48 protein-coding genes and 3 tRNA genes (2 of these 51 only partly in view) are annotated in these 57,671 nt (G+C 70.6%); 28 read left to right on the top strand and 23 right to left on the bottom strand.

Annotation, left to right across the window (positions count from 1 at the left end; translation table 11 throughout):
- Positions 1–3,132 carry the 5' portion of an amino acid adenylation domain-containing protein gene (locus tag ACH4F6_RS25455; protein ID WP_397962620.1) on the bottom strand. Its footprint begins 3,999 nt before the window's first position, so 3,132 of the gene's 7,131 nt are visible here — the first part of the coding sequence; it begins with the start codon at positions 3,130–3,132; the stop codon falls past the left edge of the window.
- Between the two features lie 282 nt (positions 3,133–3,414).
- Between ACH4F6_RS25455 and ccrA the strand changes: the two genes are divergently transcribed.
- The 9 genes from ccrA to mtnB all read left to right on the top strand — a co-directional run bounded on the left by ccrA (position 3,415) and on the right by mtnB (position 11,903).
- The gene (gene ccrA, locus ACH4F6_RS25450; protein ID WP_397962619.1) at positions 3,415–4,764 is read left to right on the top strand and encodes a crotonyl-CoA carboxylase/reductase; all 1,350 of its coding nucleotides are present in this window, start codon (positions 3,415–3,417) and stop codon (positions 4,762–4,764) included.
- A gap of 247 nt (positions 4,765–5,011) precedes the next feature.
- Complete coding sequence (locus ACH4F6_RS25445) at positions 5,012–5,596, top strand: ATP-dependent Clp protease proteolytic subunit (RefSeq protein ID WP_240122200.1); 585 nt, start codon at positions 5,012–5,014, stop codon at positions 5,594–5,596.
- Positions 5,597–5,702: 106 nt separating this feature from the next.
- Positions 5,703–6,377: an ATP-dependent Clp protease proteolytic subunit gene (locus tag ACH4F6_RS25440; protein ID WP_397962618.1), complete on the top strand. Its 675-nt coding sequence runs from the start codon at positions 5,703–5,705 to the stop codon at positions 6,375–6,377.
- On the top strand, positions 6,374–6,718 hold the full coding sequence (locus ACH4F6_RS25435) for a tRNA-binding protein (protein ID WP_397962617.1): 345 nt from the start codon (positions 6,374–6,376) through the stop codon (positions 6,716–6,718). The genes ACH4F6_RS25440 and ACH4F6_RS25435 overlap by 4 nt, the downstream gene beginning before the upstream one ends.
- Positions 6,719–6,796: 78 nt before the next feature.
- On the top strand, positions 6,797–8,155 hold the full coding sequence (locus ACH4F6_RS25430; protein WP_397962616.1) for a cytochrome P450: 1,359 nt from the start codon (positions 6,797–6,799) through the stop codon (positions 8,153–8,155).
- Positions 8,156–8,254: 99 nt separating this feature from the next.
- On the top strand, positions 8,255–9,838 hold the full coding sequence (gene mtnA / locus ACH4F6_RS25425) for an S-methyl-5-thioribose-1-phosphate isomerase (protein ID WP_397962615.1): 1,584 nt from the start codon (positions 8,255–8,257) through the stop codon (positions 9,836–9,838).
- Between the two features lie 120 nt (positions 9,839–9,958).
- Positions 9,959–10,555, top strand: a complete 597-nt coding sequence (locus ACH4F6_RS25420) for a 1,2-dihydroxy-3-keto-5-methylthiopentene dioxygenase (RefSeq protein ID WP_397962613.1) — start codon at positions 9,959–9,961, stop codon at positions 10,553–10,555.
- A complete protein-coding gene (gene mtnC, locus ACH4F6_RS25415; RefSeq protein ID WP_397962611.1) occupies positions 10,552–11,292 on the top strand; it encodes an acireductone synthase in 741 nt (246 codons plus the stop codon). Before ACH4F6_RS25420 ends, mtnC begins: the two co-directional genes overlap by 4 nt.
- Positions 11,289–11,903 carry a methylthioribulose 1-phosphate dehydratase gene (mtnB, locus tag ACH4F6_RS25410; protein ID WP_397962610.1) on the top strand — a complete coding sequence of 205 codons (615 nt, stop codon included), beginning with the start codon at positions 11,289–11,291 and terminating at the stop codon, positions 11,901–11,903. The genes mtnC and mtnB overlap by 4 nt, the downstream gene beginning before the upstream one ends.
- Before the next feature lie 343 nt (positions 11,904–12,246).
- Here the strand turns inward: mtnB and ACH4F6_RS25405 are convergent.
- Positions 12,247–12,330, bottom strand: a tRNA-Leu gene (locus tag ACH4F6_RS25405).
- Between the two features lie 411 nt (positions 12,331–12,741).
- On the opposite strand from ACH4F6_RS25405, the gene ACH4F6_RS25400 reads away from it, so the two are divergent.
- The 6 genes from ACH4F6_RS25400 (at position 12,742) to pknB (ending at position 20,886) form a co-directional block, all read left to right on the top strand.
- Positions 12,742–13,608: an FhaA domain-containing protein gene (locus ACH4F6_RS25400; protein ID WP_397962609.1), complete on the top strand. Its 867-nt coding sequence runs from the start codon at positions 12,742–12,744 to the stop codon at positions 13,606–13,608.
- Between the two features lie 10 nt (positions 13,609–13,618).
- Positions 13,619–14,131 carry an FHA domain-containing protein gene (locus ACH4F6_RS25395; protein WP_397962608.1) on the top strand — a complete coding sequence of 171 codons (513 nt, stop codon included), beginning with the start codon at positions 13,619–13,621 and terminating at the stop codon, positions 14,129–14,131.
- A 92-nt stretch (positions 14,132–14,223) separates the two neighbouring features.
- Positions 14,224–15,795, top strand: coding sequence for a Stp1/IreP family PP2C-type Ser/Thr phosphatase (locus tag ACH4F6_RS25390; RefSeq protein WP_397962607.1), 1,572 nt, complete (start codon positions 14,224–14,226; stop codon positions 15,793–15,795).
- A 27-nt stretch (positions 15,796–15,822) separates the two neighbouring features.
- Positions 15,823–17,262, top strand: a complete 1,440-nt coding sequence (locus ACH4F6_RS25385; RefSeq protein ID WP_397962606.1) for an FtsW/RodA/SpoVE family cell cycle protein — start codon at positions 15,823–15,825, stop codon at positions 17,260–17,262.
- On the top strand, positions 17,259–18,731 hold the full coding sequence (locus ACH4F6_RS25380) for a peptidoglycan D,D-transpeptidase FtsI family protein (protein WP_397962605.1): 1,473 nt from the start codon (positions 17,259–17,261) through the stop codon (positions 18,729–18,731). Before ACH4F6_RS25385 ends, ACH4F6_RS25380 begins: the two co-directional genes overlap by 4 nt.
- A 169-nt stretch (positions 18,732–18,900) precedes the next feature.
- The gene (pknB, locus tag ACH4F6_RS25375) at positions 18,901–20,886 is read left to right on the top strand and encodes a Stk1 family PASTA domain-containing Ser/Thr kinase (RefSeq protein ID WP_397962604.1); all 1,986 of its coding nucleotides are present in this window, start codon (positions 18,901–18,903) and stop codon (positions 20,884–20,886) included.
- A 160-nt stretch (positions 20,887–21,046) separates the two neighbouring features.
- Here the strand turns inward: pknB and ACH4F6_RS25370 are convergent, their stop codons facing one another.
- From ACH4F6_RS25370 to ACH4F6_RS25345, 6 genes are read right to left on the bottom strand one after another with little or no spacing between them, the layout of a single operon-like run.
- Positions 21,047–21,802 carry a class E sortase gene (locus ACH4F6_RS25370; protein WP_397962603.1) on the bottom strand — a complete coding sequence of 252 codons (756 nt, stop codon included), beginning with the start codon at positions 21,800–21,802 and terminating at the stop codon, positions 21,047–21,049.
- A 6-nt stretch (positions 21,803–21,808) separates the two neighbouring features.
- Positions 21,809–22,816 carry a class E sortase gene (locus ACH4F6_RS25365; RefSeq protein ID WP_397962602.1) on the bottom strand — a complete coding sequence of 336 codons (1,008 nt, stop codon included), beginning with the start codon at positions 22,814–22,816 and terminating at the stop codon, positions 21,809–21,811.
- Positions 22,813–23,451 carry an aminodeoxychorismate/anthranilate synthase component II gene (locus ACH4F6_RS25360; protein ID WP_397962601.1) on the bottom strand — a complete coding sequence of 213 codons (639 nt, stop codon included), beginning with the start codon at positions 23,449–23,451 and terminating at the stop codon, positions 22,813–22,815. Before ACH4F6_RS25360 ends, ACH4F6_RS25365 begins: the two co-directional genes overlap by 4 nt.
- Positions 23,448–23,609, bottom strand: a complete 162-nt coding sequence (locus tag ACH4F6_RS25355) for a hypothetical protein (RefSeq protein WP_397962600.1) — start codon at positions 23,607–23,609, stop codon at positions 23,448–23,450. The genes ACH4F6_RS25360 and ACH4F6_RS25355 overlap by 4 nt, the downstream gene beginning before the upstream one ends.
- 52 nt (positions 23,610–23,661) lie before the next feature.
- Entirely contained in the window at positions 23,662–24,354 is a 693-nt protein-coding gene (locus ACH4F6_RS25350) for a class E sortase (RefSeq protein WP_397962599.1), read from the bottom strand.
- Positions 24,355–24,382: 28 nt separating this feature from the next.
- Positions 24,383–25,180, bottom strand: a complete 798-nt coding sequence (locus ACH4F6_RS25345) for a DUF881 domain-containing protein (RefSeq protein WP_397962598.1) — start codon at positions 25,178–25,180, stop codon at positions 24,383–24,385.
- Positions 25,181–25,321: 141 nt separating this feature from the next.
- Between ACH4F6_RS25345 and crgA the strand changes: the two genes are divergently transcribed.
- Positions 25,322–25,576 carry a cell division protein CrgA gene (gene crgA / locus ACH4F6_RS25340; protein WP_397962597.1) on the top strand — a complete coding sequence of 85 codons (255 nt, stop codon included), beginning with the start codon at positions 25,322–25,324 and terminating at the stop codon, positions 25,574–25,576.
- A 277-nt stretch (positions 25,577–25,853) separates the two neighbouring features.
- On the opposite strand, the gene ACH4F6_RS25335 is transcribed toward crgA, so the two are convergent.
- Both ACH4F6_RS25335 and ACH4F6_RS25330 read right to left on the bottom strand, forming a co-directional pair.
- Complete coding sequence (locus ACH4F6_RS25335; protein ID WP_397962646.1) at positions 25,854–26,750, bottom strand: rhomboid family intramembrane serine protease; 897 nt, start codon at positions 26,748–26,750, stop codon at positions 25,854–25,856.
- 129 nt (positions 26,751–26,879) lie between these two features.
- Positions 26,880–27,407 carry a peptidylprolyl isomerase gene (locus ACH4F6_RS25330; protein WP_397962596.1) on the bottom strand — a complete coding sequence of 176 codons (528 nt, stop codon included), beginning with the start codon at positions 27,405–27,407 and terminating at the stop codon, positions 26,880–26,882.
- 334 nt (positions 27,408–27,741) lie between these two features.
- Here ACH4F6_RS25330 and ACH4F6_RS25325 point away from each other — a divergent pair, with 334 nt between their 5' ends.
- Positions 27,742–28,446: a DUF5324 family protein gene (locus tag ACH4F6_RS25325; protein ID WP_397962595.1), complete on the top strand. Its 705-nt coding sequence runs from the start codon at positions 27,742–27,744 to the stop codon at positions 28,444–28,446.
- Between the two features lie 228 nt (positions 28,447–28,674).
- On the opposite strand, the gene ACH4F6_RS25320 is transcribed toward ACH4F6_RS25325, so the two are convergent.
- Positions 28,675–28,747, bottom strand: a tRNA-Ala gene (locus ACH4F6_RS25320).
- Positions 28,748–28,928: 181 nt separating this feature from the next.
- On the opposite strand from ACH4F6_RS25320, the gene ACH4F6_RS25315 reads away from it, so the two are divergent.
- Both ACH4F6_RS25315 and ACH4F6_RS25310 read left to right on the top strand, forming a co-directional pair.
- Positions 28,929–29,477, top strand: a complete 549-nt coding sequence (locus tag ACH4F6_RS25315) for a helix-turn-helix domain-containing protein (protein ID WP_397962594.1) — start codon at positions 28,929–28,931, stop codon at positions 29,475–29,477.
- A gap of 174 nt (positions 29,478–29,651) precedes the next feature.
- Positions 29,652–31,352, top strand: a complete 1,701-nt coding sequence (locus ACH4F6_RS25310) for a protein kinase (RefSeq protein WP_397962593.1) — start codon at positions 29,652–29,654, stop codon at positions 31,350–31,352.
- Here ACH4F6_RS25310 and ACH4F6_RS25305 read toward each other — a convergent pair.
- Positions 31,316–32,620 (bottom strand): hypothetical protein, encoded by a 1,305-nt coding sequence (locus tag ACH4F6_RS25305; protein ID WP_397962592.1) that lies wholly within the window; start codon positions 32,618–32,620, stop codon positions 31,316–31,318. The genes ACH4F6_RS25310 and ACH4F6_RS25305 overlap by 37 nt on opposite strands.
- Before the next feature lie 320 nt (positions 32,621–32,940).
- Positions 32,941–33,069, bottom strand: a complete 129-nt coding sequence (locus tag ACH4F6_RS25300) for a DLW-39 family protein (protein ID WP_003999697.1) — start codon at positions 33,067–33,069, stop codon at positions 32,941–32,943.
- Positions 33,070–33,417: 348 nt separating this feature from the next.
- On the opposite strand from ACH4F6_RS25300, the gene ACH4F6_RS25295 reads away from it, so the two are divergent.
- A complete protein-coding gene (locus ACH4F6_RS25295) occupies positions 33,418–33,786 on the top strand; it encodes a DUF6344 domain-containing protein (protein ID WP_397962591.1) in 369 nt (122 codons plus the stop codon).
- Between the two features lie 437 nt (positions 33,787–34,223).
- Here the strand turns inward: ACH4F6_RS25295 and ACH4F6_RS25290 are convergent, their stop codons facing one another.
- Positions 34,224–34,409: a ferredoxin gene (locus tag ACH4F6_RS25290; RefSeq protein ID WP_397962590.1), complete on the bottom strand. Its 186-nt coding sequence runs from the start codon at positions 34,407–34,409 to the stop codon at positions 34,224–34,226.
- Positions 34,410–34,997: 588 nt separating this feature from the next.
- Between ACH4F6_RS25290 and ACH4F6_RS25285 the strand changes: the two genes are divergently transcribed.
- A complete protein-coding gene (locus tag ACH4F6_RS25285) occupies positions 34,998–39,050 on the top strand; it encodes an AAA family ATPase (RefSeq protein ID WP_397962589.1) in 4,053 nt (1,350 codons plus the stop codon).
- Between the two features lie 260 nt (positions 39,051–39,310).
- Here the strand turns inward: ACH4F6_RS25285 and ACH4F6_RS25280 are convergent.
- The 9 genes from ACH4F6_RS25280 to dnaA all read right to left on the bottom strand — a co-directional run bounded on the left by ACH4F6_RS25280 (position 39,311) and on the right by dnaA (position 52,497).
- Positions 39,311–39,387 (bottom strand) — tRNA-Ile (locus tag ACH4F6_RS25280).
- Between the two features lie 112 nt (positions 39,388–39,499).
- Positions 39,500–40,282: a DUF3566 domain-containing protein gene (locus ACH4F6_RS25275; RefSeq protein WP_397962588.1), complete on the bottom strand. Its 783-nt coding sequence runs from the start codon at positions 40,280–40,282 to the stop codon at positions 39,500–39,502.
- 18 nt (positions 40,283–40,300) lie between these two features.
- Complete coding sequence (gene gyrA / locus ACH4F6_RS25270; protein ID WP_397962587.1) at positions 40,301–42,910, bottom strand: DNA gyrase subunit A; 2,610 nt, start codon at positions 42,908–42,910, stop codon at positions 40,301–40,303.
- A 42-nt stretch (positions 42,911–42,952) separates the two neighbouring features.
- Positions 42,953–45,037 carry a DNA topoisomerase (ATP-hydrolyzing) subunit B gene (gyrB, locus tag ACH4F6_RS25265; protein WP_397962586.1) on the bottom strand — a complete coding sequence of 695 codons (2,085 nt, stop codon included), beginning with the start codon at positions 45,035–45,037 and terminating at the stop codon, positions 42,953–42,955.
- 374 nt (positions 45,038–45,411) lie between these two features.
- Positions 45,412–45,945: a DUF721 domain-containing protein gene (locus ACH4F6_RS25260; protein WP_397962585.1), complete on the bottom strand. Its 534-nt coding sequence runs from the start codon at positions 45,943–45,945 to the stop codon at positions 45,412–45,414.
- A complete protein-coding gene (recF, locus tag ACH4F6_RS25255) occupies positions 45,942–47,063 on the bottom strand; it encodes a DNA replication/repair protein RecF (RefSeq protein ID WP_397962584.1) in 1,122 nt (373 codons plus the stop codon). The genes ACH4F6_RS25260 and recF overlap by 4 nt, the downstream gene beginning before the upstream one ends.
- A gap of 52 nt (positions 47,064–47,115) precedes the next feature.
- Positions 47,116–47,991: a phosphogluconate dehydrogenase (NAD(+)-dependent, decarboxylating) gene (gene gnd, locus ACH4F6_RS25250; protein WP_397962583.1), complete on the bottom strand. Its 876-nt coding sequence runs from the start codon at positions 47,989–47,991 to the stop codon at positions 47,116–47,118.
- A 235-nt stretch (positions 47,992–48,226) separates the two neighbouring features.
- Positions 48,227–49,357, bottom strand: a complete 1,131-nt coding sequence (dnaN, locus tag ACH4F6_RS25245) for a DNA polymerase III subunit beta (RefSeq protein WP_391645763.1) — start codon at positions 49,355–49,357, stop codon at positions 48,227–48,229.
- 1,232 nt (positions 49,358–50,589) lie between these two features.
- Positions 50,590–52,497, bottom strand: a complete 1,908-nt coding sequence (dnaA, locus tag ACH4F6_RS25240; RefSeq protein ID WP_397962582.1) for a chromosomal replication initiator protein DnaA — start codon at positions 52,495–52,497, stop codon at positions 50,590–50,592.
- 376 nt (positions 52,498–52,873) lie between these two features.
- Here dnaA and rpmH point away from each other — a divergent pair, with 376 nt between their 5' ends.
- The 7 genes from rpmH to ACH4F6_RS25205 form a co-directional block, all read left to right on the top strand.
- The gene (gene rpmH, locus ACH4F6_RS25235; protein WP_003956500.1) at positions 52,874–53,011 is read left to right on the top strand and encodes a 50S ribosomal protein L34; all 138 of its coding nucleotides are present in this window, start codon (positions 52,874–52,876) and stop codon (positions 53,009–53,011) included.
- 21 nt (positions 53,012–53,032) lie between these two features.
- A complete protein-coding gene (gene rnpA / locus ACH4F6_RS25230) occupies positions 53,033–53,404 on the top strand; it encodes a ribonuclease P protein component (RefSeq protein WP_397962581.1) in 372 nt (123 codons plus the stop codon).
- The gene (yidD, locus tag ACH4F6_RS25225; RefSeq protein ID WP_397962580.1) at positions 53,401–53,754 is read left to right on the top strand and encodes a membrane protein insertion efficiency factor YidD; all 354 of its coding nucleotides are present in this window, start codon (positions 53,401–53,403) and stop codon (positions 53,752–53,754) included. Before rnpA ends, yidD begins: the two co-directional genes overlap by 4 nt.
- 3 nt (positions 53,755–53,757) lie before the next feature.
- Entirely contained in the window at positions 53,758–55,038 is a 1,281-nt protein-coding gene (gene yidC, locus ACH4F6_RS25220; protein ID WP_397962579.1) for a membrane protein insertase YidC, read from the top strand.
- Positions 55,039–55,053: 15 nt separating this feature from the next.
- A complete protein-coding gene (locus ACH4F6_RS25215; RefSeq protein WP_397962578.1) occupies positions 55,054–55,566 on the top strand; it encodes a protein jag in 513 nt (170 codons plus the stop codon).
- Positions 55,567–55,685: 119 nt separating this feature from the next.
- Positions 55,686–56,402 (top strand): 16S rRNA (guanine(527)-N(7))-methyltransferase RsmG, encoded by a 717-nt coding sequence (gene rsmG / locus ACH4F6_RS25210; protein WP_397962576.1) that lies wholly within the window; start codon positions 55,686–55,688, stop codon positions 56,400–56,402.
- 266 nt (positions 56,403–56,668) lie between these two features.
- Positions 56,669–57,671: the 5' portion of a ParA family protein gene (locus tag ACH4F6_RS25205; RefSeq protein ID WP_397962645.1), read on the top strand. 71 nt of this gene lie beyond the right edge of the window; only the first 1,003 of its 1,074 coding nucleotides appear in the window; the start codon lies at positions 56,669–56,671; its stop codon lies off the right edge, out of view.

Below are 57,671 nucleotides of genomic sequence, written 5' to 3'. Positions count from 1 at the left end.
GTCCGCGCCCGTGACCAGCTCGAACGGTTCGGGCAGGGCGTCCGGGCGCCCCGCGGTGGCGTACGGGGCCTGGGTGGCCACGGTGGTGTGGCGGACCATGTCGGCCAGCGTCAGGGCGAGCCCGCGCCGCTCGGCCGCCGCCCGGACCCTGAGCAGCAGCAGGGAGTCGCCGCCCAGCGCGAACCACTCGTCGTCGACGCCGACCCGTTCCACGCCCAGCACCTCGGCCCACGCCCCGGCCAGGATCCGCTCGACGTCCGTCGTGGGAGCGGCGTACGAGGCCGGCTCGCCGTTCGGCACGGGGGCGGGCAGGGCCGCGCGGTCCAGTTTGCCGTTGGGTGTCAGCGGGATCCGGTCGATCCGCACGAAGTGCGCCGGGATCATGAACTCCGGCAGGGCCGAGGCGAGTCGGCCGCGGATCTCCGCGTCCTCGACCGGGGCGTCGGCGACGTAGTACGCGACCAGCTGGACACCGCCGCCCGGAGAGGGACGGTCCGCGACGACCGCGGTCCGCACCGAGGGCAGCCGTGACAGCTGGTGTTCGATCTCCCCGAGTTCGACCCGGTTCCCGCGGACCTTGACCTGCCCGTCGATGCGCCCCAGGAACTCCAGTGCGCCGTCGGCGAGCCGGCGGGCGAGGTCGCCGGTGCGGTACATCCGTTCCCCTGGCGTGAACGGGTCGTCGGTGAACCGCTCGGCCGTCAGCTCGGGCCGGTCGAGGTAGCCGCGCGCCAGTCCGACGCCGGCGATGCACAGCTCGCCGGCCGCGCCCACCGGCTGCGGGTCGTCGAACCGGTCGAGGACGTACAGCCTCAGGTTGTCGATCGGCCGCCCGATGGGCACGCGGTCGACGGGACCGCCGGGGTGGCAGTCGTGGTACGACACGTCCACGGTGGCCTCGGTCGGACCGTACAGGTTGGTCAGCCCCGGTCCGTCGGGGCCGAAGATCCGGTGGAAGGCGGCCACCTGGTCCGGGGGCAGCGCCTCGCCGCTGCAGAAGATCCGGCGGACGGACGCCGCCTGAGTCAGCAGCTCCGGCTCCGCGTCGAGCAGCTCGAGGAAGGCTCCGAACATGGAGGGCACGAAGTGCAGCACGGTGACCGATTCGGCCGCGACGGTGCGCAGCACTTCCCTCGGGTCCTTCTCCGCGCCCGGCGGCAGCAGCGCGACACGGGCGCCCGCCGTGCCCCACCAGAACAGCTCCCACACGGACACGTCGAACGCGATCGGCGTCTTGTGCAGGATCACGTCGTCCGCCCCGACGGGGTAGCGGCGCTGCATCCAGGTGAGCCGGTTCACGACGGCCCGGTGCTCGACCATGACCCCCTTGGGACGGCCGGTGGAGCCCGAGGTGTAGATGACGTAGGCGAGGTCACGGGGACCGACGGGTGCGGGCGGCGGCTGCGCCGGCCCCGGGGCGGCGGGCTCCTCGTCCACGCGTCGCACGGCCACCCCTGCCGGCATCTCCAGCGGCGGTGTCCCGGGACCCGTCAGCACCGTGCGGGCCCCGCTGTCCTGGAGGACGTAGGCGATCCGTTCGGCCGGATGGCCGACCTCGACGGGCACGTAGGCGGCGCCCGCCTTCAACACGGCCAGGACGGCGACCACGGTGTGCTGCGACCGTTCCAGGAGCACGGCGACGCGGTCGCCCGGGGCCACTCCGTCGGCGCGCAGCGCCGCCGCGAGCCGCTCGGCGCGGGCGTCCAGTCCGGCGTAGTCGAGGCGGGTGCCGGTGGCGGCCTCGACCAGAGCGGTGCGGTCCGGGGTGCGCGCGGCCTGGGCGGCGAACAGGGCGTGCAGCGTCCGGGTGTCCGGGAAGGCACGGTCCGTGGCGTTGACCGCGTGGACGACCGCGGCCCGCTCGGCGTCGTCCAGCATCGGGACGGCGGCGACGGCGCGGTCGGGGTCCTCCAGCGCGGTGAGCAGCAGGGTGCGCACGTGACGGGCGAGCGCCTCGATGGGGAAGTCCGCGTCGAACACGTCGGTGGCGTAGTCGAGGTCCACCACGACCTCGCCGGTGCCGCCCTGCTCGTTGACGACGACGGCGAGGGCGTCCTGGTCGTGGACCCGGGTGGCCCCCGACGACTCGACCCGCAGGCCGGGCAGCGGTCTGCCCTGCGGCCACTGCACGTACGACAGCGTCACGTCGAACACCTGCCGGGCACGGCCGGGCCGGTCCCCGAGCAGGTCCCCGAAGGCGAGCCGCTCATGCCGCTGGAGCTCACGCGCGTCGCGCTGCACGGCGGAGACCAGGTCCCGCCAGGGCGTGTCCGCGGCCACGTGGACGACGAGCGGCAGGGTGTTGGCGAACTGCCCCACCGTCCGTCGCTCGTCCTTCCCCCGGCGATTGAACAGCGGTGTGCCGAGGATCACCGTGTCGGCGCCGTGCATCCGTGACAGGTAGACGGAGAACGCGGCCGCGACGAAGGCGAACGGCGTCTCGCCGCGCTCCCTGACCCGCTCGGTCAGCTCGCCCGGCAGCGCGAAGGAGTACCGGCCGCTGCGCCGGGCGCCGGCCGGGACGCGGCGTGGGAACAGGGCGGGCTCGACCGTCTCCAGCGCGCGCCTGAAGTACTCCCGGTCCTCGGCGTGCTGAGCCGAGGACCGGTAGCGCCGCTCGTCCGCGACGCAGTCGGCGAAACCGGGGGGCGCGGCCGGCCGGAGGCCCGCGTACCGCTGTCGTACCTGGTCGAAGAAGAGGTGCAGCCCCCAGGCGTCGGCGATCAGGTGGTGCACCGCCAGGAAGACCCGGACGGCTGTGGCTCCCTCCCTGATCAGCGACAGCCGGCACGGCGGCCCGTCGTTCAGGTCGAAGGGCCGTACGGACTCGGCGGCGATCCACTCCTCACAGCTCGCCTCGGGATCCGCGTCCCCGGAGAAGTCCAGCACCTCGACCTCGGGCGGTTCTCCGTCGGTCCGCTGGTACGGAGTGCCGTCCCGCTCGGCGAACCGCAGACGAAAGGCGTCGTTCGCCCGCACGGTATCCCGCACCGCGGCCGACAGCAGCTCGTGGTCGACTTCCCCGAGGAATCGCTGACTCAGGTGGATCGTGAACTGTGGGTTTTCGGGAAACAGCTCGTGTGCCACCCATATATCACGCTGATAAGCTGTCAAAGGAATGGATGCTGTCACGGATTGCCCTCAGCTCCTGGAGTCGGCGGCCGTTCGGCGGTGATGAACTCTGCCCGGCACGTCCCGCGCCATCCAGAAATTCCGCAGCCTGGTAGCCCCAGTACCAGTCACCGCAATTCCACATACTGCGTGCCGGGTTGGGTGCTTCCACTCGACGGCGCGGAATCCGTTGATTTTTTTCCGAGCAGACGTAGCGGAATGCACACGCGCTCGGGAAGAATCTGCGAGCGGACCGGCCGACCGTTCCCTCCCCAGGGGAACACCCTGCCGACAGGAGCTTCCATGAACGAGTTACTGGCCGCAGTCACTCAGGCTGCCGATCCGGACGACTTCGCCGCGCTGCCCGTTCCCGAGTCGTGCCGTGCCCTCACCCTGCGCAAGGACGAGACCGAGCTCTTCGCGGGTCTCGACAGCCGCGACAAGGACCCGCGCAAGTCCCTGCACCTGGCAGAGGTGCCGGTGCCCGAGCCGGGGCCGGGTGAGGTGCTGGTGGCCGTGATGGCCAGCTCCGTCAACTACAACACCGTGTGGAGCGCCATCTTCGAGCCGGTGCCCACGTTCGCCTTCCTCGAGCGGTACGGCCGGACGTCGCCGCTCGCGCGCCGTCACGACCTGCCCTACCACGTCATCGGGTCCGACCTGGCGGGATACGTGCTGCGCACGGGACCGGGCGTGCGCTCCTGGCGGCCCGGCGACAAGGTCGTCGCGCACTGCCTGTCCGTGGAACTGGAGTCCGCCGACGGCCACGACGACACCATGCTGGACCCGGAACAGCGGATCTGGGGCTACGAGACGAACTTCGGCGGACTGGCCGAGGTCGCCCTTGTCAAGGCGAACCAACTCATGCCCAAAGCGGGGCACTTGACGTGGGAGGAGGCCGCCGCGTCGGGATTGGTCAACTCCACCGCCTACCGCCAGCTGGTCAGCCGCAACGGCGCCGACCTGAAGCAGGGCGACAACGTGCTGGTCTGGGGGGCGGCCGGGGGCCTGGGTTCGTACGCGACCCAGCTCGTCCTGGCCGGCGGCGCCCAACCGATCTGCGTGGTGTCCGACCGGGCCAAGGCGGACCTGTGCCGGGCGATGGGCGCGGACGCGGTGATCGACCGCGGCGCCGAGGGCTACCGGTTCTGGAACGCGGACGGAACACAGAACCCGCGCGAGTGGCGGCGGTTCGGCAGCCGCATCCGCGAACTCACCGGCGGCGACGACCCCGACATCGTGCTGGAACACCCCGGCAGGGACACCTTCGGAGCCTCCGTCTACGTGACCCGACGCGGTGGCACCGTGGTGACCTGCGCGTCCACCACCGGTTACACGCACGAGTACGACAACCGCTACCTGTGGATGTCGCTGAAGCGGATCATCGGGTCCCACTTCGCCAATTACCGCGAGGCGTGGGAGGCGAACCGGCTGATCTGCAAGGCACGGATCCACCCGACGCTGTCCCGGGTCTATCCGCTGGCCGACGGCGGCCAGGCCGCGTACGACGTCCACCGCAACCTGCACCAGGGAAAGGTCGGCGTCCTCTGCCTGGCCCCCCAGGAGGGCCTGGGGGTGAGCGAACCGGAGCTTCGAGCACAACACATTTCGGCCATTACGCGATTTCGGAACGCCGGAGAGTCCGCCGCCTGACCGTGCTCTGCTGTCAGCGAAGCACCCGGGGAACCGAAGGACAGGCCCTGACCGTCGTGTTAGCGTCGAGATGGTATCCGCAGTCAACCAAAACGCCGTCCCCTTCGACGTGTTGGGACAGCGGATGCAAAGACGTGAGAAAGCTCCGGGCGGCTGCCACAAGCGTCGCCTCCATGACCTTGGAGGTCCAGTGACCTTAGCGCGCACCTATTCGTCGGACTCGCGGCTGCCGCGAAGCGAGGGCGGAATGAGCGGGATGGGAATGGGCGACCAGGTATTCCATCGACTGTTGAGCGACCGTATCGTCTTCCTCGGCAAGGAAGTCGACGACGACATCGCGAACAAGCTCACGGCGCAGTTGCTGATGCTCGCCGCGGAATCCGAAGACGACATCTACCTCTACATCAACTCCCCCGGCGGTTCGGTGACCGCGGGAATGGCCGTGTACGACACCATGCACTACATCAAGAACGACGTGGTGACGATCGCCATGGGCTTCTGCGCGTCCATGGGCCAGTTCCTGCTGACCGCCGGCGCCAAGGGCAAGCGGTACGCCCTCCCCAACACCAAGATCCTCATGCACCAGCCGTCGGCCGGACTCGGCGGCTCGGCCAGCGACATCAAGATCTACGCCGAGCAACTGCTGCGCACCAAGCGCGAGATGGCCGAGCTGATCGCCCAGCACTCCGGGCAGGACGTCGACACGATCACCAGGGACTCGGACCGGGACAAGTGGTTCACGGCCCAGGAGGCGGCGGAGTACGGGCTCATCGACTCGGTGATGAAGTCGGCCTCGGACGTCCCGGGGGCCGGCGGCACGCTCGTTTCCTGAACGGACGACGGCCCGGCGAGGTCCGCCCTCCCGAACATCGGGCACCGAGCCGGGCCGGCCGCCTCCAGCCACCGCAGCCGCACCCGACCCGAGGGAAATCGAGACCATGGCCCTGCACGATCGTCCGATCCTGGCATCCGGCGGTACACCGCCCCAAGCCCGTTACGTCATGCCGCGGTTCGTCGAACGCACGGCACAGGGAACGCGCGAGTACGACCCGTACTCCAAGCTCTACGAGGAACGCATCGTGTTCCTCGGAGTGGAGATCGACGACACCTCCGCCAATGACGTCATGGCGCAGCTCCTCTGTCTTGAGTCGATGGACCCGGACCGGGACATCGCCTTCTACATCAACTCGCCGGGCGGCTCCCTCACCGCCATGACGGCGATCTACGACACGATGCAGTTCGTCAAGCCCGACATCCAGACGGTCTGCATCGGTCAGGCCGCCTCGGCCGCGGCCGTCCTGCTGGCCGCCGGCTCCCCGGGCAAACGCACGGCGCTGCCCGGGGCACGTGTCCTGCTGCACCAGCCGCACAGCGGGGGGCAGCGCGGACAGATCTCCGATCTGGAGATCCAGGCCCACGAGATCCAGCGCGTGCGCACGCTGGTGGAGACCATCCTGGCCCGTCACTCCGGCCGGCCGGTGGAGCAGATAGCGCAGGACATCGAGCGCGACAAGATCCTTACGGCCGAGCAGGCGGCTGAGTACGGCCTGGTCGACCACGTACTGACCAACCGCAAGAACGTACTGAGCGATCGGAACAACGGAACGTCATGACAGACCGCAAGGATCGGATCCCCGCCGATCACTTCTTCTCCGCCGACCTGCGGGTGGGGCGGATCCTGGACGTCCAGGACTTCCCCGAGGCCCGCAAGCCGGCCTACCGGGTCCAGGTCGACTTCGGGGATGCGGGAGTGCTGTGGACCAGTGCGCAGATCACGAACTACTCGCCCGAGGAACTGAAGGACCGGCCGGTCGTGGGCGTGATCAACCTGCCGGACAAGCGGATCGCCGGACGCACCAGTGAGTTCCTGCTGCTCGGGTCCTACGCGGCGGACGGCCTCGTCCATCTGCTGTCCCCCGCGCCGGAGTCGACGCCGGGAGACGTCGTCGGCTGAGCGGAGCCGGCCGGCGCCGGGCAAGGGCACGACCCCGATCTCGTACCGCAAGGAAGTGCAAGGACTGGAGGCGTCGGCATGACCAGGGAAGCCCCACAGGTGGCGGGAAGCAGACTGCTCGGCACACTCGTGGACCTACGCGACGACACCTTGGGCGCCTATCTGCGCGCCCGGCAGGACTACGGGGACGTCGTGCGCTTCCCGGTCGGGCCTCCAGGACTGCGCACCCATCTGTACGCGGTGTTCTCCCCGGACGGAGTGCAGCAGATCCTGGGCACCCGGGCGGCCGGGTTCCGCAAGGAGAACTCCGTCTACGGCGAGATCCGGGCGTCCATCGGCAACGGGCTGCTGACGAGCCAGGACGACGAGTACGTCTTCCAGCGCCGACTGGTCCAGCCGCTGTTCACCCGCCGCCGCGTCGACGGTTACGCGTCCGCCGTCCACACCGAGGTGGCGGCCACGGCCGACCGCTGGGCCGCCCGGGCCGACGCGACCGTGGACGTCGGCGCGGAGATGGCCGAGTTCGCGCTGAGGGCCATCTCCCGCATCCTGTTCGGGGCCGACCTGGACGAGACCGTGGAGGTGGTCCGCCGCTGCTTCCCGGTCCTGGGCGAACACGTTCTGCAGCGGGGGGCCAACCCCCTGCGCTCGCCCAGGAGCTGGCCGACCCCCGCCAATCGTCGCGCCGCCTCGGCCCAGCAGGAGCTGTACGCCGTCTGCGACCGCATCATCGCCGAGCGCCTCGCCCTCCGCACGGCCCCCGGAGGCGACGGCGACGACATGATGACCATGCTGATCAAAGCCCGGGACGAGGACGGCTCGGCCCTGGACACCCAGGCGGTGCGGGACCAAGTGCTCGTCTTCCTGCTCGCCGGCCACGAAACCACCGCGACGGCCCTCGCGTTCGCCCTGCACCTGCTGGCTCTTCACCCCGAGGTTCAGGAGAAGGCCCGTGCCGAGGTCGACGACGTCCTCGGCGGCCTGGCTCCGGGCGCCGACGACCTCGACCGGATGCCGTACATCACGATGGTGCTGAAGGAGGCGATGCGGCTCTACCCGTCGGTGGCGATCATGGGCCGCAAGGCGGTCGCCGACACCGAGATAGGCGGCTTCCGCATACCCGCGGGCGCCGACGTCTACGTCAGCCCCTATGTGACACACCGGCACCCCGACCACTGGAAGGACCCGGAAGCCTTCGACCCCGAGCGCTTCACTCCTGACGCGGAGGCGGAACGCCCCCGCTACGCCTTCTTCCCGTTCGGCGGCGGGCCCCGGGCATGCATCGGTCAGTATTTCGCGATGCTGGAGGCCACCCTCGCTCTGGCGACCCTCCTCCAGCGATTCGCCCTGACAGCGGTCGACACCGAGATCCCCCTGGAACTCGGGATGACGATGCGTGCCGCCGGCCCTGTGCGCGTGCGCCTCACCCCACGCTGAGGCAGCAGCGCTGACGCCGCTCACTCGCGTGGTGTCCCGTGCAAGGAACCGTCGCTGGAAGCCACCGTCCGACAGAGCGCCTGACGAGGGGGAGCAGGGATGAAGACCTCGCTGAACTGGGACGGCGAAGCCGTCATCGCAGTGGATCAGCGTGCGCTGCCCGGAGAGTACCGGCTGCTGCGGCTGGCCTCCGTGGACGAACTCATCGGCGCCATCCGGACCTTGGCGATTCGCGGAGCGCCGGCCATCGGCCTGGCCGGCGCCCTGGGAGTGGCCCTGTCCGCACGTCTGCACGCGGCCGCGGAGGACGCTCTCACCGAGGCGGTGACAGCCGACGCGGACCGTATCGCACATGCCCGTCCGACCGCGGTGAACCTCGAGTGGGGAGTCCGTCGCGCACTCGGCCGACTGGACGACGGCCCGGAAGCCGTACTGGCCGAGGCGCTCGCGATGATCGAGGAGGACACCGCGACCAACCGTGCCGCAGCCCGGCGCGCGGCCGATCTGGTGCTGTCGCTCACGGACAGGCGCCCGCTGCGCCTCCTCACGCACTGCAACACGGGACGGCTGGCCACCGCCGCGGGCGGAACAGCGCTGGGAGCCATCCTCGAACTGGCCGAACGCGGTTGCGTGGAGGAAGTGCTCGTCGACGAGACCCGGCCGCTCCTCCAGGGCAGCCGTCTGACCGCCTGGGAGCTGAGCGAGGCAGCCGTGCCTCACCGGATATGCGTCGACTCCGCCGCGGCGGCCGCCATGGCACGGGGAATGGTGGACTGCGTCCTGGTGGGAGCCGACCGGATAACCGCCAACGGCGACGTGGCGAACAAGATCGGCACCTACGGGCTCGCCGTGGCGGCCGCCCACCACGGGATTCCCTTCCTCGTCGTGGCCCCCGAATCCACCTGGGACCGGTCCCTGCCCGAAGGATCGGCCATCATCGTCGAGGAACGCGATCCGACCGAGGTCACCCACTGTGCGGGGACAGCCGTGGCACCTGCCGGCGCGGGCGTCTACAACCCGGCGTTCGACGTCACTCCCACGAGCCTCGTCACCGCGACCGTGTCCGAGGAGAGGACGGTGCTCCGCCCCGGCACGGCGCTCCCCGGGACATCAGCCGGCCCGACCGCGGCGACCCCGCTGTCGGCCCGGATCGAACGGCTGCTCCTCGCCTTCCCCGACCACCCCCGGCCCGGGATCGTCTTCCGCGACCTCGCGGGGGTGTACTCGCAGCCTGGTCTGCTGGCCGAACTCGCCGACCACGTGACACGTCACTTCGACGGAGGTTTCGACCGGGTCCTCGCCGTGGAAGCGCGCGGGTTCCTCCTCGGCGCGGCGCTCTCCGTCCGTGCGAACGTCCCGCTCACCCTTGCCCGCAAGCCGGGCAAGCTGCCGGGTCCGGTGCACGGGGCCGAGTACGAACTGGAGTACGGCACCGACCGGTTGGAGATCCAGGAGGGGGCGATCGCCTCCGGTGAGCGCGTGCTGTGCGTGGATGACCTGCTCGCCACCGGTGGAACCCTTTCGGCCGCGGCGGCCCTGGTGGAGGCCGGCGGTGCCCAGGTCGCGGGCCTGGCGGTGGCGGTGGCGTTGGCCGGGCTCGGAGGAAGCGAGCGACTCTCCCGGTACCCGCTGCTGGTCCTGCACGAAGTGAAGGAAACGGACGGCGAGGGGGAGCAGGCATGAGCGTACGGCCTCCCGGACGGACCGGGACCGGTCACGGATCCGGGCATCACTCACGGGATCCCTGAAGCATCCTGCAGGAACCCGCGTCCACTCGTCCCCACACATCCCCTTGGGCCTGAAATGACACGACTGATCACCTGGCCGGACTCCGGCCCGCAGACCGTCCTCCGCAAGACGTCCGAGCCGGCCGAGATCGCCGCCGCCCTCGCCCCGCTCCGGGTGCGCTACGAGCAGTGGCCCGTGCGTCACGAGGTGCCGGTGGACGGCGACAGCGACACGGTCATCGCCGCGTACCGCAGCGAGATCGAGAAGCTGACCGAAGAAGAGGGGTTCGTCACCGTCGACGTCGTCTCCCTGCACCCCGGTACCGACCCCGACTGGCCGGCCCGCGCCCGGGCGGCCCGGGAGAAGTTCCTCGACGAACACACCCACGACGACGACGACGAAGTGCGCTTCTTCGTCGCCGGAGCCGGGATCTTCTACCTGCACCTGGCCGGCGAGGTCCATGCCGTGTACTGCGAGAAGGGTGACCTGCTGGGGGTTCCGAAGGGGACGCCCCACTGGTTCGACATGGGTGCTCGGCCCTCCTTCACCGCGATCCGGTTCTTCCACGAGGAAGACGGCTGGATCGGCAACTTCACCGACTCCGGCATCTCGCGCCGGTTCCCCGACTTCGACGAGTTCCGCGCCGGCTTCGCCGAGGAGCGGGAAGGGTGACCGTCGCGTTCGCAGCGGACGCCGTGGTGCTCGACATCGAGGGCACCACCAGTGCCACCGCGTTCGTGACGGAAGTGCTGTACCCGTACTCGCGGCGACAGTTCGGCACGCTCCTGAACGAACGGAGCCACGAAGCCGACGTACGCCGGGCGATGGACCAGACACGCCGTCTGCTCGGGGAACCGGAGGCGGACGCGGCACGCATCGAAAGGGCTCTGCACACCTGGCTGGACGAGGACCGCAAAGTCACGCCGCTGAAGACGTTCCAAGGCATCGTATGGGCCGAGGGGTTCGCGCGCGGCGACCTGGTCTCGCACTTCTACGACGACGTGCCGCCCGCCCTGCGTCTCTGGCACGCCGGGGGCGTAGGGCTCCACGTGTACTCGTCGGGCTCGGTGGCGGCCCAGCGCGCCTGGTTCGCGCACAGCGCCGGTGGCGACCTGCTGCCCCTCGTCGACGGCCTGTTCGACACCGAGAACGCCGGTCCCAAGCAGTCCCCCGAGTCGTACCGGGCCATCGGCGCGGCCCTCGCCCTTCCCGCCGGCCGGATCCTGTTCCTGTCCGACCGGCCGGCCGAACTCGACGCCGCTCGCGCGGCCGGCTGGCTCACCGCGGGGGTGCGCCGTCCCGGCGAGCCGTACCACCGGCACGGCGCCGGGGGTCACCCCGAGGTCGGGTCCTTCGCCGATGTCCGAGTCAGCCCGGCCGATGCCGACGATGCGAGGAACCCACGGTGACCGAACGCGCGACCGACCTCGATCCCGGCCTGGCAGAGGCCGGGGCCGTGCTGGCCGCCGAGGCGGCCCGCTTCGCCTCCCTCGGCTGGATGCGGGGCACTTCCGGCAACCTCTCGATGGTGACGAGCCGTGATCCCCTGCGCCTCGCGGTCACGGCCAGCGGCATGGACAAGGGAGAGCTGACGGAGAGCGACGTCGTCCTGGTCGACGCCGCCGGCAACGCCGTCAGCGGCGGCAGGCCGTCGGCCGAGGCGGCGCTGCACGCCCGAGTCGCCCGGCTGACCGGCGCGGACGCCGTCGTGCACGTCCACACCATCGCTTCGGTCGCCGTCGCGGAGCGCTGCCCCGAAGGGGTCGTCCTCCGCGGCCTCGAAATGCTCAAGGGCATCGGCCGGCCGACACACGCCGAGGAAGTGATCCTCCCGGTCATCGCGAACAGCCAGGACATGACCGTCCTCGGCGACCGCCTGGAGGCCGCCCACGATCCGCGCGTGCCGGCCGTGGTCGTGGCCGGACACGGCCTGTACGTGTGGGGCGCGGACCCTCGACAAGCGCGGCACCACACGGAAGTCGTGGAGTGGATGCTGGAGCTCGAACTGGCCAGACGCTGACACCGCGGCGTGCCGGGCCGGCCGGGCCCGGCCGCGCTCGCCCTCCGCGGAGACCGCCCCGGGCGCCGCCCGGCCGAGCCCGTCGGGGCGTGGGCCGCCGAGGGGCACGCCACCACGAACTGAGATACTCATCACACCTCGGGCCCCCGAACACCTCACGGGCCGGCCCTCACCGACCGCTGCGGACACCGGGCCGACGGCGGTCCTCACGCTGATGTCAGCAGGCCGCATCAAGCCCGAGAGCCCACGCTGACCTGCGCGAACCATGCGAAACGGGCCCATCGTGATCACGATGGGCCCGTTTCGTCGGTGCGACCGGGGCACTTTCTACGGTGCTCCGTTGTGCGCGAGGGGGGAGTTGAACCCCCACGCCCTTGCGGGCACTGGAACCTGAATCCAGCGCGTCTGCCTATTCCGCCACCCGCGCATTGGGTGTGTCTTCCGGCTCGTGGGCTTTTCGGCCCCGCGCCTTCCGACATGCAGAACATTAGCACGCTGCCGAGGGTGCGTTCACATCCCTTCCCCGGGGGCAGGGGACACCGGAAAGCGTCCGGCAACCCGCGTACGTCTCGGCGACGACCAGTTCACGTATCAACCTCGTACCTATGACGACCGTCTCCCCCGGAGCCGGGCGAGGTCCGCAGTCAGGTGCGGGACACTGGTCCTCGGTCGCCTCTACGATCCTGGGCGGAAGACAGGTGCGCAGGAGGGCGTCGACACCGGTCGACGGGGTCGACAGGGGGAACCAGCCGATTCACCGGCGCGTGGATACGATCAGTAAGCAGTACCAGGTAAGCAGCAGGACGCGGGACGCAAGTCACGACGGAGGAGGTGCCCCATGGGAGTCCTGAAGAAGTTCGAGCAGCGTCTCGAGGGTCTGGTCAACGGCACCTTCGCCAAGGTCTTCAAGTCCGAGGTCCAGCCCGTCGAGATCGCGGGAGCGCTCCAACGCGAGTGCGACAACAACGCGACGATCTGGAACCGCGACCGCACGGTCGTGCCCAACGACTTCATCGTGGAGCTGAGCGCGCCGGACTACGAGCGCCTCAGCCCCTACTCCGGCCAGCTCGGCGACGAGCTCGCCGGCATGGTGCGCGACTACGCCAAGCAGCAGCGCTACACCTTCATGGGCCCGATCAAGGTCAACCTGGAGAAGGCGGACGACCTGGACACCGGCCTGTACCGGGTGCGCAGCCGTACGCTCGCCTCCTCCAGCAGCCAGCAGGCGCCCGAGAGCGCGCCCGCGGCCGGCGGCCGGCGTCCGGGCGGCTACGGCTACCCGCCCGCCGGCGGCGCCCCTCCCATGCCGTCCTCCCCGCCGCCCGGCGGCCGCCCCGGCGGCTACGGCTACCCGCCCGCCGCGGGGGCCCAGCGCCCCGGTGCCACCGGCGGCGGCCTGGCCGGCGCCCCGCAGCCCGGGTCCCGCACCCGCCACTGGATCGAGATCAACGGCACCCGCCACCAGATCTCCCGCGCCACGCTCGTGCTGGGCCGCAGCACCGAGGCCGACGTGCGGATCGACGACCCCGGCGTCTCCCGCCGGCACTGCGAGATCCGGACCGGTTCGCCCTCGACGATCCAGGACCTCGGGTCCACCAACGGCATCGTGGTGGACGGGCAGCACACCACCCGCGCTACGCTCCGCGACGGCTCGCGGATCGTCGTGGGCAGCACCACCGTTATCTATAGGCAAGCCGAAGGGTGAAGCGGGGGCAATGTCAGAGCTGACCCTCACGGTCATGCGGCTGGGTTTCCTGGCCGTACTGTGGCTGTTCGTGATCGTGGCCGTGCAGGTCATCCGCAGCGACCTGTTCGGTACGCGCGTCACCCAGCGCGGCTCGCGCCGGGAGAGCGGGCGCCAGCAGCAGGCCGCCCGGCAGGCCGCGCCCCCGCAGCAGCGCCAGCAGGCCGGCGGCGGCCGCCAGCGCCGTAACGCCCCCTCCAAGCTGGTGGTGACCGAGGGCACCCTCACCGGCACCACCGTCGCGCTCCAGGGCCAGACGATCACGCTGGGCCGCGCGCACGACAGCACGATCGTGCTGGACGACGACTACGCCTCCAGCCGCCATGCCAGGATCTACCCGGACCGCGACGGCCAGTGGATCGTCGAGGACCTGGGCTCCACCAACGGCACGTACCTCGACCGAACGCGGCTGACGACCCCGATGCCGATCCAGCTGGGCGCGCCGATCCGCATCGGCAAGACCGTCATCGAGCTGCGGAAGTAGTGCTACATCATGAGTGAGCGCGAGCGGAGCGAGCACGCGGCGGCGGCCGGCACCCCGGGCCCCGGCGCGCTCCCGACCGGAGGGTGGGCAGTGTGGCTCGACACGACCGGCTGTACCCGGGGCCGACGGGCGAGGTGGGCATGAGTCTGTCACTGCGCTTCGCCGCCGGATCGCACAAGGGGATGATCCGGGAGGGCAACGAGGACTCCGGTTACGCCGGTCCGCGCCTGCTCGCCATCGCCGACGGCATGGGCGGCGCCGCCGCCGGTGAGGTCGCCTCCTCCGAGGCGATCTCCACGATCGTCGCACTCGACGACGACGTACCCGGCTCCGACGTGCTCACCTCGCTCGGCGCCGCCGTGCAGCGCGCCAACGACCAGCTGCGCTCCATGGTCGAGGAGGACCCCCAGCTCGAGGGCATGGGGACGACGCTGACCGCACTGCTGTGGACCGGGCAGCGACTCGGCCTGGTGCACGTCGGCGACTCGCGCGCCTACCTGCTGCGCGACGGCGTGCTGACGCAGATCACCCAGGACCACACCTGGGTGCAGCGGCTGGTCGACGAGGGCCGCATCACCGAGGAAGAGGCCACCACCCATCCCCAACGCTCCCTGCTGATGCGGGCGTTGGGCAGCGGCGAGCACGTCGAGCCCGATCTGTCGATCCGTGAGGTCCGGGCCGGCGACCGCTACCTGATCTGCTCCGACGGCTTGTCCGGCGTCGTCTCCCACCAGACCCTCGAGGACACCCTCGCCAGCTACCAGGGCCCGCAGGAGACCGTGCAGGAGCTGATCCAGCTCGCGCTGCGCGGCGGCGGACCCGACAACATCACCGTCATCGTCGCCGACGTCCTCGACCTGGACACCGGCGACACCCTGGCCGGGCAGCTGTCCGACACCCCGGTCGTGGTCGGCGCCGTCGCCGAGAACCAGAACCAGCTGAACGACAACGGCATCATGCAGACCCCGGCCGGACGCGCCGCCGGCCTCGGCCGGCAGGGCCGCGGACAGGGCGGCGGGGAGTTCGGCCCGCCCGGCTCCGGCGACGTGACCGGTTTCATCCCCACCGGGGGATTCGGCGACTACACCGACGACGACTTCGTCAAGCCCCGCAAGGGCCGCAAGTGGCTGAAGAGGTCCTTCTACACCGTCCTCACGCTCGCCGTCATCGGCGGCGGGCTCTACGGCGGATGGCGCTGGACGCAGACGCAGTACTACGTCGGCCCCAACGGCGAACACCTCGCGCTGTACCGCGGCATCAGCCAGGACCTGGCCTGGGTCTCGCTCTCGGAGGTCGAGAAGGACCACCCCGAGATCGAACTCAAGTACCTCCCCGAGTACCAGCAGAAGCAGGTCGAGGCGACGATTTCCGCGAGCAGCCTGGCCGGCGCCCGCAAGAAGATCGACGATCTGGCCGTGCAGGCCTCCGCGTGCAGGAAGCGGGCGGAGGCGGCCACGGCCGCCCGGAGCGGGAAGGCCCCCAAGACCGGCGAGGCCGAGGCCGGAGGCACCGCGGGAACCACTCCCACCTCCCTCACGTCCAAGGCGTCACCGAGCCCCTCGGTGTCCGCGTCCCCGTCCGCAACCGCGACCGCCACTCCCAGCCCCGGCCCCACCCTCTCGGAGGAAGAGCAGAAGGTCGTCTCGCTGTGCGGTAAGCAGTAGGCAAGCCGTGAGAGGCCCTGTCACACCATGAGCAGTACTACCAACACGCCGACGCACCACACGTCCACGATCGGCTCCATCGGCACCCCGAGCCGACGCAACACCGAGCTCGCGCTCCTGGTGTTCGCCGTCGTCATCCCGGTGTTCGCCTACGCCAACGTGGGCCTCGCCATCAACGAGCAGGTGCCGTCCGGCCTGCTCAGCTACGGCCTGGGCCTCGGCCTGCTGGCCGGCGTCGCCCACCTCGTGGTCCGCAAGTTCGCGCCGTACGCCGACCCGCTGCTGCTGCCGCTGGCCACCCTGCTGAACGGGCTCGGACTGGTGGCCATCTGGCGGCTGGACCAGTCGAAGCTGCTCCAGTCCATCGAGCAGGCCGGCACCGCCGCGCCCCGGCAGCTGATGTACACGGCGATGGGCATCGCCCTGTTCATCGTGGTGCTGATCTTCCTCAAGGACCACCGGGTCCTCCAGCGCTACACCTACATCTCCATGCTGGGCGCGCTGTTCCTGCTGCTGCTCCCTCTGGTGCCCGGCCTCGGCCAGAACATCTACGGCGCCAAGATCTGGATCAGCGTCGCCGGTTTCTCCATCCAGCCCGGTGAGTTCGCCAAGATCGTGCTGGCGGTCTTCTTCGCCGGCTACCTGATGGTCAAGCGGGACGCGCTCGCCCTGGCCAGCCGCCGCTTCCTCGGGCTGTACCTGCCGCGCGGCCGCGACCTCGGCCCGATCCTGGTCGTCTGGTTCATCTCGATCCTGATCCTGGTGTTCGAGACCGACCTGGGCACCTCGCTGCTGTTCTTCGGAATGTTCGTCATCATGCTGTACGTCGCCACCGAGCGGACCAGCTGGATCGTCTTCGGTCTGCTGATGTCCGCGGCCGGCGCCGTCGGCGTGGCCAGCTTCGAGCCGCACGTCCAGCAGCGCGTCCAGGCCTGGCTCGACCCGATGAAGGAGTACACGCTCTCCCGCCAGGGCGTCGCCGGCCACTCCGAGCAGGCGATGCAGGCGCTGTGGGCGTTCGGTTCCGGCGGCACCCTCGGCACCGGCTGGGGCCAGGGCCACTCCGAGCTGATCCGGTTCGCCGCCAACTCCGACTTCATCCTCGCCACCTTCGGCGAGGAGCTGGGCCTGGCCGGCGTCATGGCGCTGCTGCTGATGTACGGCCTGATCGTGGAGCGCGGCGTGCGCACCGCCCTCGCCGCGCGCGACCCGTTCGGCAAGCTGCTCGCGATCGGCCTGTCCGGCGCGTTCGCCCTCCAGGTGTTCGTCGTGGCCGGCGGTGTGATGGGCCTCATCCCGCTCACCGGTATGACGATGCCCTTCCTGGCGTACGGCGGTTCCTCCGTGATCGCCAACTGGGCCCTGATCGGCATCCTGATCAGAATCAGCGACACCGCGCGCCGTCCGGCCCCCGCCCCCGCCTCCCACCCCGACGCCGAGATGACCCAGGTGGTCCGCCCGTCATGAACAAGCCCCTGCGCCGGATCGCGATCTTCTGCGGACTCCTGATCCTCACGCTGCTCATCCGGGACAACTGGCTGCAGTACGCCAAGGCCGACGACCTGGCCACGGACGACGACAACCGCCGCGTCAACATCGCGCGCTACGCCACCCCGCGCGGCGACATCATCGTCGACGGCAAGGCCATCACCGGGTCGGTCGAGGTCACCAGCGGCGACTACAAGTACAAGCGCACCTGGACGGACGGCGCCATGTGGGCGCCGGTCACCGGCTACTCCTCGCAGGCCTTCGGCGCCAACCAGCTGGAGAAGCTCGAGGACGGCATCCTCACCGGCAACGACGACCGCCTCTTCTTCCGCAACACGCTCGACATGATCACGGGCAAGAAGAAGGAGGGCGGCAGCGTCGTCACCACGCTGAACGCCGCCGCGCAGAAGGCCGCCTACAAGGGCCTGGGCAACAAGAAGGGCGCCGTCGCCGCGCTCGACCCGGCCACCGGCAAGATCCTCGCGCTGGTCTCCACCCCGTCGTACGACCCGTCGAAGTTCGCCGGGGCCTCCGACAAGGACGCGGCGGCCTGGAAGGCCGTCCAGAAGGAGAACAACCCCGACAACCCGATGCTGAACCGGGCGCTGCGCGAGGCGTACCCGCCGGGCTCGACCTTCAAGGTCGTCACCGCGGCGGCCGCGCTGGAGAACGGCGAGGTGTCGGGCATCGACGAGGCCACCGACGCCCCGGACCCGTACAAGCTGCCGCAGACGACCACGCCGCTCACCAACGAGCACGGTGAGTGCGAGAACGCCACCCTGCGGTACGCGCTCATGGTGTCGTGCAACACCGTCTTCGCGAAGATGGCCGACAACGTCGGCAACGAGAAGATGATCGAGCAGGCGGAGAAGTTCGGCTACAACAACGCGGAGCTGGACACCCCGGTCCGTGCCGCCGAGAGCGTCTATCCCGAGGACAACCGGCCGCAGAACGCCATGGACGGCATCGGCCAGGCCTCCAACCGGGCCACCCCGCTCCAGATGGCCATGGTCGCCTCCGCGATCGCCAACGACGGCAAGCTGATGAAGCCGTACATGGTCGACCAGCTCAAGGCCGCCAACCTCGACACCATCGAGACGACCGAGCCGCAGGAGCTGTCCCAGGCCGTCTCCTCGGAGACCGCGCAGAAGCTCCAGCAGATGATGGAGACGGTCGTCAACGACCCGCAGGGCACCGGCGGCAACGCCAAGATCTCCGGCGTCACGGTCGGCGGCAAGACCGGTACCGCCCAGCACGGCCTGAACAACAGCGAGAAGCCGTACGCCTGGTTCATCTCCTACGCGAAGCTGTCCGACGGCAGCGCGCCGGTGGCCGTGGCCGTCGTCGTCGAGGACGGCTCCGCCGACCGTGACGACATCAGCGGCGGCGGTCTGGCGGCCCCGATCGCGAAGGCCGTGATGAAGGCAGTCATCGACAGCAAGAAGTGACCCCGATCACGTTGCCTGCACATCAGTGCACGTTGCGATACCGGTCCTGTATCGGGTGACGGGCTTGGCCAGGTCACGCAGCGCCGTCCGGGTACGGTATGCCCGGACGGCAGCCTTCGACCGCACACGTGTGCCGGTCGGGACCGACGGAGAGGGCTGGTAGGTAGCTATGGAAGAGCCGCGTCGCCTCGGCGGCCGGTACGAGCTGGGCCACGTGCTCGGCCGTGGTGGCATGGCCGAGGTCTACCTCGCGCATGACACCCGCCTGGGCCGCACCGTGGCGGTGAAGACACTGCGCGCGGACCTCGCGCGCGACCCTTCCTTCCAGGCCCGGTTCCGCCGGGAGGCCCAGTCGGCCGCCTCGCTCAACCACCCCGCGATCGTCGCGGTCTACGACACGGGCGAGGACTACATCGGCGAAGTCTCGATCCCGTACATCGTCATGGAGTACGTCGACGGCTCCACGCTGCGCGAGCTGCTCCACTCCGGCCGCAAGCTGCTGCCGGAGCGGACGCTGGAGATGACCATCGGCATCCTCCAGGCCCTGGAGTACTCGCACCGCGCCGGCATCGTGCACCGTGACATCAAGCCGGCGAACGTCATGCTGACCCGCAACGGCCAGGTCAAGGTGATGGACTTCGGCATCGCCCGCGCGATGGGCGACGCCGGCATGACGATGACGCAGACGGCCGCGGTGATCGGCACCGCCCAGTACCTCTCCCCGGAGCAGGCCAAGGGCGAGCAGGTCGACGCGCGGTCCGACCTGTACTCCACGGGCTGCCTGCTGTACGAGCTGCTGACCGTCCGGCCGCCCTTCGTCGGCGACTCCCCGGTGGCCGTGGCCTACCAGCACGTCCGCGAGGAGCCGCAGCCGCCGAGCGTCTTCGACCCCGAGATCACGCCCGAGATGGACGCGATCGTGCTGAAGGCCCTCGTCAAGGACCCGAACTACCGCTACCAGTCCGCCGACGAGATGCGCGCCGACATCGAGGCCTGCCTCGACGGCCAGCCGGTGGCGGCCACGGCGGCGATGGGCTCGGTCGGCTACGGCGGCTACCCCGACGACCAGCCGACGACGGCCCTGCGCTCCACGGACGCCGGCGCCACCTCGATGCTGCCCCCGATGAACCCGGACGACGGCGGCTTCGGCTACGACGACCGCCCCGACCGGCGCCGCCAGAAGAAGTCCAACACCTCGACGGTCCTGCTGGTCGTCGCGGCGGTGCTGGTGCTCGTCGGCGCGATCCTGATCGGCAAGTGGGCGTTCAGCGGCAAGGCGGAGGACAAGCCGTTCGCGGCGCCGAACTTCGTGGGCCAGACCCTGGAACGCGCCCAGACCATGGCCACCAACGTCGACCTGGAGCTGAAGGTCACGAAGGCGCCCTGCGAGGACCAGCCGGCGAACAACGTCTGCAAGCAGGACCCGGCGAACGGCGCCGACGTCAACAAGGGCGACACCGTCACCCTCACCGTCTCGACGGGCGCGCCGAAGGTGGCCGTGCCCAACGTCACCGGCAAGAGCCTGGAAGAGGCGAAGTCGACGCTGGAGGGCGACAAGTACCAGTTCGCCGTCGACACGAAGGAAGAGGTCTCCCCGCAGGAGCCCGGCACGGTCCTGGCCCAGGACCCGGAGCTCGGCACCGAGGTGGAGAAGGGCTCCAAGATCACCCTCACCATCGCCAAGGCGGAGGAGAAGGCGACCGTCCCGGACGTCACCGGCAAGACCTGTGACGAGGCCAAGGCGCAGATGGAGGCCAACGACCTGGTCGGCAACTGCACCGAGGTCGACACCCAGGACCAGAACCAGGTCGGCAAGGTCATCCAGACCACGCCGTCCGCCAACTCCCAGGCGGACAAGGGCTCCACGGTCCAGATCCAGATCGGCAAGAGCACCCAGACCCAGGTCCCGGGCAACCTCCAGGGCATGAAGCTGAAGGACGCCAAGAAGGCCCTCACGGACGCGGGGCTGACCGTCGGCAACATCAGCGGATCGAGTGACGACAACGCCACCGTCATCAGCTCCGACCCGCAGCCGGGGAGCACGGTGAACAAGGGGCAGACGGTCAACCTGATCGCCGTCGGCAACAACGACGGCAACAACAACGGCGGCAACAACAACGGCGGGACGATCTTCTTCGGAGGAACCAGCGGCTAGCCCGCACCGCCCGTGCCACGACGTGGGGCCCTGCCGGTCGATCCGGCAGGGCCCCACGTCGTTTCGTCTTCCCGTCCCGCGGCTTCCCCCCACCGCGTCGTTCCGCCCGTGGCCCGCCGCCCGCGCCGTCCGCGCGTCGTGCGCCGTCCGCCGGCCCGGATCAGCGCAGTTCCGCCGGCGGCGTGCGGTCCGCGTCCACCTTCTCCACGCGGTCCAGCTCGCCCCACACCACGTAGCGGTAGCGGCTCGTGTAGACGGGGGTGCAGGTGGTCAGGGTGATGTACTTGCCGGCCTTCTTCTTGCCGGACTCCTCGGGGACCGCGCCGAGGACCTCGACGTTGTACTTCGAGGTCTCGGGCAGGACGGCGTACACCGTGTAGACGTACCAGTTGTCCCGCGTCTCGAAGACGATCGGGTCGCCCTTCTCCAGCTTGTCGATGTTGTGGAACTTCGCGCCGTGACCGTCGCGGTGGGCGGCCAGGGCGAAGTTGCCGTCCTTGCCGCTCGTGGGGAGCGTGGCCTCGACGGGGTCGGTGTAGTAGCCGGCGACGCCGTCGTTGAGGACCTTGGAGGAGGTGCCCTTCTCGACCAGGACCTCGCCGTTCTTCATCGCGGGCACGTGCAGGAAGCCGATGCCGTCCTGGACGTCGAGCGCGCCCGGCCCGGTGTGCTCCTGGGCCCAGGTGTCGCGGACCTTGTCGCCCTGCTGGTCCGCCTTGCGGTCGGCGAGGACGTTCGTCCACCACAGTGAGTAGACGACGAAGAGGCCGAGCAGCAGCCCGGCCGTGATGAGGAGTTCGCCGAAGACACTGACCGCCAGGGCGATCCGGCCGCCCCGGCGGCGCGGTGGCGGTGACGCGGACGCGTCGGTGTGCTCTGCGTGCTCAGTGCCGTCGGTGGTCGCTGCCACGATCATCTGCCCCTACTCGACGAGCGCATCCGGCTTGCCCTTGCTGCGCGGCCGTTCCTCGACCATCTTGCCCCAGACGATCAACCGGTACTTGCTCGTGAACTCCGGTGTGCACGTCGTGAGGGTGATGTACCGGCCCGGCCCGGTGAATCCGGACTGCGGCGGCACGGGCTCGAGGACGCTCACGTTGCTCGGCGAGGTCACCGGCAGCATCGACGCCATCTTGTAGACGAAGTACTCGTCCTGCGTCTCGACGACGATCGCGTCGCCGGGCTGCAGCTTGTTGATGTACCGGAACGGCTCGCCGTGGGTGTTGCGGTGGCCCGCGAGTCCGAAGTTGCCGGTCCTCGCGTCGGGCATGGCCGTCTTCAGGGGGTCCTCGCCGTAGTGCCCGACCATGCCCTTGTCCAGCACCTTCTTGTTGCTGATGCCCTCGGCGATCGGCACCACCACGTCCAGCTCGGGGATGTGCAGGATGGCGAAGCCCTGTCCCGGGGAGAAGGTCCCCGGGTTGCGCTTGCCGCTCGCCCAGTCGTTCTGGAGGCTGCTCGCCTCCTTGTCCGCCTGCGCGTGCGCGCGGACGTTCGTCCACCACAGCTGGTAGGTGACGAACAGCAGCATCAGCACACCGGTGGTGATGAACACCTCGCCGACGGCCCGGCTGGCGACCACGGCCGCCCCCGGTCTGCGCGCCCGCGCCTGCCGGCGGGCCTCCACCCGCGAGAGCGGCCTCGCCTCCGCCGGGGCCGCCGACCCGCCCCGGGCCGGGCGGGCGGCCTCCGCGTCGGCGCCACGGCGGCCGTGACGGCGCTTGGCGGCTTTCCTGCGGGCCGCTCGGCCGCCCCCTGGGGGTCGAGTGACACCAGAGGCTGCCGGGGCCCCAGAAGCCGATATGGACGCGCCGCCGAACACGGAATCCGGCGACTGCGGTATCCGCAGGGCCACCGTCTCCTCGTCGAGGGGAGGCTCGTACGGCGCGCCGCCGTACAGATCCTCGCGTTCGGGGCGCAGCGCGGTCACGCCGTGGCCCTGCCCACCACCGGGGCCAGCCCCGCCGACCTCGCCACGGCGCCTTCGTCACCGCACTCCACCAGCCAGTTGGCCAGCATCCGGTGCCCGTGCTCGGTCAGCACCGACTCGGGGTGGAACTGCACGCCCTCGACGGGAAGTTCCCGGTGGCGCAGGCCCATGATGATGCCGTCGTGCGTGCGGGCGGTCACCAGCAGCTCGTCCGGGACCGTCGCCGGCTCGGCCGCCAGGGAGTGGTAGCGGGTCGCCGTGAACGGCGAGGGCAGCCCGGCGAAGACGCCCCGGCCCTCGTGCTCCACCAGCGAGGTCTTGCCGTGCAGCAGCTCCGGCGCCCGGTCCACGACACCGCCGTACGCCACCTGCATCGACTGCATGCCCAGGCAGACGCCGAAGACGGGCACGCCGGTCGTCGCGCAGTGGCGGACCATGTCGACGCAGACACCGGCCTGCTCGGGCGTGCCCGGGCCGGGGGAGAGCAGCACCCCGTCGAAGCCGTCCTGGGCGTGGGCCGTGGAGACCTCGTCGTTGCGCAGGACCTCGCACTCGGCGCCCAGCTGGTACAGGTACTGGACCAGGTTGAAGACGAAGCTGTCGTAGTTGTCGACGACGAGAATGCGCGCGCTCACTGGTTGTCCACCGTCACATCGTTGAAGGGAAGCAGCGGTTCGGCCCACGGAAAGACGTACTGGAACAGGACGTACACGACGGCCAGGATCAGCACGATCGAGATCAGCGCCTTCACCAAGACGTTTCCCGGCAGATGCCGCCAGATCCAGCCGTACATGCCGTCCCTTCCGTCGCACCACGGCACCAGACTCACGCCGTACCGCACCAGACTAACGGCGCAGAGCCTCCGGTTCTCCTGCCTCCACGGGCTGCGTGGAGTCCAGGTGCGCCCAGACGATCAGCCGGTGACTGTGCCCCCATTCGGGATCGCACGTGGTCAGCGTCAGATAGCGTCCGGGACGCGTGTACCCCGACATACGTGGGACAGGGTCGATCACCTCGACGTCCGTGGGAAGTGTTTTGTAGGGCCCTTGATCGATCCGGTACGTGAACCAGGTCGTCCCGTCCGTCAGCACCACCGCGTCACCGCGCCCGAGCCGGGGAAAGTCCTTGAAGGGGTCGCCGTAGGTGCGGCGGTGCCCGGCGACGGAGAAGTTCCCGGTCCCTCCGAGCCGCGCGGTCCCCGCGTAGTGCCCGAGCCCCTTCTTCAGGGTGCCGGTGGACGTCCCCTCGAGCACGGGCTTGTTCCACGTGAAACCGAGCCGCGGGATGTACATGATCGCGAAGGGCTCGCCCTTCCGGTACGGCGCCGGCGGCGCGGGGCTCGACGGGGCCCGGCCCGCCGAGGCGCCGGGCGCGGGGGCGGTCTGCCGCGCCCACTGGTCCCGCAGGCGGTCGACCTGGTCGTCCATCACGTGGTCGGCCCGCACGCCCGTCCAGAACAGCACGTAGACGAAGAAGAGCACGAGCACGGTGCCGACGGTGACGCACAGCTCGCTGACGGTCCGGACGATCACGCGCACCGGCGGCTCCCGTGAGGCGGTACTGCGGCTACTCCGGCTGTTCCACCGGCTTCGCGTAGTGCAGGTCCACTGTGCCCGAGTAACCGGGCAGAGTCACCGTGCCGTCCTCGGTGACCTTCCAGCCGAGACCGTAGACGTTGACGTACACCATGTAGTTCTGGATCGCCTGGGAGTCCGCGAGCGCCTGCTGGAGCTTCTCCGGGTCCCCGACCGCCTGGATCTTGTACGGCGGGGAGTAGACGCGGCCCTGGAGGATCAGGGTGTTGCCGACGCAGCGCACGGCGCTGGTGGAGATCAGCCGCTGGTCCATGACCTTGATGCCCTGGGCGCCGCCCTCCCACAGGGCGTTCACCACCGCCTGGAGGTCCTGCTGGTGGATGACCAGGTAGTCGGGCTGCGGCTCGGGGTAGCCGGGGAGCTTGGCGGTGGCGTTCGGCGGGGCGTCGTTGAGCGTGACCGTGATCGCCTCGCCCTTGACCGCCTGGGTGCCCGCCTCCTCCTCCAGCCGGGCGAGTTTCTCGTCCTCGGCCTTGGTGCTGCCGTCGTCGGCCTCGGCCAGCGTCTCGACGTCGTCCCGCAGGGCCGCGTTGGACTCGTCCAGCTCGCCGTTCTTGCGGCTGCGTTCCTGGATGAGGTCGGAGAGCTTCAGCAAGGACGTGTCCGTGCGGATGTTGGTGCCCTTGGCGGTGTCGAAGCTGGTGAAGAAGATGAGTCCCGCGAGGGCGAAGACGCCCACGGTGAGCACCCGGACCGGCCGGAAGCGGTACCGGCCGACGGGAGCAGAACCCGTTGTACCCGTCCCGGGGGAGTCGGCAGAATTGCTCAACGTACCCTTATCTCCTTCGGCGCCGTGGAAGCACTACGCTAACGGACGCCCGGGGGAGCGCTCAGTGTCCCCTTGTACGCTGCCCCGAGCCCGACCCAGTTCCCTGCGCGGCCACGCAGCGCATCGACAGGAGAGACCCTCGTGCCGAAGTCACGTATCCGCAAGAAGGCCGACTACACGCCGCCGCCGTCGAAGCAGGCGACCGCGATCAAGCTGAACAGCCGCGCCTGGGTCGCGCCGGTGATGCTGGCCATGTTCCTCATCGGACTCGCCTGGATCGTCGTGTTCTACGTGACCGACGGCTCCCTGCCCGTCGACCAGCTCGGCAACTGGAACATCGTGGTCGGCTTCGGCTTCATCGCCGCCGGCTTCGGTGTTTCCACACAGTGGAAGTAGCCGCGGAGGCACCTCTTCCCAGCGGTGCCCACTGAGTTATCCACAGCTCCGACGGATTTCCACACCCCGCCTGGGGAAAAGAAAGACGATCTGTGGATAACCCGTCGAGGGTTGACGCCGGTACGACTGACGCACCGGCCGCCGCAAATTTGTTCGCCCCCTGCCTGACCTGGGCACATGCCCGGCCGGAGACAGGGGGCACAGGTGTTCACGCACACTGTGCACAAGATCGGGCACTCTGTGGAAACAATCAGGCACTCTGTGGAAACAAGGGTGCTCAGGTGAGCTGAGCAGTCCTCAAGAGGGTCATCACCACGGCGATCACCAGCACCAGTGCACAGGTGCCGTACTGCACCAGGGCGCGGCGCTCGCGCGGGGCGTGGATCATCCCGTAGCCGATGACCACGCCGGCGACCAGGCCACCGATGTGGGCCTGCCACGAGATGTTGAAGCCGGGGTTGAAGGTGAAGATCAGGTTGATCACCAGCAGGGCGATGATCGGGCGCATGTCGTAGCGCATCCGGCGCATCAGGACGATCGTGGCGCCGAACAGGCCGAAGATCGCGCCGGAGGCGCCCAGCGAGGGCTGGTTCGGGGCGGCCAGCAGGTACGTCAGGGCGCTGCCCGCGAGGCCGGAGACGACGTACAGCGCGAGGTACCGGGCCCGGCCGAACGCCTGCTCCAGGGGGCCGCCGATCCACCACAGACTGAGCACGTTGAACACGATGTGGAGGACACCGCCGTGCAGGAACGTCGAGGTCAGCAGCCGGTACCACTGGCCCTCCGCGACGCCCTCGATCGGGCTGGAGAACGAGAACTGCGCTCGGCCGAACAGCTCGAACCGGTTGGTGAAGCTGTCGCCGACGGAGAGCTGGACCAGGAAGGCGGCGAGGCAGAGGCCGATCAGGATCTTGGTGACCAGACGGGGGTCCTCCGTCACCGTGCCGCCGGCGAGGGTGCGCGGACGCGACGCCGAGGGCGCGTGACCCGTGCCGGAGCCGCTGCGGACGCAGTCCGGGCACTGGAAGCCGACCGACGCGCTGACCATGCACTCGGGGCAGATCGGACGCTCGCAGCGGGTGCAGCGCACGCCGGTCTCCCGGTCGCCGTGCCGGTAGCAGACGGGCAGGCCGTTGTGGGCGTCGTCCCGGTGGCTGCCTGGCGCCTGGTCCATGGGGTCCCCCAGAGTCGTCGTCATGCAAGGCTTTGCCCCGCTCCTCCATACGGATGAGCGGGGCACATGGTTCCCGGCGGAACCGTCCGTCGAGCCGCCGGCGCCTGCCGGCCGGCGCTTCCCGGGCTGCTAGCGCTTCTCGACGACGACCGACTCGATGACGACGTCGTTGAGCGGGCGGTCCGTGCGCGGGTTGGTCTGGGTCGAGGCGATGGTGTCGACGACCTTCTGGCTCGCCGCGTCGGTGACCTCGCCGAAGATGGTGTGCTTACGGGTCAGCCAGGCCGTCGGGGCGACGGTGATGAAGAACTGGGAGCCGTTGGTGCCCGGACCCGCGTTGGCCATGGCCAGCAGGTAGGGCTTGTCGAAGCGGAGGTCCGGGTGGAACTCGTCCTCGAACTGGTAGCCGGGACCGCCGGTGCCGTTGCCCAGCGGGTCACCGCCCTGGATCATGAATCCGCTGATCACCCGGTGGAAGACCGTGCCGTCGTAGAGCTTCGCCGAGGACTTCTCGCCGGTGGCGGGGTGGGTCCACTCGCGTCCGCCGGTGGCGAGGTCGACGAAGTTCTTGACCGTCTTGGGGGCATGGTCCGGGAAGAGCCGGACCTCGATGTCGCCGTGGTTGGTCTTCAGGGTGGCGTACAGCTGCTCGGCCACGATCTGCCTTCCGTTGTCTTCCTGTGACCCCACGATCCTCGCACGCCCGGTGCCGTACGTCGCCCGACGACCTCTTCCCTCGCCGGAACAGGTCGTTTCGCGTACGGAAAAGCACTCAGTCGTCCGCGGCGGAAGCGGGCGGAGCCGATCCGTGGCATTGTCGACGACAAGCTCCCGTTGCCCTGTATTCACCCCCTCTTGTATCCGATCACTACGACTCGGGACGTTCGGCACCCGTATGCCCGTCCGAGAATGCCCCGCCGGCAGTCGGCAGGCATGATCCGTAAAAGGGTGGAAAGTCGAAATACCGTACGCCACCGAGGAGGAGGAACCCGTGACCCGCATCGACAGCGTGCGCGCCGCGACCGGCTCGGCAAAGGACAGCGTGCTGCACGCCGCGGAAGTGGTGGCGCCCTACGCCGACACGGCCAAGGAGAGGGCCGCGCTCTATGCGCACGAGGCCCGCGTACGGCTCGCACCCAAGGTGTCGCAGGCCGCCGAACAGGCCCGCGTCCAGTACGGCGCCCACGTCGCGCCCCGCCTGGAGCAGGCGCGGACACACGTCCCACCGAAGGTCGACTACGCCGCTCATGAAGCGGCACTCCGTACGCGCCTGGTCGCGCGGCAGGCCGCCGACTATTCCCGGCCGAAGATCGAACAGGCGATGGCCGCGGCCGGACCCGTGAAGACCGAGGCCGCTGCCCGGAGCGCCGCCGCGCTGGCCGCGCTGCGCGGTCAGGTGACGCCGAAGGACGTCCAGAGGCTGGTGCGCAAGCACCGGCGGCGGGCCAAGGCGGGCAAGCTCGCCAAGGTCCTGGCCGTGGTGGGTGTCGTGGGCGCCGGCGCTTTCGCGGCCTGGAAGTGGTGGGACAAGCAGGCCAACCCGGACTGGCTGGTCGAGCCGCCCGCCGCCACGGAGGTCCCCGCCGACGGCGGACTGGCCTCGGTGGACGGCACCAGCGGCACCACCGCCCTGGACCCCGAAGTCCAGGCCAAGGAAGCCGAGGAGGAGGCCGCGAACCGGGAGGACCGCAGCTGATCCGCACCCCTTCGGCCACGAGAACAACACGCCGTGACGACGGGCACACCGCGTGTGCGGGAGCCCTGCGGCGGCGTTTCACGTGAAACGCCCCTGCGATCTCCCTTCCCGGGGCCGCAGGGGCGTTTCCGCGGCACAAGTGCCCCCGACGCCCGAGGCGTTGCCCCTGCTTGCACAGAAAGCCCCTCTGACCTGCACTTCCGCAGGTCAGAGGGGCTTTCTGAGGTGTGGAGCCTAGGGGAGTCGAACCCCTGACATCTGCCATGCAAAGACAGCGCTCTACCAACTGAGCTAAGGCCCCTCAAGAGAGGCGTCCGGCAGGAGGAGAACCTCCGGCGGGCGCCGCAGACCAGAGTACCGGGTCACCCCCCGGATCTCGCAAAAAGATTGGGGGTCCCCGTCGATGACCACGCTCCGTAAGATGCTCGGCGGGGTTCGCTACAGCGAACCGCGGTTTCAGGGGAAGCGATGGGGAGACGCACATGGATGCCGCACAGCAGGAAGCCACCGCAAGAGCGCGGGAACTGCAGCGGAACTGGTACGGGGAGCCGCTGGGGGCGCTCTTCCGTAGGCTGATCGACGACCTCGGCCTCAACCAGGCTCGTCTCGCGGGGGTACTGGGTCTGTCGGCGCCGATGCTGTCGCAGTTGATGAGCGGCCAGCGGGCGAAGATCGGCAACCCGGCGGTGGTGCAGCGCGTGCAACTGCTCCAGGATCTGGCGGCCCAGGTCGCCGACGGCAGTGTCAGCGCCGCCGAGGCGACCGAGCGCATGGACGAGATCAGGAGGTCGCAGGGGGGCTCGGTGCTGAACAACACCACGCAGACGACGAGCGGCTCCGGGGCCCCCACGGTCAAGCGGGTGGTCCGCGAGATCCAGTCGCTGCTGCGCTCGGTGGCCGCCGCGGGCGACATCATCGACGCCGCCGACAACCTCGCCCCGACCCACCCCGAACTGGCCGAGTTCCTGCGGGTGTACGGCGCCGGCCGCACCTCGGACGCGGTCGCGCACTACCAGTCCCACCAGAACTGAGCCCGCCGGCCCGGTGACCGAAGGGGGTTCGGCAGCCGGGCCGACAGCAGGGGGGACAGCGGCAAGAGGTGGCGGTGGGGGCGATCGCGGTCGGGCAGGGGGGTCGACACGCTCACCGCGGGGGTAGCGAGGGGGTAGCGGGGGAAACCACAGGGGGAGGAGCGACGCACTGCCATGGGTGAGGTCTTCGCCGGACGGTACGAACTCGCCGACCCGATCGGCCGCGGAGGGGTGGGCGCCGTCTGGCGTGCCTGGGACCACCGGCGCCGTCGTTATGTGGCCGCCAAGGTGCTCCAGCAGCGCGACGCCCACACGCTGTTGCGCTTCGTCCGCGAGCAGGCGCTGCGGATCGACCATCCCCACGTCCTCGCCCCGGCCAGCTGGGCCGCCGACGACGACCAGGTCCTGTTCACCATGGACCTGGTGGCCGGAGGTTCGCTGGTCCACCTCGTCGGCGACTACGGCCCGCTGCCGCCCGCGTTCGTCTGCACCCTCCTCGACCAACTCCTGTCCGGGCTCGCCGCGGTCCACGCGGAGGGTGTCGTGCACCGTGACATCAAGCCCGCCAACGTGTTGCTGGAGGCCACCGGGACGGCCCGGCCCCGGCTGCGGCTGTCCGACTTCGGCATCGCGATGCGGCTGGGCGAACCGCGCCTGACCGAGACCAACCTCGTGGTGGGGACGCCCGGTTACCTCGCGCCCGAGCAGATGCTGGGCTCCGACCCCGACTTCCCCGCCGACCTGTTCGCCGTGGGCCTGGTGGCGCTGTACCTGCTGGAGGGCGCCAAGCCGGACGCCAAGGCGCTCGTCCAGTACTTCGCGGAACACGGAACTCCCCCGGCCCCCAAGGGGATCCCGGAGCCGCTGTGGCAGATCGTGGCCGCACTGCTCCAGCCGGATCCGGCGGCCCGTTTCCGCACGGCCACCGGAGCCCGCAAGGCGCTGGCCGCTGCCGTGGAGCTGCTGCCCGCGCCAGGCCCCGACGAGGAACAGATCGAGATCTTCGACCAGATCGGGCCGCTTCCCGCGGGGTTCGGACCGCAGGGGCCGCTGAAGCGCGCCCCGGGCATCACGGTGAAACCGTCGCCGTCGACCGGTGAGCACACGTGGCCGCGGCAGGACACGGGATCCCGCGCCCCCGCCGGCCCCGGCACCGACTCCCTCCCGGCCTGGCCGGGAACGGGGTCCGTGCCCTCCGGCAGCGCGCGTCCGGACCCGACGGCTTCCGGCGCGGGTCCGGGGCCGAGGACCCCGGGCGTGGGACACGGCTCCGTGGCCCACGGCGGCCCGCAGTCGGGCTCCGTGGTCTCCGGATCCCTGTCGTCCGGTCCGGGGACGGGTGCCGACTCGGTCCCGCGTCCGGGGCCGGACTCCGCGCCGGGCGACCCGCGCCGGTCCACGCACCCGACGCCCCCGTCGGCGGTCCCCGTGCCGCCCCACCCGTCCGCCGCGCCCGCGCCGTCCATGTCGGACACCGGCAGCTTCCACCTCCCGCCCCCGCGGCCCACGACGCACACCCCGGTGCCCGGCCGCGCGCCCGCGCCCCCTCCGCTTCCGCCCCGGGCCCCCGTCCGCCCGTACGAACCGCCCTACGCGCTGCGCCCCGGCGAGCAGCGGGCCGGCACGTCCACCGCTTCGTACACCGCCCAGGACCCGCAGGCCCCGTCCTCCTCACCGGCCTGCTCCCCGCCACCGTCCCCCGAGCAGCCGTCCCCCGCGTCCACGGCGACCGGCGGGCCCGAGGGGGTCCGCCGGGGGCACCGCCGGGTCCGTGCCGCCCGCCGGCCCGGCCCGCCGGTCAAGGTCGCGTTGCCGCTGCTGCTGCTGGCGCTGGCCTGTTACGCCGTGGGGTTCTGGGCGCTGGCGCGCATCTGAGCGGCGGCACGGCGCCGGGCCGTGACCGTCCACACGCCGAGCACCAGGAGCAGTGCGCTGCCGGTGCCGATACCGCCCGCCGCCACCGCCTTCATCGCGGTGCCGCCGCCCCCGGTCGCCCCGGTCCCGCTCCCCCCGCCGCCGGACACCTCGCCGCCCGTCACGGCCTGTCCGCCCGTCGTGTCGGCGTCGAAGACGCCCCGCGGCTGCGGCTGCCCGGCGTACCCCGGCCCGGACTCCACGGCTCCGTCGACCCGGATCCGGAGCTTCACGCCGTACGGCCCGTCCCCGAAGCGGTCGGCGACGCGCGCGGAGAGGTGGAGCACGAGGTAGTACGAGCCGGCGAACCGCAGGTTCCCGGCCGGGCCGGCGGGGGCGTAGCGGTTGGCGTACCGGACCGGCGGCAGCGGGGCCAGGGAGGCCGACGTCTGCCGGCCGCCGTAGCCGATGTCCGTGTCCACCACCTCGGCGCGCACCGGGTTGTGGAGGGTCATCTCCAGTGCGGGCACCACGAAGCCGGTGTCCTTCTCCGCGCTGTCCAGGTCGACGGTGGCCGACAGCTGCTGCCCCCAGCCGACGGGCACCTTGTAGAAGAGGGTCTGGCCGGGGGTGATGTCGTCGCGCCAGACGCCCTGCCGCAGGGCGGTCGCCCCGGCGAAGCCCTCGCCGCCCCGGCGGGTCACGGCCTCTCCGGCGAAGGGCGCGGGGGTGGCGGGGGTCCCCGTTCCGGGCGCGTCCGTCGGGCCGGCCTTCTCCAGGGGCGGCTCGCCGGCGGGCGCGAGCTCCAGTTCCCAGGGCCGGTCGGAGTCGCCGTCCGACCCGGAGCGCTGGACGACGACGTAGTACGTGCCGGCCTCCTGGCACAGCTGCTTGCCGGCCCGGATCTCCCGCGCGCCCCAGGCCGTGAGCGGACGCGGGCTGCGGGACGCCCCGACCGTCACGGAGTCGGAGGAGCACCGGACGCCGTCGGCGTTCTGGACGGAGACCTTGATCCCGTCACCGCTGCCGAGCGCCGCGCCGGAGCGGGGGACGGCCGTGACGGAGACGTACGCGGTCGAGGCGTCGTCGAGTTCGAGGCGGTAGAAGGCCTTCTCGCGGCCCGTGAAGGAGCTGCGGTAGACGGTGCCGGGAGTCAGGCGTTCGGCGTCGCCGGTGCCGGTGGCCGCCGTGACGCTCCGGGCGTCGCCGGCGAAGCCGTAGGAGGGGACGGCCGCCACGGCGACCGCTCCCGGGAACGCCACGCAGGACACGGCGGCAGCCGCCGCCACGGCGGTGACCCTCACGACGGCCCTCGGCCTGGCGGCCCACCGCTCCGCACGCCGGCCCATCCCACGCCCCCTCGCCCTCACCGGCACCCGGTCCTGCCCGGACCCGGCACGGCCCGTCCGCCCGGACCCGGCCGGGGCCCATCCTGCCCCGCCGGCCCGCGCACCGCCCCCGCGATCCGTACGAGCGTCCGGAACACCCCTCTATCCGGGAAGGGCGCCGCACGCAACACGAGACCCGCACACAACACGAGACCCGGGAGCAACACAAGACCCCGGCCGCACACGGCGGCCGGGGTCTGTTCGGTTTCCGGTGTCTGTCCTCACGAACCCGTGGGCACGGAGTCGGTCGCCTCCGTCCACAGATCCTGCTCGGCGCGATCCGCCTGGATCTGGCGGTACACGAGGAGCCCGCCGATGGCGGCCAGTGCGACCAGGAGAAGCTTCTTCACCGCGCGACCTCGTCTTTCCTTGACGTAGGGGACCTCTGGCGCCCGACTATACACACCGACCGATATCGATCGGTGACCTGCGTCGGCCCCTCGGCTCCCGCCCTCGACGGCGCGGTGAGGGGCCGGGGACGAAGCGGGTCGGGCTCTCCGACCAGAGGGTGATCACACCGCCACGGAGCCCTCTTCGCCCCACTCGATCCCCTTTCGGTATTTTTCTCCCTTCTTGCGCCCATCCGAGTGGTGTTCATCCGAACATCCCCCCGTGGCGAGCGTCGGTCCACCACATCCCGAGCCCCGTACACATGATGGGCAAAGTACGCAAATCGCCCGACCCGAAAGTGAGGGGACTTGGCCGAGAACCGGGTCATGAAGCTGTGGACCACCATCGTCACCGCCTTCCTCGCCCTGTGCGCCGCACTCGGATTCGTCACGACGACCGCCACGACGGCGGTGGCACGGACCGAGCCGACGCGCAACAGCGACAGCAACGGCAACACCGTCCACCCGATCGTGCCGGAGTCCCCCTGGGCCCGGTTGTTCGCCCGGTCTCTGCCTCCCACGATGAAGCAACGCATCCGCGCCGAGGCGCACGGCAAGTCCCCCAGCTGCCGCGCCCGTCCCCTGCCCGAGGAGGAATCCGCCGACCACCTCCAGGGCGACTGCGACAGCGAGCCCGCACCGGAGGAGCCCGCCCCATCGATCCCGCCCCAACGCTGAGGATCCGGCACCGACACGACGTAACGGCGACTCGAGCACAGCGCGAAACGAAGCAGGCCCGGAAGCTCCGCGAGGAGCCCCCGGGCCTTCGCCGCGACCGGTCCCGCCGGGCGGGACGCCCTGACCGACCTCAGGCCGAGCCGTGGTCGTCGGCCGGCCGCGCACCGCACCGCACCGCACCGCACCGGACCGCACCGGACCGCACCGGACCGCACCGGACCGCACCGGACCGCACCGGACCGCACCGGACGAAGAACGCCGGACGACACATCGGTGAGCCCCCCGTGCCCGACCCGCACGACGTGAACGACGAAGACCCGGGCGACCGGCCGCACGGCGTCCCCCGCCGGGCCCCGCCCCCTCGGGCGGCCGGAAGCCGTCCAGGGGCCGCGCGCCCGGGAGTCGCCCGCCGACGGACGCTCGCGCGCCGCTGACGGCTAGCCGATGGTGATGGCCTGGGACGGGCACCTCTCGGCCGCCTCCCGCACCCGCGGGTCGTCGCCCGCGTCCTCGCGCCCCGGGACGACCGCGCCGTATCCGTCGACCTCGGTGAAGACGGACGGCAACCGGTAGGCGCACTCACCGGACCCGTAGCAGCGGTCGGGGTCCACGGAGATCCTCATCTGCACTCCCGTCGCGACACGCACCGAGCAACCGTCAGGACGTGACTGCCCTTCGCGCGACCCGCCCAACCGGCCCGCGGCCCCGGCACGGCGAACCGCCGCCGTCCCGCCGTCTGCCGTCTGCCGTTCGGGACGACGCGTCCCCCGCGTCCGCCCGGCGCCTTCCCGCACGCCGCACCGTTCGGCACCGGTCCCTCCCCTCGTGCGGACCGCTGCCGAACGGTGCGAGTGGCGTCGGTCCGTGCCGTGAGGCATGGACCGAGACGGGCGGGGAACCCGTGGGCGGTGCGACAGCGGCCCGACCGGACGCTGCCGCGCGGGTCCCCGCGCGATCAGGTGACGGAAGCGTCGCGACCGTCCGGGAAGGCCGGCGGAAGTCGGCCGGGAACATTCGGCGCCATGAGCTGTCTCCAAGCGCGGTGCTGGTGGCCTGTTCGGGCGACGCCCGGGTGGTGCGTGACTGCGACGGGATCCTGCCAGTCACCGGCCCGTGCCGAGGAGGTTCCGGCGTCCGGTCACCGGCTCGGCCGCAGGTCAGCCGTATAAGGTGAGTTTTCCGGACCGGATGCGGCGGCGGGAAGCAAAGGGGTGGGGACCTTGAGTTCCGGCTCAGGGGCACGGACAGCCTTCGCGGAACGTCTCGCGCTGCTGTACAGGGAGGCCGGCAACCCTCCCCTCAAGCGCGTGTCCGAGGCGGTCGCCCGCCTCCAGCGGGTCGACGAACGCGGGCGTCCCGTCCGGGTGTCCGCCCAGCGGATCAGCGACTGGCGACGCGCCAGGAACGTACCCGCGCAGTTCCCCGCCCTCGCGGCCGTACTGCACGTCCTCATCCCCGACGCGCGTCGGCTGCGCCCCGTACCGGTCTCCGCCGGGCTGTACGACCTGGCCTCGTGGCAGCGCCTCTGGGAGCGCGCGCTGGCCGACCCGGCCGGCGACACCGAGACGTCCCGCGAGGAGAGGCTCCCGGGCGGGTCCCCGCCCGTCCCGGGGGGCGTGTGCCCCTACCGGGGCCTCGCGTCCTACCGCCAGGAGGACGCCCGGTGGTTCTACGGCCGGGAGCGGAGCACCGGGGCGCTCGTCGCCCAGCTCCACGCGGCGGAGGCGACGGGGGGCCTGGTGATGCTCGTGGGCGCCTCGGGCGCGGGCAAGTCCTCCCTGCTGAGCGCGGGCCTGGTGCCCGCACTGCGCGGCGGCCCGCCGGGGGACGAGGACGGCCCGGCCCGCACGGTCCTCCAGCTCGTCCCGGGGGCCGATCCGCTGGCGGAACTGGCCGGCGCGATCCCGGAACTCGCCCGGGTCCTCACCGGGACCGCCCCCGCGCCCGTCCCCCCGGCCGGTGCCGCGGAGGGCGGCGGCACGGAGGCGGAGTCCCCCGGCACCACCGGCTTCGCCCACGCGGTCCGGGCCGCCCTCACGGCCTGGGCGCACGGGGACGCCACCGCCTCCGAACGCCCCGCCCGGCCGGTCGTCATCGTCGACCAGTTCGAGGAGACGTTCACTCTCTGCCCCGACGAGGGGACGCGGCGCGCCTTCATCCAGCTCCTCCACGCCGCCTGCACCCCCGCCGCCCCGGGCGAGGCGGCCCCCGTCCTCGTCGTCCTCGGCGTCCGCGCCGACTTCTACGAGCAGTGCCTGGGCCATCCCGAACTGGCCGACGCGCTGCAGCACCGGCACATGGTGCTCGGGCCACTGACCTCCGCGGAGTTACGGGAAGCGGTCACCGGCCCCGCCAAGGCCGTGGGACTCGAACTCGAGCCGGGCCTCGTCGAACTGATCGTCCGTGAGGTCGGCGCCGACGGCCCGCGCGGCGCGCACGGCGCGGGCGTGCTGCCGCTCCTCTCCCACGCCCTGCTCGCCACCTGGCAGCGGCGCAAGGCGGGCCGGCTGACGCTGGCCGGGTACCGGGCGGCCGGCGGCATCCAGGGGGCGGTCGCGGCGACCGCCGAACGCGCCTGGTCCGGTCTCGACCCGGCGGCCCGTACGGCCGCGCGGCTGCTCCTGCTGCGGCTGGTCCGGCTGAGCGAGGACGCCCAGGCCACCCGTCGCCGCGGGACCCGGCGCCGGCTGACGGCGGAGTCGACCGACCCGGGCAAGACGGAGCAGTCCCTCGAAGCGCTGGTGCGCGCCCGGCTGGTGACGCTCGACGCGGAGACCGTGGAGATCACCCACGAGGCGCTGCTGCACGCCTGGCCGCGGCTGCGCGACTGGATCGACGAGGACCGCAACGGCAACCTGTTGCGCCAGCGCCTGGAGGAGGACGGCAGGGCCTGGGAGGGCTCGCACCGCGACGCGTCGCTGCTCTACCGCGGTTCGCGGCTGGAACAGGCCCGCGCCTGGGCCAGGTCCGCCGGCGACACCTCGCTGACCCGCAGCGCGGTGGACTTCCTGGCCGCCTCGGTCAGGCTGCGCAGACGCACGGTGTGGATCGGCCGGGCCGCGGTGGCGACCCTGGTGGTCCTCGCGCTCCTGGCCTCCGGAGCGGCGGTCGTGGCGTGGCAGCAGCGCAACGACGCCGTGTTCGAGCAGGTGGTCGCCGAGGCCGACCGCGTCCAGTACACCGACCCCTCGCTCTCCGCCCAGCTCGACCTGGTGGCGCACCGCCTGCGGCCCGACGACGCGGGCACGGCCAACCGGCTGATCTCGATCGTCAACGCACCGCTCGCCACACCGCTCCTCGGCCACACCGGCGCCGTCTACCTCACCTCGTTCAGCCCGGACGGACACCTCCTGGCCACCGCCGGCTACGACCGCACCGTGCGGCTGTGGGACGTGAGCGACCCGGCCCGCCCCGAACCCCTGGGCAAGCCCCTCACCGGCCACACCAGTTGGGTGAGCAGCGCGGTCTTCAGCCCGGACGGACGGACCCTCGCCAGCGCCGGCGACGACGGCACGATCCGGCTGTGGGACGTCCGGGACCCCGCCCGCCCCCGGCCGCTCGGGGCGCCGCTGACCGGCCACAAGGGCACGATCTACCTGCTCGCCTTCAGGCCCGGCGGGCGCGTCCTGGCCTCCGCCGGCGAGGACCGCACCGTACGGCTGTGGGACACGGCCGACCCCCGCCGCCCCGCCGCGCTCGGCACCGCCGCCGGCCACACCGCCGCCGTGCGCTCGGTGGCGTTCAGTCCCGACGGCAGGACCCTGGCGAGCGCCGGCGACGACGGCACGGTCCGGCTGTGGGGCGTGGACGCGCCGGAGCGGCCGGAGCCCCTGCGCACCCTGACCGGCCACACGGACCTGGTGCACTCCGTGGCCTTCAGCCCCGACGGCCGCACCCTGGCCAGCGGCGGCGCGGACGACACCGTCCGCCTGTGGAAGGTGACGGAGCCGCGCCGGGCGGCCCAGCTCGGCCCGCCGCTCACCGGCCACACCGCCCCCGTCTGGTCGGTGGCCTTCAACCCCGAGGGCACCCTGCTCGCCGCCGCCAGCGCCGACAGCACGGCGAGCCTGTGGAACGTCAGCGATCCCGCGTACCCGTCCCAGATCGGTGAGCCCCTGGCCGGGGGCAGCGGTGAGATGTACGCCCTGGGCTTCAGCCCGGACGGCCGCACCCTCGCCACCGGGAACGGCGACAGCAAGGTGCGGCTGTGGTCGATCCCGACGTCGGACATGATCGGCCGCAGCGGAGCGTTCCGCCCCGACGGCCGGGTGCTGGCCACGGCGGCGCGCGACGGCAGCGTCCGGCTGTGGAACGTGGAGGCCCCGGACCGGCCCGTCCTGCTGAACGCCCCCTTCATGCCCGGGGACGACGGCCAGCGCTCGCTGGTGTTCTCCCCGGACGGCCGCACCCTCGCGGTGCTCACGGGAGGCCGGACGGTCCACCTGTGGAACGTCGCCGATCCCGCCCGGCCCCTCTCCTACGGGCCGCCCCTCGTCCTGGGCACCCGGTTCATGGGCCCCGAAGCGCTGGCGTTCAGCCCGGACGGCCGCACCCTCGCCACCGCCCACGACGACCGCACCTTCCGGCTCTGGAACGTCACCGACCCGTCGCACCCCCTCCCCCACGGCGCCCCCCTCACCGGCCACAAGGGCTACGTCAACGCCCTGGTCTTCAGCCCGGACGGCCGCACCCTCGCCAGCGGCAGCGCGGACGGCACGATCCGCCTGTGGAAGGTGACCGACCCCCGTCGCCCCGCGCTCCTCGGCGCCCCCCTCACGGACCACCGGGGCCCGGTCAACACCCTCGCCTACAGCCCGGACGGCCGCACCCTGGCCGGCGGCGGCGACGACGACACCGTCCGCCTCTGGAACGTCACCGACCCCCGTGCGGCCACCGCGGTGCGCGCGCCCCTCACCGGCCACACCGAAGCGGTCGTGTCCGTGACGTTCAGCCCGGACGGCCGCACCCTGGCCAGCGGCGGCCACGACAACACGGTCCGCCTCTGGAACGTCGCCGACCCCGCGGACGCCACCGCCATCGGCCAGTCGATGAGCCCGAACGCCAGGACGGGCAACTTCCTGTCCTTCAGCCCCCGCGGCCGCATGCTCGGGGTGTCGAGCGGCACGGACACCGTCCGGCTCTGGAACCTCGACGTCGACCGGGCCATCCGCCACATCTGCTCGACCACCCGGGGCGTCCTGACCCGCGACGTGTGGCACGAGTACCTGCCCCGTCTCTCCTACGAGCCGCCCTGCGACCAGTGACCGCGAAGTGATCCGCGCCACAACGTCCCGGCGCGTCCGAGCGGTCCCCTCCCTCCGGTCAACCGGCCTTGTTAGCCTTGGCCATGGCCCGGCCGCCGGCGCATCCCCCGTCGCCGGCGACCGGGCCTTTCGCCGCCCCGCGCGGACCGACGTCCCGGAACACCCGCTCCACGCCCCCGGCCCACCGATACGCGGACCCCGTGAGCCCACAGCCCACACGCCGAAGACCCCCGGTCCATCCGGACCGGGGGTCTTCGTGCTGGTGGGGCTAACAGGATTTGAACCTGTGGCCTCATCCTTATCAGGGATGCGCTCTAACCAACTGAGCTATAGCCCCGCCGCGCTCTGCGGTGTGTGTCCCGCGCGCTGACTCCTGAAGATTAGCGCACGACCAGCGCAGTCCCAAAATCGATAGGCGGGGGAGCGGGTCCGGCGGGTTCAGCCGCAGCTCACTCGTCCTCGGCCAGCGTCAGCTCGACGCCGCCCACGAAGCCCGCGGAGAGGTTGTAGATGAACGCGCCGAGCGTCGCGAGGGCCGTCGCGAGGACGACGTCGATGACCGCGATGATCGACGTGAACATCAGGACGTTGGGCAGCGACAGGAAGGCCTGCAGGTCGAAGCCGTTCGACTCGTTCGAGCCGGTCGCCTCCGAGATGGTGCCGCCGACCGTCGAGAAGACGCCCATCGCGTCCATGACCATCCACAGGACGGCGGCCGCGACGATCGTGCAGATGCCGAGCGCGATGGAGAGCAGGAAGCTGACCTTCATCACCGACCACGGGTCGGCCTTGGCCACCCGCAGCCGCGCCTTGCGCACCCGGGGCGTGGTGCGGGCGCCGGTGCGCGGACGGCGCACCGCGCCGGCCGCGCCGTCCTGCGCCGGGTAGGCCTGCGGCGGGTGGTACGGCCCGGAGGGCTGCTGCGGCTGCCGCTCGCCGGGCAGCGGGGAGACCCCCTGCTGGGTCTGCGGTCCTCGGGTGTCCGTCACGGTTCCCCCTCGGGATCCCTGCGATCCCTGTCCGTCGGGCGAGGGCGAGTCGGCCGAAGACGCCTTGACCGGCTTCAACTGCGTGGTGTGCGTGTCCAGCGCCTGGCCGTCGGCGCCCCGCGCGTCGGTCGTACGCGCGGCCTTCGCCCCCGTGGCGGAGCCACGGCCGCCGTCGTCCGTTTCCTTGCCGGCAGAGGTGCCGGCCGACGTACCGACCGAACCGGCGCCCGTGGCTCCGCTCACGATGACTCACTCCTCGTGCTACTCGGCCGAGGGCGACTCACCCTCGTCCGTGCCGCTGGTCGCGGCGTCCTCGGCGGTGTCGGCCTCGGCAACGTCGCCGTCGACCTCCTCCGCTTCCCGCCCCGCCTCGGCGTTACGTGCGATGCCGACGACGGCATCGCGCTTGCCCAGGTTGATCAGTTGGACGCCCATGGTGTCACGGCCCGTCTCCCTGACCTCGTTGACTCGCGTACGAATCACACCGCCGCCCAGCGTGATGGCGAGGATCTCATCGGTCTCCTCGACCACCAGCGCGCCGACGAGCGAACCACGGTCTTCGACGATCTTGGCGGCCTTGATGCCGAGACCGCCGCGACCTTGGACGCGGTACTCGTCGACGGCGGTCCGCTTCGCGTACCCGCCGTCAGTGGCAGTGAACACGAACGTACCGGGTCGAACAACATTCATCGAGAGCAGCTCGTCGCCCTCACGGAAACTCATGCCCTTGACACCCGAGGTGGCACGGCCCATCGGGCGCAGGCTGTCGTCCGTGGCGGTGAACCTGATCGACTGTGCCTTCTTGCTGATCAGCAGCAGATCGTCGTCGGCCGAGACGAGTTCCGCACCGATCAGTTCGTCGTCGGAACCGTCCTCCCGCTCACGGAGGTTGATCGCGATCACACCGCCGGAGCGAGGCGAATCGTAATCCTTCAGCGGCGTCTTCTTGACCAAGCCGGCCTTGGTGGCCAGCACCAGGTACGGCGCCGCCCCGTAGTCGCGGATCGCGAGGATCTCGGCGATCGCCTCGTCCGGCTGGAAGGCCAGCAGGTTGGCGACGTGCTGGCCGCGTGCGTCCCGGCCCGCGTCCGGGAGCTCGTAGGCCTTCGCGCGGTACACGCGGCCCTTGTTGGTGAAGAACAGCAGCCAGTGGTGCGTGGTCGACACGAAGAAGTGGTCGACGATGTCGTCTTCCTTGAGCTTCGTGCCGCGGACGCCCTTGCCGCCGCGCTTCTGGGCCCGGTAGTCGTCCGTCTTGGTGCGCTTGACGTAACCGCCGCGCGTGACGGTGACGACGATGTCCTCCTCGGCGATCAGGTCCTCGATGGACATGTCGCCGTCGTAGGGCACCAGCTTGGTCTTGCGGTCGTCGCCGTACTTCTCGACGATCGCCGCCAGCTCCTCGCTGACGATGCCGCGCTGGCGGACCGGGGAGGCGAGGATCTCGTTGTACTCGTTGATCTTCGCCTGGAGTTCGTCGTGCTCCTGGACGATCTTCTGGCGCTCCAGGGCGGCCAGTCGGCGCAGCTGCATCTCGAGGATGGCGTTGGCCTGGATCTCGTCGATCTCCAGGAGGCCCATCAGGCCCGTGCGCGCCACGTCGACGGTCTCACTGCGCCGGATCAGCGCGATGACCTCGTCGATGGCGTCCAGGGCCTTCAGCAGGCCGCGCAGGATGTGCGCGCGCTCCTCCGCCTTGCGCAGCCGGAAGCGCGTGCGGCGGACGATGACCTCGATCTGGTGCGCCACCCAGTGACGGATGAACGCGTCCAGGGAGAGCGTGCGCGGCACGCCGTCGACCAGCGCCAGCATGTTCGCGCCGAAGTTGGTCTGCAGATCGGTGTGCTTGTAGAGGTTGTTCAGGACGACCTTGGCGACCGCGTCGCGCTTCAGCACGATGACCAGACGCTGTCCCGTGCGGGACGACGTCTCGTCACGGACGTCCGCGATGCCGCCGATCTTGCCGTCCTTCACCAGGTCGGCGATCTTCTGCGCGAGGTTGTCGGGGTTGACCTGGTAGGGCAGCTCCGTGACCACCAGGCACTGGCGGTTCTGGATCTCCTCGACCTCGACGACCGCGCGCATGGTGATCGAGCCGCGGCCCGTCCGGTAGGCCTCCTCGATGCCCTTGCGGCCGACGACGAGCGCGCCGGTCGGGAAGTCGGGGCCCTTGATGCGCTCGATCAGCGCGTCCAGGAGCTCCTCGTGCGAGGCCTCCGGGTTCTCCAGGTACCACTGGGCGCCGGCCGCGACCTCGCGCAGGTTGTGCGGCGGGATGTTGGTCGCCATGCCGACCGCGATGCCGGCCGAGCCGTTGATCAGCAGGTTCGGGAAGCGGGCCGGCAGGACGGTCGGCTCCTGGGAGCGGCCGTCGTAGTTGTCCGTGAAGTCGACGGTCTCCTCGTCGATGTCGCGGACCATCTCCATCGACAGCGGCGCCAGCTTGCACTCGGTGTAGCGCATCGCCGCCGCCGGGTCGTTGCCCGGGGAGCCGAAGTTGCCGTTGGAGTCCACCAGCGGCATCCGCATCGACCACGGCTGGGCGAGGCGCACCAGGGCGTCGTAGATCGAGGAGTCGCCGTGCGGGTGGTAGTTGCCCATGACGTCGCCGACGACGCGGGCGCACTTGTAGAAGCCGCGCTCGGGGCGGTAGCCGCCGTCGTACATGGCGTACAGCACGCGGCGGTGGACGGGCTTGAGGCCGTCCCGGACGTCCGGCAGCGCACGCGAGACGATGACGGACATCGCGTAGTCGAGGTACGAGCGCTGCATCTCCGTCTCGAGCCCGACGGGCTCGACACGCATCGCGACTTCGCCGCCCTCTTCAGGGGTGGCGGGGCCAGAGGGAATGTTCGGGGTCTCGTCGGCCATTGCTGGTGAAGATCCTTCCTGGTGCGGTCAGCTGAGACCGACTCAGATGTCGAGGAAGCGGACGTCCTTGGCGTTGCGCTGGATGAACGCGCGGCGGGCCTCGACGTCCTCGCCCATCAGGACCGAGAACAGGTCGTCGGCCTGGGCGGCGTCGTCGAGGGTGACCTGACCGAGGACCCGGTGCTCCTGGTCCATGGTCGTCACGCGCAGCTCTTCGGCGTTCATCTCGCCGAGACCCTTGAAGCGCTGGATCGAGTCCTCGCGGACGCGCTTGCCGCGCTGCCGGCCCATCTCGATCAGCGCGTCGCGCTCGCGGTCGGAGTACGCGTACTCGATGTCGTCCCGGCCCCACTTGATCTTGTACAGCGGGGGGCGGGAGAGGTACACGTGCCCGGCCTCGACCAGCGGCCGCATGAAGCGGAACAGGAAGGTCAGCAGCAGGGTGCTGATGTGCTGGCCGTCGACGTCGGCGTCCGCCATCAGGATGATCTTGTGATAGCGGAGCTTCTCGATGTCGAAGTCCTCGTGCACGCCGGTGCCGAAGGCGGAGATCAGCGCCTGGATCTCCTGGTTCTGCAGGATCTTGTCGATCCTGGCCTTCTCGACGTTGAGGATCTTGCCGCGGATCGGGAGGATCGCCTGGTACTGCGGGTTGCGGCCGGACTTGGCCGAGCCGCCGGCGGAGTCACCCTCGACGATGAAGATCTCGCACTTGGTGGGGTCGTTCGACTGGCAGTCGGAGAGCTTGCCCGGCAGGGACGCCGACTCCAGCAGGCCCTTGCGGCGGGTCAGGTCGCGGGCCTTGCGGGCCGCCACGCGCGCGGTGGCCGCCTGGATGCCCTTGCGGACGATGTCCGCCGCCTCGTTCGGGTTGCGGTCCAGCCAGTCGTTGAGGTGCTCGTAGACGGCCTTCTGGACGAAGGTCTTCGCCTCCGTGTTGCCCAGCTTGGTCTTGGTCTGGCCCTCGAACTGCGGCTCGCTCAGCTTGACCGAGATGATCGCGGTCAGACCCTCGCGGATGTCGTCACCCGTGAGGTTGTCGTCCTTGTCCCGCAGCAGCTTCTTGTCGCGCGCGTACTTGTTGATCAGGTTCGTCAGCGCGGCGCGGAAGCCCTCCTCGTGGGTACCGCCCTCGTGGGTGTGGATGATGTTCGCGAAGGAGTAGACGCCCTCGGAGTAGCTGCTGTTCCACTGCATCGCGACCTCGAGGGACAGGTGCTTGTCCCTGTCCTCGGCCTCGAGGTCGATCACCGTGGGGTGCACCACGTCGCCCTTGCGGGAGTTGAGGTACTTCACGAAGTCGACGATGCCGCCCTCGTAGTGGTACGTGACGGTCCTGACCTCGTCCTTCTCGTCCGCACCCGCCTCGTCCGCCCCGGCGGTGGCCTTCGCCGACTCGCGCTCGTCGGTGAGCTTGATCGTCAGGCCCTTGTTGAGGAACGCCATCTCCTGGAAGCGCCGCGAGAGCGTCTCGAAGGAGTACTCGGTGGTCTCGAAGATGTCCGGGTCGGCCCAGAAGGAGACCGACGTGCCGGTCTCCTCGACGGCCTCGTGCTGGGCCAGCGGCGCCGTGGGGACGCCCATCTTGTAGTCCTGCGTCCAGCGGTGGCCGTCGGTCCTGACCTCGACGGCGACCTTGCTCGACAGGGCGTTGACGACGGACACGCCGACGCCGTGCAGACCGCCGGAGACCGCGTAGCCGCCGCCGCCGAACTTGCCGCCCGCGTGCAGCACGGTCAGCACGACCTCGAGGGCCGGCTTGCCCTCGGAGGCGACGATGCCCACCGGGATGCCGCGGCCGTTGTCGGTGACCCGCACGCCGCCGTCGGCCAGGATCGTCACGTCGATGGTGTCCGCGTGCCCGGCCAGCGCCTCGTCGACCGAGTTGTCGACGACCTCGTACACGAGGTGGTGCAGACCGCGCTCACCGGTGGAACCGATGTACATACCGGGTCGCTTGCGGACGGCGTCCAGGCCCTCGAGGACGGTGATGGCGCTGGCGTCGTACGAGGCGGTGACCTCGCTGCTCGAGGCGTCGGCCTCGCCGTTCACGCCGGCGTCGGTGGACGGGATGTTCTCGTTGGGGTTGCCGGAATCGGCCACGAAGCGCCCTTTCTGGCACAGCACGAGCCGGGCTCGTCGGCGGGTTGCCGGAGCGGCTGCGGCATGTTGCGTCGGTAAGCCTTGATCAGCGTTGCTCAGCGTCTCCCGGGCGGTCCCCACGTTCGGGGCGGGATCGGCTTCCAGTCTACCGGTAGCGCTGACAGTGATGGGGGTTTGCCGGTACCTGAGTCCTCACGTGCCGCCCTGAACCGACCTCGGCCGGGTCCCCATATACGGAGCAGGGCTCCAAGAGGCTCACAGAGGCACTCAGCGCTTCCAGGCGTCAACCCTTGGCTACCGGGGAGTCAGCTCCGTGTCCGCCACCGCGCGCGGGCGCGGCGAACGACGGCCGGGGCGGTCCCGATGGCCCGCCCCGGCCGTCGCACACGTGACATACATCACCCGTAGGTGTCGCCGGGACCCGTGCTCCCGGGGGCCCTCAGGGGGCCGTAACGGCGGGCGGGACCACCGGGGCCCTGCACCCGGATCTGCCGCACCCGGCCCTGCCCCAGGTCCTCGTTGAGACGGGCGACCAGCGTCGGCGCCAGCAACCGCAGGTTCGTCGCCCAGGCCGTGGAGTCGCAGCGGACGACCAGGACGCGCTCGTCCTCGTCGTACCGCTCCGGCACGCAGTGCTTGGCCACGTCCTCGCCGACGATCTGCGGCCAGCGGCCCATCACCCCGCCCACCGCGGCCGGCGCCTCCCAGCCGCGCTCGGTGAGCAGCCGGTTGATCGCGGCGCCGAGCGCCATCGGATCGCGGCCGTCCGCCCGCGCGCCGGAGCGCAGGCCGCCCCCGCGCCGGGCCTGCCGCTTCTGCTGCGCCGCGTCCCCGCGCGCGCGTGCCTGTTCGCGCGCCGCCCTGAGCGCCACGCGCGCGAGGTCCACGCCTGAGGGCTCGGGAGCCTTCTTCTTCGGGTCCTGATCGGTCATACGCGTTCCACCGTCCCGTCCGACACCGCGTACCGCGCTCCCACGAGCACATGCGGTACGTCGTCGTCGACCGCGGCCGTCACCAGCACCTGCTCACCGGGCGCGACCAGCTCCGCCAGCCGCTCCCGCCGACGGGCGTCCAGCTCGGCGAAGACGTCGTCGAGGACGAGCACCGGCTCGTTGCCCTCGGCCCGCAGCAGGTCGTAGGAGGCCAGCCGCAGCGCCAGCGCGTAGGACCAGGACTCGCCGTGGGAGGCGTACCCCTTGGCGGGCAGCTGACCGAGTTTGAGCACCAGATCGTCCCGGTGCGGGCCGACGAGGGTGACGCCCCGTTCGATCTCCTGCTTGCGGACGTCGGCGAGCGCGGCCATCAGCTGCTCGTAGAGGTGCTCGCGCGTGTGCGCCTCGCCCGGCGCCGACGGCTTGTACTCCAGGGCGAGGGGGCCGCCGCCGGGGGCCAGCTGTTCGTACGCCTTGTCGGCGAGCGGCTGGACGGCGGCCACCAGGTCGAGCCGCTGGGCGAGCAGTTCGGCGCCCACGCGCGCGAGGTGCTGGTCCCACACGTCCAGCGTGGACAGGTCCAGGGAACGGCCGCCGTGGCGACGGGCCAGCGCGGCCGACTTCAGCAGGGTGTTGCGCTGCTTGAGCACGCGCTCGTAGTCGGAGCGCACCCCGGCCATGCGCGGGGAGCGGGCGGTGATCAGCTCGTCCAGGAAGCGCCGGCGCTCACCCGGGTCGCCCTTCACCAGGGCGAGGTCCTCCGGGGCGAACAGCACGGTCCGCACGATCCCCAGCACGTCCCGGGGCCTGACCTGGGAGGACCTGTTGATACGGGCGCGGTTGGCCTTTCCCGGGTTCAGCTCCAGCTCGACCAGCTGCTGCCGGTCGCCCTGACGGACCTGCGCCCGGATGACGGCGCGGTCGGCGCCCATGCGGACCAGGGGGGCGTCGGAGGCGACGCGGTGGCTGCCGAGGGTGGCGAGGTAGCCGACGGCCTCGACGAGGTTGGTCTTGCCCTGTCCGTTCGGGCCGACGAAGGCCGTGACGCCCGGGTCGAGCGGGACTTCGACCCGGGCGTAGGAGCGGAAGTCGGCCAGCGACAGATGCGTGACGTGCATGGTCGTTTCGCCGACCTCCCGGGCGTGGCGGACCGCCGGGCGGTCCTGTGGACTACTTCTTCTCGACCGCGTGGCCGCCGAACTGGTTGCGCAGCGCCGCGATCATCTTCATCTGCGGCGAGTCCTCCTGGCGGGAGGCGAACCGCGCGAACAGGGACGCGGTGATCGCCGGAAGCGGTACCGCGTTGTCGATGGCGGCCTCCACGGTCCAGCGGCCCTCGCCGGAGTCCTGGGCGTAGCCGCGCAGCTTGTCCAGGTGCTCGTCCTCGTCGAGGGCGTTGACCGCCAGGTCGAGCAGCCAGGACCGGATGACCGTGCCCTCCTGCCAGGAGCGGAACACCTCGCGGACGTCCGTGACGGAGTCGACCTTCTCCAGCAGCTCCCAGCCCTCGGCGTAGGCCTGCATCATGGCGTACTCGATGCCGTTGTGGACCATCTTGGCGAAGTGGCCGGCGCCGACCTTGCCGGCGTGCACCGAGCCGAAGTCGCCCTCGGGCTTGAGCGCGTCGAAGACCGGCTGCACCTTGGCGACGTTCTCCGCGTCGCCGCCGTACATCAGCGCGTAGCCGTTCTCCAGGCCCCAGACACCGCCGGAGACCCCGCAGTCGACGAAGCCTATGCCCTTGGCCGCGAGCTCCTCGGCGTGCTTCTCGTCGTCGGTCCAGCGGGAGTTGCCGCCGTCCACGACGACGTCGCCCGGCTCGAGGAGCCGGGCCAGCTCGTCGATCGTCGACTGGGTGGCGGCGCCGGCCGGGACCATCACCCACACCACGCGCGGGCCCTCGAGCTTGCCCACGAGTTCTTCGAGGCTGTGGACATCGGCGAGGTCCGGGTTGCGGTCGTATCCGACGACGGTGTGGCCCGCGCGGCGGATCCGCTCGCGCATGTTGCCGCCCATCTTGCCGAGGCCGACGAGACCGAGCTCCATCAGTTGTTCCTTAGGTCGCTGTGTGGCGTGCGGGGCACCTTCGTACCCGTGTCCGAGCCTAAACCCGGACCCTCACGCACAGCTGTGGGCGTACGCGCTCAGACGTACGGCCCCTCGGCGCGGTCCCCTGCGGCTGTGCCCACAGGCCGGAGCCGCGCGTCCACGACCTGTGGACGACGTCGGACGGTCCGGCCGCTCGCCGGGGGCTGCGGCCGAGCCGACCGTCCGGGATCGCTCAGCCGCTCAGCCGCACCGGCATGATCAGGTACTTGTAGGCCTCGTCCGCCTCGGCGTCCACCGCCGGCTTGCCGCTGAGCAGCGCGGGCTTCGTGGACGTCGTGAAGGACAGCTGGGCGACCGGGGAGTCGATGGCGCTCAGACCGTCCAGCAGGAAGGTCGGGTTGAAGGCGATGGAGATGTCGTCGCCCTCGAGCTGGGCGTCGACCCTTTCCACAGCCTGTGCGTCGTCGCTGGAGCCGGCCTCCAGGATGAGCACGCCCTGCTCGAAGCTCAGCCGCACCGGGGTGTTGCGCTCGGCGACCAGGGCCACGCGCTTGACGGCCTCCACGAAGGGGGCGGTCTCGATGACGGCGATGCTGTTGAACTCCGTCGGGAACAGCGTGCGGTACTTCGGGAGGTCGCCCTCCAGCAGACGCGTCGTGGTCCGCCGGCCGGCGCCCTCGAAACCGATCAGGCCCTCGCCCGCACCCGAGCCGGAGAGCGCGAGGGTGACACTGTCACCGCTGGTCAGCGCCTTGGCGGTGTCCAGGAGCGTCTTGGCGGGCACCAGGGCGACGGCGGAGGCGTCCGGGTTCTCCGGCTTCCACAGGAACTCGCGGACCGCGAAGCGGTAGCGGTCGGTGGAGGCCAGCGTGACGGTGTCGCCCTCGATCTCGATGCGCACACCGGTCAGGACGGGCAGCGTGTCGTCGCGGCCGGCCGCGATGGCGACCTGGGCGGCCGCGGAGGCGAAGACCTCACCGGGGACCGTGCCCGTGGCGTTCGGCATCTGCGGCAGCGACGGGTACTCCTCCACAGGCAGCGTGTGGAGGGTGAAGCGGGACGAGCCGCAGACCACCGTCGCCCGTACACCGTCTGTGGAAATCTCCACCGGCCGGTTGGGGAGGGCGCGGCAGATGTCCGCGAGCAGGCGGCCGGAGACGAGGACCGTGCCCTCCTCCTCGACCTCGGCCTCCACCGACACGCGCGCCGAGACCTCGTAGTCGAAGCTGGAGAGGCTGAGGGCGCCGTCCTCGGCCTTCAGCAGGAGGCCGGCGAGGACAGGCGCCGGCGGACGGGCCGGGAGGCTGCGCGCCGCCCAGGCCACTGCCTCCGCGAGTACGTCGCGTTCCACCCGGATCTTCACTCTTGCCGCCTCCTGCTGTTGCCGGCGCTTCTCGCCCTGCCTGGCCTTCGTCGTCTGTCTCGGTGTCGTCGGCCCCTACGAGGGGCAAGGACCACCGAGGACCAGTCTGACGCACAGCACTGACAGTAGGTGCCTCTCGGGGTCAAGTCGTGACGAGGGGCAGCCGGGCAGCGAGGGGCGAGTTGTGCACAGGACCCTCTTCGAAACGGATTCCGAGCTCTCTATGGTCGGGAGTAGTAGTAGGGCCTGTGGATACCGTGGATAACTTCGTTTTCGCAGCTCAGCAGCGAGATTTTGTCCACGGGCCCTGTGGGCGGAGACGGTGGACAACCGGGGTCGTCTGTGGAGAACGGAAAGTTCTGCACACCCCGTGCACAGGCAGGGGCCACTTCTCCCCAGCTCCGTCCCCAGCTTTACCCGTCTTTCCCACAGCCCAATCAGGCAACCTCGTGTGACGCCTTTCACTCGACGCGGTGAGGAGGCGCTTCTGCTTGCCGAACAGTGGACAGGCATGTGGAGAAGCCGCTTCTCTCTGGGGACAACGGGCTCGAGCCTGTGGGCCGCCGGTGGACAACTTCGTGCACAGGGTGTGGACGGTCTCGTTGTCCACACCCTGTGGAGATCCTCTGTCCACGGATCCACAGCCGGTTGACCTGCCCTGATGATCCTGCGACAGGGCCCCCTGTGGAAACCGTCTGGACAACTCCGCGGTCCCCAGGCTGTGGAGGGGAAAAAGTCACCGAATCTGTGGAGAGCGGCCGTAACCCGGCGGGGAATCGAATGGCGGACGACAGACGGGGTGGCGGGCGGACGACGTGGCGGACGACGCGGCGGCCGGTTCGGGGGCGTCGGACGGCCTCTTCAGGGGGTGGCGGAGCGCCCCTCCGAGGGCGTGGGGCCGTCATGCGGGCGCGCGAGCTCGTCCTCCGGGGGGCGCGAGCTCGTCCTCCGGGGGTGCCTGAGGCAGTCGTCGGCGGTGTCTGAGGCGGTCCGTCGCAGGGCTTGAGGGAGCCCGTCGCGGTGTCGGCTGTCCGTCGCGGTGTCGTCGCGTGGTGGTCTGTGGCGACTGCTCGGAGGAGCCCGGTGGACCGGGCGGGGGTCCTCGGCGGGGCGGGGACGGTGCGCCGGGCCGGTGCGGGGGAGGCGTGTCCGCGCCGCGGGTGGTCCCGCGGCACGAAGAGGGCGCCCCGGGATCTGCTCTCGGGGCGCCCTCGAGGGTGCGTGCGGCTCCGTCAGCCGGCCTTGATGCGGTTGGTCAGCTCCGTCACCTGGTTGTAGATGGAGCGCCGCTCGGCCATCAGGTTGCGGATCTTGCGGTCGGCGTGCATCACCGTGGTGTGGTCGCGGCCGCCGAACAGCGCGCCGATCTTCGGCAGCGAGAGGTCGGTCAGCTCACGGCACAGGTACATGGCGATCTGGCGGGCGGTGACGAGGGCCCGGCCGCGTGAGGTGCCGCACAGGTCCTCCACGGTCAGCCCGAAGTAGTCCGCCGTGGCGCTCATGATCGCCGTCGACGTGATCTCGGGCGCCGAGTCCTCGCCGCCGGGGATGAGGTCCTTCAGGACGATCTCCGTCAGTCCCAGGTCCACCGGCTGCCGGTTGAGGGACGCGAACGCCGTCACCCGGATCAGCGCGCCCTCCAGCTCGCGGATGTTGCGCGAGATCCGCGAGGCGATGAACTCCAGCACCTCCGGCGGAGCGTTCAGCTGCTCCTGGACCGCCTTCTTGCGGAGGATCGCGATACGCGTCTCCAGCTCCGGCGGCTGGACGTCGGTGATCAGACCCCACTCGAAACGGTTCCGCAGCCGGTCCTCCAGCGTGACCAGCTGCTTCGGCGGCCGGTCGCTGGACAGGACGATCTGCTTGTTCGCGTTGTGGAGCGTGTTGAAGGTGTGGAAGAACTCCTCCTGCGTCGACTCCTTGTCCGCCAGGAACTGGATGTCGTCGACGAGCAGGATGTCCATCTCGCGGTAGCGCTTGCGGAAGCTGTCGCCCTTGCCGTCACGGATTGAGTTGATGAACTCGTTCGTGAACTCCTCCGAGCTCACGTACCGCACGCGCGTGCCCGGGTAGAGGCTCCGCGCGTAGTGCCCGATGGCGTGCAGCAGGTGCGTCTTGCCGAGCCCCGACTCCCCGTAGATGAAGAGGGGGTTGTACGCCTTCGCGGGCGCCTCCGCGACGGCGACCGCCGCCGCGTGCGCGAAGCGGTTGGACGCGCCGATGACGAACGTGTCGAAGAGGTACTTCGGGTTCAGCCGCGCGGTCGGCTCACCGGGGCCCCCGGCCGGCGCGGGCTGCGCGGATGTGGGACCGGGCCCGCCGACGCCGGGCTGGGCGGGACCGGTCGGCCCGCCGCGGTGCGGGCGCCCGCCGACCGAGGGCTCGGGCAGCTCACGCCGGCCGGAGTCCCGCTGGTCGTAGTCGGGGCGCGACGGCTCGTAGTCGGGGCGCTTCTGCTCGTACGACGACGGCTCGTAAGGCGGCCGTTCCATCGCCTGCGGACGGTAGTCCTGCGGGGGCGAGCCGTAGGCGTCCTGCGGCGGCGAGGCGTAGGGGTCGCGCTCGGGGAAGCCGAGACGCTGCTGCTGCCAGCCGTAATCGTCCTGCGCGGACCGCGGCCAGGCGCCGGGCTCGGGACGCTGGTACTCCGAGGGGTACGCGGGGCGGGCGGTCGGCAACGGGTCCTGGTGCGGCCCCTGGTCGCCGGAGGGCCCCGGCGGCTGCTCGGCGCGGTGGCGGCCGTAACCGTCGTACTGGCCGTCGTAAGGCCTGTCGTACGTGCTGTCGTACGGGCCGCCGGCGGGGAGCTCCGGTTCCTCGTACCGGGGCTGGGCGGGGGGCGCCGGCGGGGCCGGAGGCTCGCCGGCGGTCTCGTCGACGGTGATCGCGATACGGATCGGACGGCCGCACTCGCGGCTCAGCGTCTCGCTGACGATCGGGGCCAGACGGCCCTCCAGCACACCCTTCGCGAACTCGTTCGGCACGGCGAGCAGGGCCGTGTCGGCGACCAGCGCCAGCGGCTGGCAGCGGCGGATCCAGTGCTCGTCCTTCGCCTCGACGCCCTGTCCGCGGCCCTCTCCGAGGAGCTGCTCCAGTACGCGTGGCCACACTGCGGCAAGATCGGCAGGTACGTCAGCCACAGGGCACGCTCTCTCACAGGTCCCACGAAGGTGTGACGGTGGGACGGGTCGGGGTTCACATCGGGTCGGGCGAGGGACAAAGGAACGAATCGGAGTTCAGCCACGGTAGTCAGCGCGGCGGCTACGGTTCAAGTTGTTGTCCCCAGGCTGTGGACAGTGTTCCTCAGTAGCCGCCGGTTTGACCGGATGGCGTAGCCCCGCGTACCGTAACCAGGTCGAGTTGTCGATGGCTGCTGCCGCCTGCCTCCGATGGGCACAGATCGCGTCAGGTGATCGGGAAGCGGTGCACTCGGGCGTTGACGCGAGCTACTCGTGGGCGCACGGTGACAGCCAGGACGGCACCCGCCACCACCGATTTGATTACTGGAGCCCCCGAGTGAGCAAGCGCACCTTCCAGCCGAACAACCGTCGTCGCGCGAAGACCCACGGCTTCCGGCTGCGTATGCGCACCCGTGCCGGCCGCGCGATTCTCGCGTCCCGCCGTAGCAAGGGTCGCGCCCGTCTGTCCGCCTGATCCCGGTCAGGTCATGCCGTCGTGCTGCCCACCGAGAACCGGCTGAGGCGGCGCGAGGACTTCGCGACCGCGGTACGGCGAGGCCGTCGGGCCGGACGCCCGACTCTCGTCGTCCACCTTCGAAGCGGTGCCACGGACCCGCACGCGCCTGGGGAGAGCGCTCCCCCGACGCGTGCGGGTTTCGTCGTGAGCAAGGCCGTGGGGGGAGCGGTCGTGCGCAACACGGTGAAGCGCAGACTGCGTCATCTGATGCGCGATCGAGTCGCCCTCTTCCCCCCCGGTAGCCTGGTAGTCGTACGAGCGCTGCCCGGTGCGGGCGACGTCGACCACGCACAGCTGGCCCAAGACCTTGATGCCGCCGTACAACGGCTGCTGGGAGGGGGCGCGCGATGAAGTACCCGCTGCTGGCCCTGATCAAGATCTACCAGTGGACGATCAGTCCGCTGCTCGGGCCCGTGTGCAAGTACTACCCGTCGTGCTCCCACTACGGCTACACGGCCATCGACCGGCACGGCGCGATCAAGGGAACGGCCCTCACCGCCTGGCGCATCCTGCGGTGCAACCCTTGGTCGCTGGGGGGTGTGGACCATGTCCCGCCGCGGAAGCGACCGCGGTGGCACGAAATGCTGCGCGACGCCTGGCGTGCACGCAGGGGCGGGACCTCCGCCGCCGAAACGGCCACCGAAGAGAATGTTTCTTCGAGCCCGGCCGCAGAGACTTCGTCCCATGCCCAAGGAGCATGATTAGTGGACACGATTGCCAGCCTCTTCAGCTTCATCACGACACCCGTCTCCTGGGTCATCGTCCAGTTCCACAAGGTGTACGGGGCCATCTTCGGCCCTGACACCGGGTGGGCCTGGGGCCTGTCCATCGTGTCCCTGGTGATTCTGATCCGTATCTGTCTGATCCCGCTCTTCGTGAAGCAGATCAAGGCGACGCGGGCGATGCAGACGCTCCAGCCGGAGATGAAGAAGATCCAGGAGCGCTACAAGAACGACCGTCAGCGCCAGTCCGAAGAGATGATGAAGCTGTACAAGGAGACGGGCACCAACCCGCTCTCCTCGTGCCTTCCCATCCTGGCGCAGTCGCCGTTCTTCTTCGCGCTGTACCACGTGCTCAACAGCATCGCGAACAACGACACCATCGGCGTCATCAACCAGAGCCTGCTGGAGAGTGCCCAGAAGGCGCACATCTTCGGGGCGCCGCTGGCGGCGAAGTTCACCGACAGCTCCGCTGACGTCGCGGCGCTCGACGCCTCGCTGACCACCGTCCGCATCGTGACCGCGGTCATGATCGTCCTGATGTCGGCCTCGCAGTTCTACACGCAGCGCCAGCTGATGACGAAGAACGTCGACACCACGGTGAAGACGCCGTTCATGCAGCAGCAGAAGATGCTGATGTACGTCTTCCCCATCATGTTCGCCGTCTTCGGCATCAACTTCCCGGTCGGTGTCCTCGTCTACTGGCTGACCACGAACGTGTGGACCATGGGCCAGCAGATGTACGTCATCCACAACAACCCGACCCCGGGTTCCAAGGCTCAGGCCGCCTACCTGGAGCGCCTGCACAAGCGCGTCGAGCACCACGGCAAGACGCGCGGTCGCGGTGAGAAGGCCATCGTCAAGGCCATCGTGGCCAAGGGCCGTGACCGCAACGAGTTCGAGCGCAAGTTCATCAACGGGCTGGGCAAGGCGGGCCTCGTGGCCCAGGCCGACGGCACCGTCGTGAAGGGCGAGGCCCAGGCCGCCACCCTGACCGAGGACGGCACGCCCACCACCGCGGCCGCGGCCAAGCGCCAGCAGCCCAAGCGCCAGAGCAAGTCCCAGCGGCAGTCCGGAGGGCCGAAGGCGGCCGGCGAGGCCCCCACCACCTCGCTGAGCAAGTCCGACGAGCCGCAGGACGCCAAGCCCACGGGTGCCGCCAAGCCGAAGCCCGGCTCCACTGGCTCCAGCAGCGGCCGCAGCAGGGCCCAGTCCGGTCAGCGCAAGGGCGGCCCGCAGCGCCCCAAGTCCCCGTCCAAGAAGTAAGAAGGAGCCCATCCCGTGACGGAAGGCACCACCCCCGCCGCCGCCGAGGGTGCAGACACCCTGACCCGCCTGGAGCAGGAGGGCGAGATCGCGGCGGACTACCTCGAGGGTCTGCTGGACATCGCCGATCTCGACGGCGACATCGACATGGACGTCGAGGCCGACCGCGCCTCCGTGTCGATCATCAGCGACACGGGCAGCCGTGACCTGCAGAAGCTGGTCGGCCGGGACGGCGAGGTGCTGGAGGCGCTGCAGGAGCTGACGCGCCTGGCCGTGCACCGGGAGACCGGCGACCGCAGCCGACTGATGCTGGACATCGCCGGGTACCGCGCGACGAAGCGCACCGAGCTCTCCGAGCTGGGTGCCAAGGCCGCGGCCGACGCGAAGAACAGCGGTGAGCCGGTGCGGCTGAAGCCGATGACGCCCTTCGAGCGCAAGGTCGTCCACGACGCGGTCAAGGCGGCCGGCCTGCGCAGTGAGTCCGAGGGCGAGGAGCCGCAGCGCTTCGTCGTCGTGCTCCCCGACTGAGTTCGGTACGCACGTCCCTCCGGCCCCGTCTGTTGCGCAGGCGGGGCCGGTCTTTGTCAGCCTGATAGTTCTGGTGGCCGGCGCCGAGTGCGCCGATGCGGTACGGAAGGACGGTCCCCGTGACGGAGGCAGCGGAGCTCCCCCCTGCGCCCGAGCAGGCACGCGAGGTATTCGGCGATCGCTTCGCTGATGCGGTCCGGTACGCCGAACTCCTCGCCGAGGCAGGTGTGCAGCGCGGGCTCATCGGCCCCCGGGAGGTGCCCCGCCTCTGGGAGCGGCACCTGCTGAACTGCGCGGTGCTCTCGGAGGCAGTACCCGAGGACGTGACCGTGTGCGACGTCGGCTCAGGCGCCGGTCTGCCCGGGATTCCCCTGGCGCTCGTCCGTGACGACCTGAAGATCACCCTGCTCGAGCCGCTTCTGCGACGCACCAACTTCCTCACCGAGGTCGTCGAGCTGCTGGGCCTGGATCACGTGACCGTCGTGCGCGGTCGCGCCGAGGAAGTCATGGGCAAGCTGCCGCCGGTCCATGTGGTGACCGCCCGGGCGGTGGCGCCGCTGGACCGTCTGGCCACCTGGGGCATCCCGCTGCTGCGCCCCTACGGGGAAATGCTGGCGCTGAAGGGGGACGCCGCGGAGGAGGAGCTGAAGAGCGCGGCCACCGCACTCACCAAGCTCGGCGCGGTCGGCACCTCGATCCTGCACGTCGGCGAAGGCATCGTCGATCCGCTCTCCACGGTCGTGCGGGTCGAGGTCGGGGAGAGCCCCGGTGGTGTGAGGTTCGCGGCCAAACGGGCCAAGGCGGCCCGGACGGGGCGTACGCGCCGCCGGCGCTGACCCGACCCTGGAGAACACCCGTACTCCACACAAGCTGCCCCACCCGCGCATGACGGAGTGTCGCGAGAGTTCGGCCCCGGGCGCTGTGCATCGTGTTTCACGTGAAACGTCGCTCACTGCTCCACGGCATCATCAGCCGGGGCCGCGCCGCTGCCGAACCCCGCGACCGGAAGCCTCTCGGCTCACTCGACAAGGGACCGGAGTTGTCCACAGAGGTGGATTTCTCCACAGAAGACCAGACCTCACTGGTTCACGACCCCGAAGACATGGGAGGCTCTGTTCATTGCGAGCCTGAAGTCGAGGAGAGTGAATCCTTGCGGTCCGACGCCAACATCGCGGGACCGATGACCGATCCGGTCCCCGGTCCCCGTACCGAGTCGATGGGGGAGGATGTTTCACGTGAAACACCGCCCCCGATGGACGACACACCGATCGGTCGTGCTGCCCAACTGGCGGTGGAGGCGCTGGGCCGCGCCGGCGAAGGTCTGCCACGGCCCGAGCAGACCCGCGTCATCGTGGTCGCCAACCAGAAGGGGGGCGTGGGCAAGACGACGACGACCGTCAACCTTGCCGCTTCCCTGGCCCTGCACGGTGGTCGTGTCCTGGTGATCGATCTCGACCCACAGGGCAACGCGTCCACCGCCCTCGGGATCGACCATCACGCCGAGGTGCCGTCCATCTACGACGTGTTGGTCGAGAGCCGTCCGCTCGCGGAAGTCGTCCAGCCGGTCCCTGATGTCGAGGGTCTCTTCTGCGCTCCGGCCACGATCGATCTCGCCGGTGCGGAGATCGAGCTGGTGTCCCTGGTGGCACGTGAGAGCCGACTGCAGCGAGCGATCCAGGCGTACGAGCAGCCGCTGGACTACATCCTCATCGACTGCCCGCCCTCGCTGGGCCTCTTGACGGTCAACGCGTTGGTGGCAGGTCAGGAGGTCCTCATCCCGATCCAGTGCGAGTACTACGCGCTGGAAGGGCTGGGCCAGCTGCTGCGCAATGTCGACCTGGTACGGGGGCACCTCAACCCCACGCTGCATGTGTCGACCATCCTGCTCACCATGTACGACGGCCGTACGCGCCTCGCGTCGCAGGTCGCGGAAGAGGTGCGCACCCACTTCGGTGACGAGGTGCTGCGGACGAGCATTCCCCGCTCGGTCCGCATCTCCGAGGCGCCGAGCTACGGGCAGACGGTGCTGACTTACGATCCTGGATCGAGTGGTGCCCTCTCCTATCTTGAGGCTGCCCGAGAGATCGCGCTGAAGGGCGTCGGAG

This window comes from Streptomyces sp. NPDC017936 (assembly GCF_044328485.1).
In the GTDB taxonomy this organism is placed as follows: Bacteria; Actinomycetota; Actinomycetes; order Streptomycetales; family Streptomycetaceae; genus Streptomyces.
Note: the sequence above shows the minus strand (reverse complement) of the source record. Positions and strands in the feature narration are given on the sequence as shown.

Excerpts from the sequence above, each read along its gene's own strand:
- ccrA (WP_397962619.1), top strand. The coding sequence starts at position 3,415 with ATGAACGAGTTACTGGCCGCAGTCACTCAGGCTGCCGATCCGGACGAC.
- ACH4F6_RS25380 (WP_397962605.1), top strand. The coding sequence starts at position 17,259 with ATGAACAAGCCCCTGCGCCGGATCGCGATCTTCTGCGGACTCCTGATC.
- ACH4F6_RS25435 (WP_397962617.1), top strand. The coding sequence starts at position 6,374 with ATGACAGACCGCAAGGATCGGATCCCCGCCGATCACTTCTTCTCCGCC.
- ACH4F6_RS25430 (WP_397962616.1), top strand. The coding sequence starts at position 6,797 with ATGACCAGGGAAGCCCCACAGGTGGCGGGAAGCAGACTGCTCGGCACA.
- ACH4F6_RS25395 (WP_397962608.1), top strand. The coding sequence starts at position 13,619 with ATGTCAGAGCTGACCCTCACGGTCATGCGGCTGGGTTTCCTGGCCGTA.
- pknB (WP_397962604.1), top strand. The coding sequence starts at position 18,901 with ATGGAAGAGCCGCGTCGCCTCGGCGGCCGGTACGAGCTGGGCCACGTG.
- ACH4F6_RS25290 (WP_397962590.1), bottom strand. The coding sequence starts at position 34,409 with ATGAGGATCTCCGTGGACCCCGACCGCTGCTACGGGTCCGGTGAGTGC.
- ACH4F6_RS25445 (WP_240122200.1), top strand. The coding sequence starts at position 5,012 with ATGAGCGGGATGGGAATGGGCGACCAGGTATTCCATCGACTGTTGAGC.
- gyrA (WP_397962587.1), bottom strand. The coding sequence starts at position 42,910 with ATGGCCGACGAGACCCCGAACATTCCCTCTGGCCCCGCCACCCCTGAA.
- ACH4F6_RS25310 (WP_397962593.1), top strand. The coding sequence starts at position 29,652 with ATGGGTGAGGTCTTCGCCGGACGGTACGAACTCGCCGACCCGATCGGC.
- ACH4F6_RS25440 (WP_397962618.1), top strand. The coding sequence starts at position 5,703 with ATGGCCCTGCACGATCGTCCGATCCTGGCATCCGGCGGTACACCGCCC.
- ACH4F6_RS25400 (WP_397962609.1), top strand. The coding sequence starts at position 12,742 with ATGGGAGTCCTGAAGAAGTTCGAGCAGCGTCTCGAGGGTCTGGTCAAC.
- ACH4F6_RS25315 (WP_397962594.1), top strand. The coding sequence starts at position 28,929 with ATGGATGCCGCACAGCAGGAAGCCACCGCAAGAGCGCGGGAACTGCAG.
- mtnA (WP_397962615.1), top strand. The coding sequence starts at position 8,255 with ATGAAGACCTCGCTGAACTGGGACGGCGAAGCCGTCATCGCAGTGGAT.
- gnd (WP_397962583.1), bottom strand. The coding sequence starts at position 47,991 with ATGGAGCTCGGTCTCGTCGGCCTCGGCAAGATGGGCGGCAACATGCGC.
- ACH4F6_RS25370 (WP_397962603.1), bottom strand. The coding sequence starts at position 21,802 with ATGATCGTGGCAGCGACCACCGACGGCACTGAGCACGCAGAGCACACC.
- ACH4F6_RS25420 (WP_397962613.1), top strand. The coding sequence starts at position 9,959 with ATGACACGACTGATCACCTGGCCGGACTCCGGCCCGCAGACCGTCCTC.
- ACH4F6_RS25260 (WP_397962585.1), bottom strand. The coding sequence starts at position 45,945 with ATGACCGATCAGGACCCGAAGAAGAAGGCTCCCGAGCCCTCAGGCGTG.
- yidD (WP_397962580.1), top strand. The coding sequence starts at position 53,401 with ATGAAGTACCCGCTGCTGGCCCTGATCAAGATCTACCAGTGGACGATC.
- recF (WP_397962584.1), bottom strand. The coding sequence starts at position 47,063 with ATGCACGTCACGCATCTGTCGCTGGCCGACTTCCGCTCCTACGCCCGG.
- ACH4F6_RS25335 (WP_397962646.1), bottom strand. The coding sequence starts at position 26,750 with ATGGACCAGGCGCCAGGCAGCCACCGGGACGACGCCCACAACGGCCTG.
- ACH4F6_RS25385 (WP_397962606.1), top strand. The coding sequence starts at position 15,823 with ATGAGCAGTACTACCAACACGCCGACGCACCACACGTCCACGATCGGC.
- ACH4F6_RS25355 (WP_397962600.1), bottom strand. The coding sequence starts at position 23,609 with ATGTACGGCTGGATCTGGCGGCATCTGCCGGGAAACGTCTTGGTGAAG.